Consider the following 57671-nt stretch of genomic DNA (forward strand, 5'->3'; position numbering starts at 1 on the left):
TTCCCCCACCAGCCCCACTATTTCACTCTGGTCTATATGGAATGACACGCCGTCCGTGGCTTTGACCAGGCCGTATTCCGTCTTAAAGTAGGTCTTCAGGTTTTCTACATCCAATACGCTTGCCATATTACCATCCTAAAATTTAATGGCGCGTAACGCTTATATCACGCCTCTTAGTTTCGGATCTACGGCGTCCCTGATACCATCGCCGACCATGTTGAAACCGAACACGAGTAACATGATGGCTACGCCGGGTGCCAGGGAAAGCAGCGGGTTATTCAGCAGGAAGCGCTGGCCGTCCATGACCATGCCGCCCCAGGAAGGCGCGGGCGCCGGCACGCCGATGCCGAGGAAGCTCAAGCCGGCTTCACCCAGCACCACGCCGCCGATACCCATCGTCAGCCCGACCATCAGGGGAGGGAAGGCGTTGGGGAAAATCTGGCTCATCATGATACGCCAGTTGCTCATGCCTAAAGCCTGCCCGGCCAGGACATAGTCGTTCTGTTTGACGCTCAGCGCCTGGCCGCACATCATACGGCACATACCGGCGATGCCGCCGAAGCCGAGCGCAAAGATGACGACCAGTGTGCCGCCGCCTACCAGACCGGCGATAAGCAGCACCAGAATAATACTCGGCAAGGCCATTAACGCGTCCGTTATCCTCATGATAACCGCGAAAACCCAGCCGCCGAAGTAGGCCGCCGTCAGTCCCATCAACATGCCGATGAAGGCTGAGGCAAAGACCGCGGAAAAGCCGATCAGCAGTGATATCCTGGTCCCGTAGATAATGCGGCTGAGGATGTCCCGGCCGTTCTGGTCGGTGCCCAGCAGGTGTGAGGCGGAAGGGCCTTCCAGTTTGTGCGGTAAATCGTTCTTGATAGGGTCGTAAGGGGCCAATAGCGGGGCAAATATGGCGGTGATGATGATGATTACCACGATAATGAACCCTATCAGGTAGAGTTTGCGGCCGAAAAACACCCGGGACATTCTGTGCCACTCGCTGTGGCGAGGGGGCAGCGTATCTCCTCCGCCCGCATCAAGGGCCGGGGAGTTGACTACTGTTTTATCCGCCATCTTTATCTCCTCAAGATAATCTTATCCTGGGGTCCAGCCAACCCCAGGCAATATCCACAACCAAATTGGAAAAAATAGTGATCGCGCCGAAGATAAGTGCCCCTGCCTGGACAATCTGGTAGTCATAGTCGAAAATAGCCGTGGTCATCAGCCGTCCCATGCCGGGAATGCTGAACACCGTCTCGATAAACACGGAGCCGCCCATGATCGCGGCCAGCGTGCCGCCCAGGGCGGTTATCACCGGAATCATGGCGTTCTTGATTTGATGCCTGATTAAAATCACCCGCTCGCCCAGGCCTTTGGCCCAGGCGGTGCGCACGTAGTCCGTCCTCATGACCTCGAGCATGCAGGAGCGCACCAGACGCGCCATGCCGGCGATGCTGCCCACCGCCACGGCCGCGATGGGCATTATCAGGTGCCTGGTGCTGTCCCAGAAGTTATCGAGCGGACTGACCCACCCGAAGATAGGCAGCCAGCCCAGCTTATAGCCAAAAAGCCATATCATGAGGATGCCGAGCCAGAAAGTGGGCACCGTCATCCCTATGTTGGAAATGGTGGTGAGGGTATTATCTATCCACGTACCCCTCCTGATGGCGCAATAAATGCCGACAGCTATACCCCCGAAAGTGCCGATAAAAAAGAGAATGATACCTATATACATCGTGCGGGGAAGGGCATCTTTGATAAGCAGGCCGATATCCTGCTTCACCCCGATGGATTTACCCAGGTCCCCATGGAGAATATCGCCCAGCCAATCAACATATTGAACGTAAATAGGCCGGTCAAGCCCGTATTCGTGCATCAGCCTGTCATGTTCTTCAGGCCCCATGCGGTTCTGGGAGCCGCCCATGTTGAAATTGCCCATGTAAACCATCAGGGGGTCGCCGGGGAGCAAACGGACAAGGAGGAAAACCATCATGGTGACGATGAGGAGAATAATGATACCGATGAATATGCGGCGAATAATATAAGTCGTCATGCTTGCTCTCCCTTAGGTATTGTCAATAACGTTTGTACGAATACGATATTCGGATACCAAAACGCCTGGCTGTCAGTTACCACCGCAAGTATTATAAAATCCGGGTTATGTACACCTGTACCTCAGGATAATTATAATTAAACTGCATGTTCCGGGAGTAACAAGTCGGTGTAAGCACCGCGCCTTTTCAGGTTTAGTTATTGTTTAAGATGGACCTCCGAGTGAGTCAAGTATGAGTTTTGCGGAGAGTTTAGCATGATTTATTGAGGATGTCAATTTTTTTCTGCTAGTAGTAAATCAGGCACGAAATTGACGTTTTTAACAGTGAATAAGGTAAATTATCTCCGGAGTATAATATATTAATTTGGGGAGAATCAGCCGGCGGCGCGGCATATGGGCTTTTGATATTATTCACGGTTGACAATTAGCCGGGTCTGTTCCTAAAATAGCGCAAAGAACGGACACGGGAGCGTTGTAAGAAAATCATCAGCCGGGAGGATAAAAATGGCAGCGGCAGCTAATAAAACGGCGGAGCAGGTACTGAAACATCACGAGCAGGCTTTGCTGGCCCGCGACCTCCGCGGGATTGTGGAGGACTATACCGGTGATTCGGTCTTCCTGACCGCCAACGGCGCGTTCAGGGGAACGGAAAGCATTAAACAAGCCTACCGGGCGGTCCTGGCGACATTAACGCCGGAGGTGCTGGGCAATATGAAGGTTATCAAGCAGGAGGTCAGCGGCGAATACGTTTTGCTGATATGGTCGGCGCCGCCGCAGGTCAGCTTCGGCACGGACAGCTTTCATATCAGGGACGGGAAAATCATGATGCAGTCCGTAGCCACCCGGTAAAATCCCCGAAGCTAATACTCAAGCGTATGTACGGCGGCTGTACGTGAAGGCACAGGCGCGCTGTCAATTATGTAAAAAGAAAGAGAGGGGATTTCACCCCCTCTCCTTTTCCCCAACTAATAACTATTTGCCCTTTATTTCCTCCCGGGGCAGGGGGGCCGGCGGCAAAAGCGGCAGCCCGCCCGCCACGTAAAGCGCCTGGCCGGTGATATAGGAGGAAAGCTCGGAAGCCAGGAATAAAGCCGCCCCGGCGATGTCCTCCGGCGTGCCGATGCGCTGGAGGGGCGTTTTCCTGCCCATCATCGTGTAGACCATTTCCTGCTGTTCTTTGGGCATCGCGCCGATGGTGGAATCGTAAAAATTGGTCCTGATAGGCCCGGGCAGGATGCAGTTGACGTTAATGTTAAAGGGCGCCAGCGCGTTGGCGAGGTCGGTGGTAAAGCTGATGACCGCCCCCTTGGCGGTGTTGTAGTTGATTTCATGCGCCGGCGGCTGCACGGCGCCGATGGAAGAAAGCCCGATAATTTTGCCGTACCGGGACTTTTTCATGTAGGGCACCACGTACTTGCAGAACAGGAAATGGCTTTTCAGGTTGAGCGCCATCACCCGGTCCCACGTTTCCTCTTCCATGTCCTCGATGGGAATGTGCCTGGCGATGGCCCCGGCGTTATTGATGAGAATATCTATTTTTTTAAATTCCCTGGCGACCTGCGCCACCGTAGCGGCTACCTCTTTGCCGCTGGTGACATCGCACTTAATGGCCAGGGCTTTACCGCCCTTCTTTTTATTGATAGCGGCGGCGGCCTCTTCCGCTTCTTTAATGGCGATATCCGCGATGGCGACGGCGCAGCCTTCCTCCGCGAACTTTTCCGCCATGCCCCGCCCCATCCCTTTAGCGCCCCCGGTAATGATGGCCACCTTATCTTTAAGCAGCATGTTAAGCCTCCTTTTTTTTGATAGTAAACAGTTGACAGTTAACAGTTATTAGTTGTCTCCACCCCTTTTCCCCCAACTGAAAACTACAGACTGTAGACTGTGAACTTCTTTACTAGTCCGGCGTATTGCCTACCCGGGAGTATTTGCCCGTTACCGCTATATCTATAAAAAGCACCGGCTTGTTGACCGTTTTGAAAATCAGCGGCCCGTGGTAAAGCCCGGCGGCCACGTATACGGAGGTCGGCTTATCTATGATATGGACTTCCCCTTTTTCCGCGGTCTCTCCCACCGTCATCTCAATCACCGCATCAAAGTCACGCGGGTCCTTGGGGTTGGCGGAGTAAAAGTTGAGGTACTGCGGGAACTCGTGCTTGTGGGGCTGGGAAATCATCTGGTGGGGGGCGTTAACGTAAATACAGTCGATGGAAAGGTGCCCTCCGCCGAACTTGTCCGCCAGGTGGCGCGTGCTGGTCACGAAAGCCCCGGACTTGCCCTCCACCTCCTTGACTACCTCCGCGGAAAAGTTTTTATCATACTTGTTTTTAGCCATATTTCTCCTTTTTTACCACTCGCGCTTCATTTTCTTGGCGAGCTTTAATACTCTTTCCGGGCTCTTATAATTCTGGTCGATGAAAAGCAGGTTATCGCGCTCTGCATCGGAAACCAGCTCCTGGTAGGACTGTTCCGTGTGGGCGGGGCACTGCTCGACGGTGACCATGAGGAAAGGCCGGGTAACGCTGCGGATTATCCACGGCCCGTGAATAAAGTCCGCGGGGAGATAGACCGCGTCGGACGTGGTGATAATGTGCTTTTCCATCTCCGGCCCCAGGCAGAACTCCACCTCGCCGCCCAGGTCCAGCGGGTTATCCGGGTCGGTTCCCAGGTGCATCACCACTTCCGGGTACTTGTGCTTGTGGGGGCCGTGCCCCATTTGCTCCCAGGAGCTGACGCCGGGGAGTCCCTCGGGCACTTTGGGCACCCAGTGGACGTAATACTGGTGGCTCTGGAAATAGGCGTTGTCATTGACGGTATCATCGAAGTAGGCGACCACGGCGCCGGTGCCGGGCGGGTTCCAGGGGCGGGGGCCGGAGAGGATGTACTTATCATATTTGTTTCCTGACATTTTACGGCTCCTTCCAGTTATTGGTATGATTTTACTCTTATTACGACTATTCCCGCAAAGATTTTCCGGGGAGGGGTGGCTTTGCCTGTATTGCCGCTTTTGACGCGGCGGGGCCGGATTGCAAAAAAGGGCATCCATTGGTAAACTTAAGCAAACGCATTCTGGAGGGCTTATCATGGAAATCAGAGTCAATAAATACGGACCGGACCAGCTCAGCACCAAAGTCTTTTTCAGCGACGAGAGCGGTTTCGCCGTAGCTTCGGTAATAGTCATGGGCAAGAAGGACGCCGCCCTGATAGATACGCAGTGGAGCCTTTCCAACGGCCACCGCGTGGCGGCGGAGATACTGGAAACCGGCAAGAACCTGAAAACGATTTATATCACCCACGCCCACCCGGACCACTACTTCGGGTTGGGGCCAATCGCGGAGGCGTTCCCTCAAGCTAAAGTGGTGGCCCTGCCGGCGGTGGCCAATACCATCAACAAGCAGATGTTCGGCAAAATAGACCACTGGCGCAACATCATCGGGCCGACCAACGTCCCCACCAAGGCGGTCAATATCGAGCCGCTGGCCCATAACTACTTCGAGCTGGAGGGGCAGCGTATCGAGATACTGCCGGAAATCATGGGCGACCTGCGGTACAACACGGTGGTCTGGATTCCCTCCATCAAGACCCTCTACGGCAGCGACGTGCTTTTCAACCAGGCGCACCCCTTTACCTGTGAGATTACCGCCGACGAGCGCAAGCAGTGGGTGAGGGACATAGGGCGACTGGAAAAAATGGGGGCGGAAGTAGTGATTCCCGGCCACCAGAAGCCGGGGATGCCCTTCGATAGCTCGTCGTTCGGCTTTACCAGGGATTACCTCATCGCCACCGAAGAAGAGCTGGCGCAAACGAAGACCACCGGCGATTTCTTTTACGCCATGGCCATGCGCTACCCGGACGCCAACCTGCTTTTCCTGAGCAACGAGATGAACTCCGCCGTATTCAAGGGCAACCGCGACTGGAACTGGCGGGACGAGTAGGGGGTAAGAACGAAATCCCTCACTAACTCTCCCTTTACGAAAGGGAGAGGATGGTTGTGTATACCTCCCGAGTCTTTGCTTGAGCCCTATCTTTCCCCCTTTCGTAAAGTCGCAGATTCCGTATGAACGCAGTGAATCGGAAGGGGATTAAGGGGGTTTTCAGGTACGGATTCTCACGACTGCGTGCCGTAACGCACTTTTTGGCGTGCAGGCATGGTCGCTGCGCTCCCTCATAATGGGCATATATGCCTGCAATGACATCCCCTTTTCCCAACCCCTGGATTCTCCCGATGGAATCGGGAGAATGACAACGGAACTTTACTCATAGTCCGCCATGCGGGCGGGCCAGCCTGCCCCCTGGTCGGCCTGGAGGGCGAGCTTAGCGTAGATAGTCAGCAGGCCGGTAACATGGGACTGTGACGGCGCTTTCCACTGCGCTTTGCGCTGCTTCAGCTCCGCTTCGGATACCTCCAGCTCCAGCTTGCGCGCCGGGATATCCAGGTTGATGCGGTCGCCGTCTTTCACCAGCGCCAGCGGGCCGCCCACCTGCGCTTCCGGGCAGACGTGGCCGATGGACAAATAGCCCTGGGTAAAGCCGGAAAAACGCCCGTCCGAGATGATGATAACGTCCTGGATATTTTTCGCCTTGAGGCCGGAAAGCGCCCCCAGGCATTCGGTAAAGGCCGGGCCGCCCCGCGGCCCCTGGTAGCGCACCACTAAAGCGTCGCCGGGGCCTACCTTGCCCGCCTGCGTGCCCGCGGCCGCGTCTTCAAGGGAGTCGAACACCCTGGCGGTATAGACCCGCTTGAGCAGGTCCTTGTTGGTGACCACGGTGTGGCGGACGACGGCGCCGCGCGGGGCCAGGTTGCCCTTCAGCACGGCGATAGCGCCCTCCGGCCAGACGGGGTTGTCCAGGGACTTGATTACCTCCGTATCCTCGCAGGTAACGTCCTCCAGGTTTTCCCCCACCGTTTTGCCGGTGACGGTCATGCAGGACGTGTCCAGGAATTGCTCGATGCGCTTCATCACCATGGGCGTGCCGCCGATTTTATGATAATCATAGAGCACATAGGGGCCGGAAGGGGCCACATCGCTCAGGGCGGGGACCTTGCGGGAGACCTCATCCCAGTCGTCCAGGGTGAGGGGGATTTGCGCCTCGTGGGCGTAGGCCTGGATATGCGCCACGGAGTTGGTGCCGCCGCAGGTGGCCATGTCCACGGCGATGGCGTTGCGCAGCGAGCTCTTGGTGATGATATCCCGCGGGCGGATGTTGCTCTTGACCAGCTCGACGATTTTTTCGCCGGTCTCCTTGGCCTGCCAGATTTTCTCGGCGGAGACGCCGGGGGAGGTGGCGGTGCCCGGCAGGGCGATGCCCATCCCCTCGGTCAGGACGGCCATGGTGTTGCCGGTGGTCATCTCGTTGCAGGCGCCGGCGCCGGTGGCGCAGCAGGAGGTAACTTCCTGCATGATGGCCTCGATATCGGCGGCGGACTTATCCGCCGCTTTCTTTTGCACGATGGTCTGGCCCCGGACGAAGCCCAGCCGCTTCCCTTCGTAGTCCGACGGCATCATCTGCCCCCCGCCGATGAAGATGAAGGGCCGGTTCAGGCGCAGCGCGGCCAGGATAAGGCCGGGGATTATCTTGTCACAGGTGCCGATGCCCACCCAGCCGTCGCACCAGCTGATATACAGGGAGGACTCGGCGCCGGCCAGCACGGCCTCGCGCTGGGGGAGGTCGTAAAGCATATCGCTTTCCAGCTTGTGAGGGACGGAGCAGAGGCCGGGGACATCTATCTCAAAGGGCATGCCGCCGGCCATGCGGATGCCGGCTTTAACCCCGTCCGCCACCGCCCGCAGGTGCACGTGCCCGGGCGATTGCTCGCTCCAGGAGTTGATCACGGCGATGCGGGGCAGGGTCAGCTCCTTGGCGGTAAAGCCGATGGCTTTGAAGATGGCGTGGTGACCATATTTCCTCATGTTGAAACGGGGTGGGGTTGTCATGTTATGCCTCCCTGGACCAGATTTTTATTTTGTAAACCCATTCTAGCAAGTCAGGGGGGCGGGGGCAAGCAAAAGCCGTATATTGACACTATCCGTCCGGGCGTGCTATCTTTCAAATAGTTGAGTCAAATGGTCGGCAATAGCGCCGGCAGAGGTAAACTATGAAACTTTCCACCAGGACGCGCTACGGCACGCGGGCGCTTTTGGAGCTGGCTTTACACCGGGAGGGGGGGCTCGTTTCCCTTAAAGACGTCGCCGGGAAACAGAATATCTCGCTGTCCTACCTGGAGCACCTGGTCACGCCGCTGATATCCGGCGGCATCATCCGCAGCGTCAAGGGGCCGAAGGGCGGCATCGCCCTGGTGAAAAAGCCCGCCGATATAAAGATGATAGACGTGACGCGGCTGCTGGAAGGCTCGCTGGCGCCGGTGGAATGCGTCGACCACCCGGAGGTGTGCGACCGCTCCGGCAAATGCGTCACCCGCGATGTCTGGAGCGAGGTCAAGACGGCCATGGATAAAGTCCTGGAAAACACCACTCTGGCCGACCTGGCGGCCCGGCAGCAGAAGAAAGACAAACAGCCGGCTTGAAACCGGAAGACGCCATAGGCTAAAATATAAAAAACTGAATATTGCCACTAGGGGAGCTGGAAGGCTGAGAGTTCCCCCCGATACAATCGGGGGGGGCAGACCCTTTGAACCTGAACTCGGTAATGCGAGCGTAGGGAAGTGAACACGAGACCGGAAGCAGGCTCCCTTTTAGCTTCCGGTTTATTATTTTAAGGAGGGACCATCATGACGGACATGCCGGAAATCGGCAAAATATCCCCGGCCATTTTCAGCGAGCTTATTTTCCCGCGGCTGGGGGCGAAGAGCGAACATATCCTGGTGGGGCCGCAGCACGGCGTGGACGTGGGCATCGTGGAAATCGGGGGGAAGGCGGTGTCTTTCACCACCGACCCCGTTTTTATCGTGCCGGAGTACGGCTGGGAAAGGGCGGCCTGGTTCGCCATCCATATTATAGCGTCGGACTCCGCTACCAGCGGGCTCAAGCCGAAGCTATTGAGCATCGACCTTAACCTGCCGATGGACATGACCAAACAGCAGCTGGAGACCACCTGGGAGGTAATCCACCGGGAGTGCGAGAAAATGGGCATCGCGGTGGTGACCGGGCACACCGCCCGCTACGAGAACTGCCATTACCCCATGGTGGGCGGGGCCACGCTGGTGGGCGTGGGGGAGATGGACGAATACGTCACGCCTAAATTCTGCCGGGCCGGGGATAAAATCATTATCACCAAGGGGCCGGCCATCGAAGCTACCGGCATCTTCGCCGCCATGTACCCCAAGGCTATAGAAAAGGAATACGGCGCCGCGCTGGCCAAAAAAGCGGAGAGCATTTTTTATAAGATGTCCGTGGTGGAGGACGCTTTGACGGCGGTGAGCGTGGGCGTGCGGGACAAAGGCGTCACCGCCATGCACGACGCCACCGAATGCGGGGTGTGGGGCGGCCTTTACGAGGTGGCGCAGGCCTCCGGCCTGGGGGCGAGGGTGGAAAAAGAAAAAATAGTGGTGGAAGAAGGCGTCACCGAGGTGTGTGAGATGTTCGGCATCGACCCTTACGCCTCCATCAGCGAGGGGTCGCTCATTATCGCCTGCAAGGCGCCCAAAGCGGACGAAATCGTCAAGGCGCTGGAAAGAAAGAGCATCAAGGCGTCCGTGGTAGGGGAGCTGACCGCGCCGGAAAAGGGCATGGTGCTGGTGGAAAAGGGCCGGGAAAAGAAGCTGGAACACCCCATCGTGGACCCGTTCTGGCGGGCGTTTTACGGGGCGGGGGAGAAGTACAAGGGGTAGTTTACAATAGACAGTTTACAGTTGACAGTGGACAGTTGGGGGAAGGGAGAAAGACCTTTCCCCCTTTTTTAGTAACGACATAGGTGTCATTCCAGCGAAGGCTGGAATCCAATACCGGAATTAGGAATAATTCAGTATTCTCTGATGGACTCCGGCCCCCGATTGCCATACGGGGCACGGCTGCGCCAGAATGACAAATCAGAGTGATTGTTGCGCTTCGTTTAAAATAACAGGCGCGCCGATGATAGAAAAAATCGGGGCGGATTATTCACTGCGTTCAGAATGACAGTTGGCGGGGGGAAAAGGGGCGGCGGCTTAAAGCAGTTCCTTGAAGGGGCGGAGCTGGGAAAAGTCTATTACACCGCTTTCCGCGATGTTTTCAATTAACACGCCGGCCTCCACGGCGGCGGCCACCGGGTTAAGGCCGCCTATCTGTATCACGCCGATGCGGTTGGGGGCCACGGCTATCTGGCAGAGGGGCTCGCTGGTATTGCCCAGGGCGTAAATGCCCCGCAGCCCCGCCTTTTTCATCTGCTCTTCTTTTTCCAAAACCAAGTCCCGGGCGGGGGCGGGGATGGTGCGGAAAGCGCCCAGTATTTTACCGCTGCCGGTGCGCGCCGCCTGTACCACGCTGGTCATTTTGGCCTGGATAAACTGCTCCGATGGGTCCATGGAGGTGCCGGCGTATTCCGTCAGCGCCACAAAGCGCCGGGGTTTCTCCGCCTTGATTTCCAGCACCCCGCCGAACCTGAACTCGGAGGGGACGCCGGCTTTAAGAAGCACGCCGTTGATGGACGCGCTGCACACGGTGGCCAACCCCACCTTGCCTTCCGGCACCACCACCGCGCCCAGCTTCTCCCCCTCTTCCGCCGTGGCCACCAGCTCGCTGGCGCAGATGCCGGCCTTGAAAACGTCCTTCATGGCCGCCAGAGCGTGCTTGAACTTGTCTTTGGCGATGATGGAGGTGTTGATAGCCAGCTGGCCGGTGCGGCTAACGGGGTCGAAGGTGGTGAGGAAAGCCATCAGCTCCAGCTTATCGCGCACCAGCCCCAATTGCTGCGGAATGAGGGCGTCCTTGACCTCCTGGCGGCCCAACGGCGTAAGGGTACGGCCGTCCCGCCCGCCGGGCTCGGTGAAGCCGCGCTCATCGGCGATTTTCAAATGATACCTGACACCGCGCTCGCTGAGGAAAACGCCTTCCTTGGCCAGGCGGCGGGCGATAGTTATCGAACCCAGCGGGTCGGAGGACTCGCTTAAAACTTTGAGGATGGCGATTAGTTTGTTTTCCGCGTCTGCGCCTACAGGCTGGTCCATAGCTGCTCCAGGTTACTTTTTGGTTATTATACCACTTATCAGTAAACAGTTGACAGTAAACAGTAAAAAGTTTGGAGAAAGGGGGAAAGACCAGCTTTAAGCCAGGATTCATGGTTTGCACGGTTATCCTCTCCCTTTGAAAAAGGGAGAGTTAGAGAGGGATTATCCCAATCTCACCGCTTTTTCCCCCGCCGGATTCCCGCCTGTGCGTTCTGCAGGCTCTCCTTCGACAAGTCCCGATTCCCTATGGTCATGCGGGACACCGGATGAGGTACGAATCGGTGCGGGATGGCGACAAAGTCGCTCACTCAGGATGAGCGGTTCAGAAGGAAAGGGTGAGAGGGAATGACGGATTGGCTTAGTCTTTCCTGAAGCGGTTGGTGATGGGGAGGCGGCGGTCCCGGCCGAAAGCGCGGGGGGTGATTTTCACGCCGGGCGGGGCCTGGCGGCGCTTGTATTCGCTGGTGTCAACCAGGCGGGCGGTAAGGCGGACGGCTTTTTCCGCGGCGCCGTCGGTCACAATCTGCTCGATGCTCTTGTCTTCCTCCACGTAAGCGGTCAGGATGGGGTCGAGGACGTCATAGGGCGGCAGGGAGTCCGTATCTTTCTGCTCCGGCCGCAGCTCGGCTGAGGGGGGTTTATTGATAACCGTATCCGGGATAATATCAAAACCAGCCTGCTTGTTGCGGTGCGTGACGAGCTGGTAGACCATCGTCTTGGGCACGTCCTTGATTACGGCGAATCCCCCCGCCATGTCCCCGTAAAGCGTGGAGTAGCCGGTGGCCATTTCACTCTTGTTGCCGGTGGTCAGCACCAGCCAGCCGAACTTGTTGGAAAGCCCCATCAGAAGGTCGCCGCGGATGCGCGCCTGCAAATTCTCTTCCGCGATGCCGGGCTCCGTCCCCTTGAACGGCTCGGCCAGGGTGCCCAGGAAAGCCTTGAACACATCCTCGATGGGGATGGTGAGCAGCTTGATGCCCAGGTTTTTAGCCAGCAGGGCGGCGTCTGAAAGAGAGCCGGCGGAGGAAAAGCGGGAGGGCATGGCCACGCCGATGACGTTGGACTTGTCCAGGGCGTCCGCGGCGATGGCGGCCACCAGGCTGGAGTCCACGCCGCCGGAAAGGCCGATGCACACCTTCTTGAAGCCGTTTTTGTGGATGTAATCATGCGTGCCGAGCACCAGCGCCTCGTATATCTCCGCGGGAAGGTCGGTAGTCTCCACGGTGCGGGGGGATAAGGGGGGCTTTACCGCGCTCAGGGGCGCGGCGCAGACCTGGATAATTTCATCCGGCTGCCAGCCCTGCTCCTGGCGGTGCAGATAGCCCTGCCGCCAGCGGGGGTCGTGGAGGCGGGTGCGGAACACGTTTTCGATATCGAGGTCGGCCAGGATAAGGTCCTCTTTAAACTGTTTGCCGCGGGCGATCAAGTGGCCCTTTTCGTCCAGGATGAGGCTGTTGCCGTCGAAGACCAGCTCGTCCTGGCCGCCGACCAGGTTATTGAAAGCGAAAATAGCCACGTTGTCCGCGGCGCGGGTGGCAATCATGCGTTCCCGGAAGCCGCTTTTGCCGAAGTGGTAAGGCGAGGCGCTGATATTGAGAATCACCTCGGCGCCGGAGTAGGCCTGCGCGGTGGCCGGGCCGGACTCGTACCAGATGTCCTCGCAGATATTGATGCCGATGTTGATGCCGGCGATATTATAGACCGGGGTCTCGTTGCCGGCGCGGAAGTAGCGGTTTTCATCGAAGACGCCGTAGTTGGGCAGGAACATCTTGTGGTAGGTGCCGATATGCTTGCCGTCATGGATGATGGCGGCGGCGTTATAGATATCCTGGTTGGCATCCACGAAGCCGACCACCAGGGTGATGCCGCCGGAGGCTTCGATAACCTTTTCCAGGGCGCGGAGGTTTTCCGCGATGAACTGGGGCTTGAAGAGGAGGTCTTCGGGCGGGTAGCCACAGACGGCGAGTTCCGGGAAGGTCAGGACATCCACGCCCGAAGATTTAGCTTCCTCTATTGTCTTGATGATTTTCCGCTGGTTGCCGGCAAAATCCCCCACCGTGGCGTTTATCTGCGCCATGCCGAGGCGAAGGCGTCTTGTGCCGGGCCAGCTGGTCATCTGTATTATAGCCTCCAGTTACATTATGGGCATGTATTTCTTAAGCTCGTATTCGGTAACCTGGGTGCGGTATTCGTCCCACTCTTTCTTCTTGTTCTCGATGAAAGATTTGAAGACGTGCTCGCCCAGGGCTTCGCGCACCAGCGTGCTGTTTTCCGTAAGCTGGATGGCTTCCGCCAGGCTGCCGGGCAGCATGCCGATGTTGCGTTCTTTGCGCTCTTCCGCGCTCATCTCGTACACGTTTTCCTCGATAGGCGCCGGCGGGGTCATGTTGTTCTTGATGCCGTCCAGGCCGGCGGCCAGCATCACGCTGAAGCACAGATAGGGGTTGCAGGCCGGGTCCGGCGACCTGAACTCGATGCGGGTGGCTTTTTCACGGCCGGGGCGGTATTCCGGCACGCGCACCAGGTCCGACCGGTTGCGGCGCGCCCAGGATAGATAGACGGGGGCTTCATAGCCCGGCACCAGCCGCTTGTAGGAGTTGACCCACTGGTTGCAGAGGGCGGTGATTTCCGGGCCGTACTTGAGCAGCCCGGCGATGTAGCTCCGCGCTTCTTTGGAAAGGTGATAGGAGTCCTTGGTATCGAAGAATGAATTGCGTTCGCCCCTGAACAGGGACTGGTGGACGTGCATGCCGCTGCCGTTGATGCCGAATACCGGCTTGGGCATGAAGGTGGCGTAAACGCCGTTTTTCAGGGCTACCTCTTTGACCACCAGGCGGTAGGTCATGACGCTGTCCGCCATGGTGAGAGCGTCCGTGTAGCGCATATCTATTTCGTGCTGGCTATCGGCTACCTCATGGTGGGAGTACTCCACGCCGATGCCCATTTTTTCCAGCTGGATAACGGTATCCCGCCGCAGCTCGATGGCGGCGTCATGGGTGGTAAGGTCGAAATAGCCGCCCTGGTCGAGAAACTCGGTGCCGTTGCCGTTCTTGAAATAAAAGTATTCCAGCTCCGGCCCTACATAGAAGGTGTAGCCCAGGTCGGCGGCTTTCTTCAGGTTCTTCTTCAGCACGAAGCGGGGGTCGCCTTCAAAGGGCTCGCCGCCCGGCTTCAAAACATCGCAGAACATGCGGGCGGTGGCGCGGTGCTCCGGCGGGTTCCAGGGCAGCAGCTGCCAGGTATCGGCGTCGGGCATGGCGACCATGTCGCTCTCGTCGATGCGGGCGAATCCTTCAATGGAAGAGCCGTCGAAACCCATGCCTTCTTCCATCGCGCCTTCCAGCTCTTCTACGGTGATGGCGAAGCTCTTGAGAATGCCGAGAATATCCGTAAACCACAGCCAGATAAACTTGACATCGTGTTCCTTGGCCATCTTCAGGATGTATGCCGTAGCCTCTTCTTTACTTCTTTTTGCCATTAATGCCTCCTCTTATACTGTTATTTTAGACTTTATTTGCTGTTTTGTCACCAGCGGTGACGTGGTTTCTATTATTTACCGGGCGGCAGATGGATGATTATATGGCTGCCTCGTTCCGGTCCCCGGTGCGCACGCGCACCACCGTTTCCACCGGCAGGACGAATATCTTGCCGTCCCCGGTCTCCCCGGTGCGGGCCGCCCGGACGATGGCGTCTATCGCCACCGATACATCCTCGTCCAGCACCACCAGCTCTATCTTGAGCTTGGGCAGCAGGTCCACGCGGTACTCGCCCACGCGCCACTGTAAAGGAATCCCTTTCTGCTTGCCGCGGCCGCTGACCTCGGAGACGGTCATGCCGAAGTAGCTGTTCTTTTCCAGGGCTTTTTTCACCGCATCCAGTTTTTCTTCACGGATAATCGCTTCTATTTTTTTCATTTCAGAAAGCCTCCGTAAGCTCTTTCACCGTGTTGTGAGATGTCCAGGCCGACCGTTTCCTCGGATTGATTGACGCGCAGCCCCATCACCTTGTCCACGATTTTGCCCAGGACCAGAGTGCCGACGAACGCATAGCCGCCGACCGTTACCACCCCCACCAGCTGTTTGACGAACTGCATGGCGTTGCCCAGGAACAGCCCGTCCGCCCCCGCGGAGTTGACCGAGGCGGTGGCGAACAGCCCGGTGGCTAAAGCCCCCCAGATGCCGCCCAGCCCGTGGCAGGCGAAAACGTCCAGCGAATCGTCCATGCCGCGCTTTATCTTGAGGAAGACCATGCCGTAATAGGAGATGACCGCGGCAATCCCCCCGATAGCGATGCCCGCGATGGGTGTCACGAAGCCGGCGGCGGGGGTTATCGCCACCAGCCCCACTACAGCGCCGGTAACTGTGCCCAGCACCGTGGGGCGCTTATGTATCCAGCTGATAATCATCCAGACAAAGGCGGCCGCCGCGGCGGCGATATTGGTGGTCACGAAGGCGCTGGAAGCCAGCCCTCCGGACGTCAGGGCGCTGCCGGCGTTAAAGCCGAACCACCCGAACCATAACAGCCCCGCCCCCAGCACCACCATGGGTATGTTGTTGGGCTCCATGGGGTCCTGCGGGAAACCGCGCCGCCGTCCCAGCAGCAGCACCAGGGCCAGAGCGGAAACACCGGCGTTGATGTGCACCACCGTGCCTCCGGCGAAGTCCAGCACGCCGAGTTTGGCCAGCCAGCCGCCGCTGCCCCATACCCAGTGGGCGGTGGGCAGGTAGATGATGGTCAGCCACAGCGTGCCGAAAACCAGCAGCGAGCTGAATTTAATTCTTTCCACGACCGACCCGGTGAACAGGGCGACCGTGATGATGGCGAACATGGCCTGGAATATCATGAAGGCCAGGTGCGGGACGGTGGTGGCATACAGGGTCGAGGGCTCCTGCCCGACGTTATTCAGGCCGAGGAAGTTGAACCCCCCGATGATGCCGGCATGGTCGGTGCCGAAAGCCAGGCTGTAGCCGTAAAGTACCCAGAGCAAAGTCACCAGCCCCAGGCAGACAAAGCTCATCATTATGGTGGAGAGAACGTTTTTACGGCGCACCATACCGCCGTAGAACAGGGCCAGGCCGGGTGTCATCAGCATGACCAGCGCCGAGGACATTAAAAGCCAGGCAGTGTCGCCGCTGTTGATGGGCATTATTTCTTTACCTCCCGACTATCTTGATGCTAACAGTTTAGCCGGGAAATGTTACCTCCGAATTACAAGTATGTTACATTCAGGTTACGGCAAGGTCATTTGAGATGATTTTACCATTCTCGTATATATTAACGGCGCTATGTTACGAACATATTACATAAGGGGAAAAAGGGTGAGTTATTAGTCTTTAGTTACCGGCTATCAGTGGGAAAAGGGATTATGGCCGGCTGTTGAAAAATACCCCCTAAAGCGCTTTCGCCGCTTTCTCAATGCGTCGCATAAAAGTTGTCATTCCAGCACATTCACTTCGTTCAGTGTAAACTCCGGCTGGAATCCAGGGGTGGCGTGGAGTGGTTGAAACTACCCCCCTATAACGCATTGGCGGCTTTCTCAATACGGCCCAGCGCCTCGGTTAAAATGGCGCGCGGGCAGGCGATATTCATGCGCTGGAAGCCCGAACCCCCCGCCCCGAACATGACGCCGTCGTCCAGTCCCACTCTGGCCTGCTCTTTCATGAACCTGTCCAGGGAAGCGTCGTCCAGCCCCAGGGCGCGGCAGTCCAGCCAGAGCAGGTAGGTGCCCTGCGGCTTTACGGGGACGATTTTGGGGATTTTATCCTTGAAGTAGGCCAGGGTGAAATCCAGGTTGGCCTGGAGGTAGTCCAATAGCTGCGCCAGCCACTCGTCCCCGTGGCGGTAGGCGGCTTCCATGGCCGTCAGGCCGAAGAGGTTGGGGCTGTGCGCCATGCCGGAAGCGGCCTCGCTGAAGGCGGTGCGCAGCTTTTTATTGGGGATGATGATGGAAGACGCGCCCAGGCCGGCCAGGTTGAAGGTCTTGCTGGGCGCCATGCAGACGATGCTGTTCTGCGCGAACTCTTTGGACAGGGAGGCGAATGGCGTATGCGTGTAGCCCTTGAACAGCAGCTCGCAGTGAATCTCGTCGGAGATGACGGTGGCCCCGTGCCCGGTGACGATTTCCCCCAGCCTGATTAAGTCCTCTTTGCCCCACAGCCGCCCGATGGGGTTATGGGGATTACATAAAACCACCGCCCTGGCGCGACTGGCCGTGTGGCGCATGCCCTGGCCGCCGGCGAATTTTCGTTCCAGGTCGTCGAAGTCCATTTCATATTGCCCGTTGATAAACTTCAATTGGTTGGTGGCTATCTGGCAGCCGTTGCCTTTCACCGCCCCGAAAAAGGGATAGTAAACCGGCTCCTGGAGGACGATTTCATCGCCGGGGTGGGTGAGGGCTTTGACGGCGGCGTGGATGGCGGGGATAACGCCGGGGGTCAGCACAATCCAGTCCGGGTCGATGCGCCAGTTGAACTTCCGCTGCACCCGGTCTACGATAGCTTCCATCAGGCGGGGGCCGGCCATGGTATAGCCGTAAAACTCGTGGGCGGCGCGCTTTTGCAGCGCCTCGACGATAGACCGGGCGGCGGGAAAGTCCATGTCCGCCACCCACATGGGAATCACGTCATCGCTGCCGAAGAGCGTTTTCACCGCGTCCCACTTGGCGCAGTCCGTGTTTTGCCGGGAATGAACCTTATCGAAATCGTATTTCATATTAACCCTCGTTTCTTGCCGGCTTTAGTCCCGGCGGTCAGGAAGCGAACTCCAGGCTCCACCTTTTTTGCGCGTAGCGCCCGAGCCCGTAAGAGATAATTCCCAGGGCCAGCCCGGCGATGACATCCAGCACGTAATGCTGTTTGGTCAGCAGCGTGGAAGCTATAATCATTATAGCAATGATGAGGGCGATTCCCCAGTACCGCGGCTGCCACAGCCTGAAATAAAAAAAGGAGATGGTGGTATAGAAAGTGTGCCCGCTGGGGGCGGCGTTTTGGGGAAAGTCATGCCGGTACAGCAGCGCCACCGCCCGGGACAAAAAATCTCCGGACTCCACCTCCGGCCTTATCACGTACGTCGGCAAGGCCAGGTAAATAATGTAGCTGACGATGGTGGCGGTCAAGAAAGAGATAAGATACGCCTCGTACCTGCCCCTGGGGGCATAGAGTGACGCCCATACCGGAAACGCGACGAACAGCACACTGCCCGCCAGGTAGGGTATAATAGCCGGCGGAAATAAAGGAATATGCTTATCGACAGGCAGCGCCAGCGCCCGCCCGCCGCTGACGAAGCGGTTGATGACGAAATATACCGCCAATAACGCCAGGATAATTACCAGCCAGAATATGCGGCGACTTGATATTTGCATCAATTAATAATATTAACATATCGGCGGGGCGGCGACTAAAGTGTTGATTCCGTCTGTATTTGGTAGCTGTGCATACCTATCCCCCAACCCCTTTCCAGCCGGGCACATTAATTGCTTTCCGGAATCTTTTCTGGCTGGAAAGGGGAGTAATAAGGAGAGGGGGCTTTGCCCCCTCTCGAAAACTCTCCCCCTTTCAAACAATTATGAGACGGCATGAAAAACTACCTGAGTTTGAAAGGGGGACAGGGGGTATGCACCTTAAATAACAACCAAAATTTAACCGGATGCCGTTTGACGATATATCGGCAAATAACTATAATCTAGGGAAAGACCGCCGTAACCGGTAAAAAACAGGAGGGACAAATGGATCTTAAAGAGTTTTTACGCATGCAGATTGAAGGGATGGGCATGGGGCTGAAAAGGGCCACCGACGGCCTGACGCAGAAAGAAATCGAGTGGCAGCCGGCCTGCGGCTGTAACTCCATCGGCTTGATTCTTTTCCACATCGCCAAGTCAGAGGACTCCTTTATCCAGAAGACGCTGAAGGGCGGCGCGGAGCTTTACGAGAGCGGCCAGTGGTACACCAAGCTCGGGCTGGACTTAAAGGAAGCCGGCGCTCACTACACCGTGGACCAGGTCAACGCTTTCAAGGTGCCCAAGCTGGCTAAAATCCTGGCTTACCAGGCCGCCGTCCGCAAGGCCACGCTGGCCTATGTCAGCAAGATGAAAGCAGCCGACCTGGATAAGGTGATGAAAATGCCCTGGGGCGAGATGCCCGCCGCCATGATTCTTTCCCTGGTCATCAGCCACGCGTCCCAGCACCTGGGGGAGGTCTCTTACCTGCGCGGTTTACAGCGCGGCATGGACAAGTAAGGGCTTACTTTCCGGCGCTTAAATACATCAATATTGCCCCGCAGGCGGCCACGTTGAGGCTCTCCGCCTTTTCCGGCGCCACCGGTATGCGCACGCGGCAATCGGCGGCGGCCAGCAGCTCCGGGGAAAGCCCGGCGGCCTCGTTGCCCAGCGCCAGCACCAGCTTTTCCCGGCCCGGCAGGACGTCCGGCGCGGTATCGCCTTTAAGGTCGGCGGCGGCCAGGCTATAGCCCTGCTTCTTTAGCGTTTGCGCCATTTCCCGGTATTGCGCCGTGCGCCGCAGCCAGACGGAAAGCACCGTTCCGGCGGAGGCCTGCACGCACTTGGGGGAGAGGGGGTCGGCGGAGCTTTCGGTAAGAATCACGCCGTCATAGTCCAGGGCGGCGGCGGTGCGGATTAAAGTGCCGGCGTTGCCGGGGTCCTGGATATCCTCCAGCAGCAGGATGCGGCGGCCGGGATTTTGGGGAAGGGCATCCGTATAAACATCCGCCGGCTGGCGGACGATAGCCATGATGCCCTGCGGCGTCTGCGCCGAGCTGATATAGCGGAACTGGGCGGCGCTGACCCGGCCTTGCGGGTAGGGGCGGAAATGGGGCGGGGCCTCATCCACGGACACTATTTCCAGGATAGCGTCCGGCTGCGCGGCCATTACCTGGCGGATGGCTTTGTCCCCCTCCACCGGGAACGCGCCCGCCTCCAGCCGGCCTTTTCTATCGGCCAGACCGCGGTACCATTTCAGGGATTTCAGCGGCGTTGCCATGGCTTGATAAACCGTCCCCCGCTATAAACAATACCACACCCGGGAGTCAGTCTGAAAACATGTTCCGCGGGTGTGGTTTTATGACGTTATTATCCGGCGGACCGCGCCTATTCGTCTATGGCTTTGGCCATCTGGAGCTCTTTGATCAGGTCCTCGATGGTGATGGCCGCGGTGGTCAGCGGCTGCATGGTGCCGCGGGAGCCCAGTGAAGAGGCCACCCTGGCGACCACGGTGTTGTTCGGCGCTTCCAGGATATTGACGAAGTCGTATTCGCCCAGCAGCGCGTACTGGGTGATTATCCTGGCGCCCATGTCCTCGACCTCTTTGTTGACTTCCCAGAGTCGGCCGGGATTGCGCATCAGGGTCTTTCTTCCGGAATCCGTTAGCTTGGTAAGCATCATGTAATACGGCATTTCATTCTCCCTTTATACCCCGCTTACGCCGCGGCGTATAGATGAGACTATCTTACAACAACGATGATTAGCTGTCAATAACGCGTATTTTGAATATTTTGGGGGGATTTTTGCCTCACCGCCCCGGATTCCCCCCCGCGGTCAGCGGAGAGGCCGTATTGCTTTTAGAAAATAGTGGAAAACCGGCAGGCGTCCGCCGCCCGGCTATTTCCAGCCGGTGAGATGATAGACCACCACGCTCTCCGCCTTGCCCTTGAAAGCCTGCGGCTCCAGCGGCGTGGCCTCGATATGGTCTTTAATCTGGCGGTAGGTCTCCGGGCCGAGCCATACCTCGGTGCCGGGGGTGGCGGAGCAAATGCGGGAGGCCAGGTTGACGGCGTCGCCGATTACCGTGTATTCGGTGCGGCCCGATGAGCCCACGTTGCCGGCCAGCACGTCCCCGGTATTGATGCCGATGCCGAACTGCACCCGCGGCAGGGAAGCGTCTTTGGCCTGCATCTCGCTGATAGCCTGCTGGGCTTCCCAGGCCGCCTTGGCCGCCAGCCGCGCGTGTTCCGCCTGGGCCTGGGGGGCGTTCCATACCGCCATGATATTGTCCCCGGCGAACTTGTTGACCATGCCGCTGTTGGCCAGCACTTTATCTATCATCACGGAGAGATAGGTATTCAGCATGTGCACGATTTCTTCCGGGGACATCTGCTCGCTCATCTTGGTGAAGCCGCGGATATCAGCGAAGAGAATGGTCGTTTGCCGGCGCTCGCCGCCCAGCTGCAAAGTGCCGCTGTCCGCCAGGTTGAGAATCTGGTCGGCCACCTGCGGCGAGACGTACCTGCCGAACAAATCTTTGACGAAGCGCTTGTCCGACTGCGCGTAGATAATCATGGCGATAATGCTGGTGATGTACACGAAAATCAGCATTATCGGCGGATAAAGCAGGTTGAGTATATGGCCGCGGTCGAAGGCGAAAAAGCTGATGACCAGGTAGCCGATAAACAGCCCCGCGGTCAAAAGCCCGCCCCACTTTAGCTTGATGAAGGGCAGCGCCAGCGCGGTGATGACCAGCAGCAGGAGCATAATCCAGAGCGTGGTCAAATTACCGGCCTCGGTCAGGAACAGGCTGCGCAGGATGGTGTCCATGGTGGCGGCGTGGATGTAAACGCCGGGGACTTTAACGGCGGAGGTGGGTATTCCCCAGGCGTCCACGTCCCCGGTGGCGGTCATGCCGATGACCACGATCTTGTTATTGACCACCTGCGGGTCGAAGCTGCCGCTGATAACGTCGCCGTAGGAAAGGTAGGGGCGGTCCTCGCCCTCGGCGGAAAAGTTGATGCGGAGCTGGTATTTTTCATCCACCGGCACATCGCGCGCCAGCAGGTGCAAAGCGCCGTTCTCCCGTACGTACTCCTCCGGGAAAGGCATATTGAACAGGGTATGCAGCATGGCCAGGCTGAAGGAGGGGAAAACGTTTCCGGACTCGTCCCGGGCTATCAGCGGCAGGCGCCGCACCTTGCCGTCCCGGTCCGGGATGATATTGGCGTGGCCGGTAGCCGCGATGACATTCCAGAAAGCCGGCACCGGCGCCAGGAAATAATCGTAGGTGATGGTGCTGTCGATAAGCGGCACGGCCCTGGAGCCGACCACCGGCAGCACGACGTTGCCGGCGTTGGCGATGGCGGCGGCCAGCTGTGTGTCATGGGCCGAGGCATCCACGAAAAGGACATCGTACCCGATTACCTTGGCCCCGGCGGCGCTCAGATTATTTATGGCCTGGGCGTGCAGGTCCCGGGACCAGTCCGACCACTTGCCGTAGGTCTGCAAAGTGGCGTCATCTATGCCGATGACCACGATATTGGGGGAGGGAGCTTCAGCGGTAAAGAGCTGGTCCGTCAGCCACAGCTGTACGCTGGCAAACGGCTGCACGAAGGTGGTAAAAAGGATAAAGACCAGGCCGACGGCCAGGAGCGCCGCTATATGAGAGCGCCATTTGCTCTGCCGCCGGTTGACCGTTTTTTTACTGGTTCCAGTTTTGGCTGACATTAAGCGCCGACTTCCTGTTCAGGCTAAGAGTAATGGGTTACCGTAAAGGTAAGTTCCAGCGTTACGGAGTGGCCCAGGCTGTCCGTCACCTCTATAGTAAATGTGTACGGCCCTTCCAGGTCTGGCGTACCTGAGATGATATTGTCTACCAGTTCAAGGCCGCTGGGAAGTTCACCGCTGCTTATTTGCCAGGTATACGGACCGGTGCCGCCCAAAGCCGTTAATGTCAGTGAATATGGGTCCCCAACGTTGGGCTGACTGTATTCGCCCAGGCTGATGGCCATCACGACCACGCTGGCTACATCCGTGGCGGTGGCGTGCCCCTCGCCGTACATGATGTTGCCGCTGGCCTGGGCGGAGTTGCTCAAAGTGCCGATGTCCCCCTCCGTGGCGGTATGGACGGAGGTGAACTCCCAGGTTTCGTTAAAGTCCAGGATGCCGTCGCTGTCCAGGTCGCCGCTATGGTAAACGGCCGCGCCGGTGACGTTGTCCGTCACGGTGATTTCGTTCAAAAGGTTGGTGCCGGTATTGGTGACCAGGTAGGTATAGGTGATGTTATCGCCAACGTAGGCGACGGCGGCGGATGGCGTCTTGACGATGGCGATGTCAGGCTCGAAACCGGAGGCGTTGCCGGAAGGCCATTCTATCATGGCGGCGTTCCAGGTATCATCTTCATTTTCCAGCAGGTGGGTGCCTTCCCATACCTTGACCCCGTTTATCCAGATTTTCACCGTGGCGTTGGTGGGGACATCCCCGCTGAAATAATAGACATCGAAATAGTAGATGCCTTCATAAGAGGGCTGGAGCAGGGTGATGTTCTCCGGGCCGTAGCCGGAGGTTACATCCGTGTCCAGGGACGGGTTATCCGTGGTAACACCCTCGGCTCCCCAGTCCGGGTTGGGATTACCGAAGTAGCAATCGCCGGTACTTTGCCATTCCGCGCCGGGGCGGAGGAAATGAGAGTCCAGGTCCGTATTGTCGGTATCCCAGGTCAATTCCACCCAGATGCCGTAAATGGGAATATCGGCGTTGACGGTGATGGTATCGCTGGCTATATCCTGGCCGTCGGTAGCGGAAACGATGATAACGTTCACGCCGTTGGAGATATTTTCATTCAGGTTGAAACCACCGCCGTTAAAGGCTATGGCGTGGGTCTCCCCGTTGATGCTGATGTTGCCGCTGACAGCGGTGTTACCGATCAGGCCCTGTATATTAATCGTCCTGGTGGAGACGGCGGCCCCGTCCGCCGGGGTGGTGATTATCACGTAAAGACCGGAAAGTATAACCACCTGGGCGTGGTCCGTGCTGATGATGCTGAATTCATAGGAAGGAATATTCGCGGAAAAGGTAGCGCTGTTGACCAGCGGTGTTGCGTCACCCTCGCCGACTACATGGGCGGCGGTGAAAGTCCAGGTTTCGCCCGGGTCCAAAAGAGAGTTGGCGTTGGCGTCACCTCCCGCGTAGACTGGCGTGTCGGCGATGTTATCCGTCACCCGGACGTTAGCCAGGACCAGATCCCCGGTATTGGTGATGAAGTAGGTATAGGTGATTGTCTCGCCCATGGCCGCCTGCGCGCGGTCGGGGTTTACCCCGGTGGTCACGCTGGCTTTATATACCGGCGCGGGCGGGGTGGTGGTGGGCGGCGTTTCTATAGGCTCCGGCTGGCCGGGTTCCTGTCCGGGGACGATGGTAACTTGATAGCCTTCCGGAATGATTACCTCTTTACCCTGGGCGTAGACCCGGATATCGCCGTGCTGGTTGCCGACGATGGTGGTGCCGTCACTCATCACGGTGACCGTCATGGTGCTGCCGCGCACGGCGGCTACGGCGGACTGGGTTTCTATCTCGTAGGTGGAGGCGGAGTCGGTCAGTTTATTGACCCGGCTCACCGTGGTGCCGATAAACTGCGTCATATGGATGGTGGTGGAGCCGGTGGCGGAGAGGCTTATGCTGTCAAAAGCAATCTCGGTGCCCGCTTCGAGCTCGATAGTGCTGCCTTCGAAGAAGGTAATCTCGGCGCTGGAGTCCGGCCCGGATTTCAGCGTGTCGCCGGGTTCCAGGGTAGTGCTTGCCTCAACCCTTACCCACGTGGTGGTGCCGGCCCGCTGGACAAAGACATCGCCGCCGGTCAGGGAAAGCACCGTTTGCGGCGTGGCGGGCTCGGGCGGGGTGGTCGCCGGCGGTGTGGTGGCTGGAGGAGTGGTGGCCGTGGGGGTGGGCGTAGGTGTCCCCGATGGCGCGGGCGTCGTTATTGACGGCGCGGGGGTGGTCGCCGACGGCGTCGGCGAAGACTCGCTTTTCGTACACCCCCCGAAGGCGATGATGCCCACCAGCAAAACGATGAGCAGCGTAGTCAAGACTTTTTTCCCGGGGAACCAGCGGCTTAGTTTCATATATTTCTCCTGTTGCGCAGCCTGAACCGGCTAAAAGTCCGGATTATGGTCCGGCGGCGGAATGGCGGGCGTTGCAACGCGCAGCCTTGCCTTTCGTCCCTGTTTCTGATATTCTTTTAGCCGAAAGTAAGTTACTCCGTTTACCAAAGTTACGCCTGAAACGGAGTAGACATTTACGCTTCAGTATAATTCCACGCAGGTGAGTTGTCAACACCGCCTGAGGCTGGGGGCGGCATCAGGGGGTGGCAAATGGACGGTTACTTTAACGGTAATGCAAAGAAAAATTTTAGCCGACCGGAAAATTTAAAGCCCCGGGGCGCGATGGATGTATAAAAAGTATATCTGGTGCGTCATCATCCTGGCGGTCATCGTCATTGTGGGCTCCGTGGGGTACTGGCTCATCAGCGGCGGCGGCTACCCTTTCTTCGACTATATCTACATGACGGTGATAACCATCACCACCATCGGCTTCGGTGAGGTGATTGACCTGGCCGGCAACACCGGCGGCCGGATATTCACCGTCTTTATCGCCCTCTCCGGCATCGGGGTGCTGGCTTATATCATCACCAATTTGACCGCCACCGTCGTGGAGGGGCAGCTGACCAAGTCATTCAGGAGGCGCAGGATGGAAAAATTCGCCGAGAAAGCCAGAGGCCATTACATCGTCTGCGGCATGGGCTGGGCCGGCCATCACATCGTCCACGAGCTGCGGGAGACCAAGCGCTCCCACATTATTATCGACGTCGACGAAAGCAAGATAGAAAAAAGCCTGGAAACCCTGTCCGGCTCGGTGTTCATCGAGGGGGATGCCACGGACAATAATATCCTGCTAAAAGCCGGCATCGAGAAAGCGGCCGGGCTGTTCGCCGTCACGCCGGATGACAACCAGAACCTGGTCATCTGTTTTTCCGCCCGGCAGCTCAACCCGGCGCTGCGCATTGTGGCGCAGTGCAATGAAATCAAGAACCAGGATAAAATGAAACAGGCCGGGGCGGATTCCATCGTGTCCCCGGGGTATATCAGCGGGATGCGCATGGCATCGGAGATGATACGGCCCACCGTGGTGGGCTTCCTGGACCGGATGATGCGGGGCCGGGATGAAGCTTTGCGGGTGGAGGAAATAGCCGTGCCCAAGTCCTTCGCCGGCAAACCGTTTTCCTCGCTCGACCTGAAAAAGTTTCCCCGCACTTTGGTGCTGGCCATTAAAAAAGGGGATGAATGGATATATAATCCCTCCCGCAACGAATGCAGCCTCGACTGCGATGACAAGATAATCGTCATGACCACGCCGGAAGAAAGAAAAGACCTGGAGGGCTGTTTTAATCATGAACCGTAAACTTTTCCCGTTGGCTGAGGCGGGTAGGGAGGGGGGCATCGCCCGCTCATGAAAGTTACACTCCTGGGAGCCCACAGCAGCGAGACCACGGCGGCCAGGTGCATGTCTATCCTGATAGACGGCAAGCTGGCCATAGACGCCGGGTCGCTGACCTCATCGCTTTCCCTGGAAGAACAGAAAAGCCTGAACACCATTTTGCTGACCCATGCCCACTTCGACCATATCATGGACATCCCGCTACTGGCTTTAAACTCTTTCCGCATGAACGCGAGAATTGATATTTACGCCCGGCCGCACGTGCGCGCCATTATCCAGGACCACCTGCTTAACGGCCATGTCTATCCCCGGTTCCAGGGGCTGCCGGCTAAAAAGCCCACCATCAGCTTCCGCAGTATCACCCCGCTGCGCCGGAGACAGATAGCCGGTTACCAGGTGCTGGCGGTGCCGGTGAACCACGTGGAGGGCACGGTGGGCTACCAGGTAACCGACGCCCGGGGCAAATGCGTGTTTTATACCGCGGATACCGGCCCGGGACTGCACGAGTGCTGGAAGCGCGTGTCCCCTCAGCTCCTGATTATCGAGACCACCATGCCCAACGGCCAGGAGGACTATGCCCGCCGCACCGGACACCTGACGCCGGACTTGCTGCTGGCCGAGCTGACGGACCTGTGGGCGGTCAAGGGCGAGCTGCCGCGTATCGTGGTGGTGCACCGCGACCCGCTGCTGGAGGACGAGGTGGTGGAAGGGCTGGCCGCCGTGGCCAAAACTTTAAAGACGGATATCACCGTAGCCGCTGAAGGTATGCAGCTGGAGCTTTAGTGCCGGCCGTTTTTCCGGCGACGTCCCCGCCGGGCCGGAGACAAGGAGGAACAAAATGTCTACAACCAACCTGCCGATTGTACTGAGAATCCTGGACAACGAGAACCGACTGGTGGAACGCGCCGACCAGAAATCGATATCGCTGCTGTCTATCCTGGGCGTGTTCATGGTCTTCTTCGTCGTCTATTACCGCATTATCCCCATCAACATCTTTACCGGGGTAATAATCACCCTCTATTTCTTTTGCGCCCTGTACGCCATTGTCAGCCTGGTCATGGCCATCAGGCCCAGGATCCGGCGGGACACCATCGATACCGAGGCGAAAGACAACGCCCTTACCTGCGACCCCGCCTTCTTTACCGGCATCTGCACCTTCCCCACCGCCGCCGCCTACAAAAATACCCTCCAGGCATTGCTCCAGGACGATGCGCAGATTGCGGATATTTACATCCGCCAGATTTTCAGCGTGGCCAAGATAAACGCCGCCAAGTACCGGCATGTTCAGCGCGGCTCTATCCTGGTGATTTCCTGCCTGGCCATTGAGCTGACCATGATTGTGTACCTGTTCCTGTACTACATGGACATAGGTAAAATGCCGCCCATAACGTAGGGGATAGGGATTAGAGATTAGAGATTAGAGATTAGAGATTAGAGATTAGGGGTGAGGGGATAGGGGGAGAGGTTAGGCGTTCTTGATAAAACGGTAGCCGATGTTGCGCACCGTCTCTATGTAAGTGTGGTTGCCGTCCTCTATTTTGCCGCGGAGCCGCCGTACGTGGACATCCACCGTCCGGTCCCCGCCGAAGTAGTCATACCCCCAGATTTTATCCAGTAGCACCTGGCGGGTATAGACCCGTCCCTTGCTGGCGGCCATCAGTTTCAGCAGCTCGTACTCTTTAAAGGTCAGCTCCACCTTGCCGCCGTTGACCGTGACCTCACAGGTCACCATGTCTATGGTCAGACCGTCGCACCTTATCTCATCGGGGTTGACGCTGTCCCCGGAGCGGTGCAGCAGGCGGTTCACCCTCAAGACCAGCTCCGACTCTTTATAAGCGCCGACGATGAAGTCGTCTATCTCCGGGTGGTCGTCGAGCACGGTCAGTGCCTGTTCCGGCACCAGGGCGATGAGGGGCAGGTCCGGCCGTTTCTTCAGGCGGGAGATGAGCTTCCACTCCCGGGCATCGTCGCGGCCGCTGAGCTCCAGGATAACCAACTCCGGCGCCTGGCGGGAAAATTCGGCGGCGGCGTTATCGTAAGACACGGCGGCACAGGCGAATCCGCTCCGCGCCAGGGGCGCCTGGATGGAGAGCGCCGTTTTAGCTTCCGCGGTTACTATCAGCAAACTGGTCATCGTACCTTTTCCGGCGGGTAGCGCCGGGGCTGATGATTCACGGCTGGCAACGGTTTGCGTTAACATTATACACCCAACCCCGCCTAATAGGCATAAAGTCGGCCGTAAGGCCGGAGCCACTTGGGATACAGCTTGATGAACTTGCGGCCGAGTATTTCCGCGGCATCGTAGCCGAAGAACGCCGCGAAGGCCGTGACGTGCTCTTTCAGGACGACCATGTCTTTTTCATCGAGCCCGGCGGTGCCTACCTCTTTACCCAGTTGGAATGGGGCGACGTTGCCCTGGATGTATATGACGCCGCCGTGCATGCCCGTGCCGATGTACTTGGCGCAGTGGTTGCGGCTTTCGCCCAGGGTCAGGCCCAGCATAATCAGCACGCCGCCGGCCATATATTCGCCGACAAAGTCCTGCGCCGTCCCGCCGATGACGAGAACCGGCTTCTTTTCCTTATATTCCTTCATGTGGATGCCGGCGCGGTAGCCCACGTCCCCGCGGATATAGATTTTGCCGCCCCGCGCGGAAAGCCCCACCGTATCACCGGCGCGGCCGTGGACCACTATCTGCCCCTCGTTCATGGTGTGGCCGCAGCCGTCCTGCGCGTTGCCGTGGACGGTGATGCGCGGCCCGTTCATGAAAGCGCCCAGGTCGTTGCCGGGGGTGCCGTGTATCTCCAGTTCCACCGGCTGGTTCAGGTCGGTGCCCAGGTAGCGCTGGCCGTGAACGTTACGCAGCTCTATTTTCCCGGCCCCGGCCGCCACCAGCTCCCGCAGGCGGGTATTGAGGTCCCGGTAGTAAACGCCGGCGGTATCGATAGTGGTTACGGATTCTTTAATCATAGTCGTCGTCATATCAGTTACCTGCCATTCTTATGCCCAGTATATTCAGCTCGGTATCGGACAGGCCGATGCCGCGCAGGTGCAAACGGTTGCCGCGCAGACTTTCCAGGGCGTTGACGCCCAGCCCGCCGAGTATATCTTTCAGCTCGATGCTCCAGCCGCGGAGCAGGTTGGCCGCCCGCCGCGCCCCTATTTCCGGGTTGATACGCTTGGTCAGGCGGAGGTCCGTGGTGCAGATGCCCCAGGCGCACTTGCCGGTATGGCACTGCTGGCAGACGTGGCAGCCCAGTGAGATTAATGCCGCCGTGCCGATGTTGACCGCGTCCGCCCCCAGGGCGATGGCCTTGGCGATATCGCCGCTGTTGCGGAAGCCGCCGGAAACGACGATGGACGCCAGGTGCCGGATGCCTTCCTGCCGCAAGCGACTATCGATGGAGGCCAGCGCCAGCTCGATGGGGATGCCCACGTTATCGCGGATGACCTTGGGCGCCGCCCCGGTCGCCCCCCGCAGCCCGTCGATAACCACGATGTCCGCCCCGCCCCGCACGATGCCGCTGGCGATGGCGGCGGCGTTGTGGACGGCGGCTATTTTCACGGCTATGGGCTTGGTATAGTTGGTCGCCTCTTTCAGGGCGTAAATCAGCTGTGACAGGTCTTCGATGGAGTAGATATCATGGTGGGGGAAGGGCGAAAGCGCATCGGTGCCTTCCGGAATCATGCGGGTAAGCGAGACCTCGGCGCTGACTTTCTCGCCGGGGAGGTGTCCGCCGATGCCGGGCTTGGCGCCCTGCCCGATTTTAATTTCCACGATACGCCCGGCGTTAAGGTATTCCGAATGTACGCCGAAGCGCCCGGACGCCACCTGGACGATGGCGTTCTGCCCGTACTTGATAAGGCTGGGGTGCAGGCCGCCCTCGCCGGTGTTCCAGAGGGTGCCGGTTTCCGTGGCCGCCCGCGCCAGGGACTCCTGGGCATTCAGGCTGATGGAGCCATAGGACATGGCGGAGAACATGACGGGCATTTCCAGCCGGACCTGCGGCGGAATTTTGGTCTTCAGTTTGCCGCTGGCGTCCACCTCGACGCGCTCCGGCTTGCGGCCCAGATAGGTGGTCAGTTCCATCGGCTCGCGGAGCGGGTCGATGGACGGGTTGGTCACCTGGCTGGCGTTGAGCACTAAATGGTCCCAGTAAATGCGCTGCCCTTTGTCATCGCCCATGCCGGTAAGCAGCACGCCGCCGGTCTCCGCCTGCTTGGTGATGTCCTCGATGATATCCGGCCGCCAGTTATAGTTGCCGCGGTAGTCCAGCGGGTTGTAGGTCACTCTTAAAGCGTTGGTGGGGCAGAACACCTCGCAGCGGTGGCAGCCCACGCAGTTTTCTTCCTTGCTCTTGATTTTGTCCTCTTCGGCATCGTAATAGTTGGCGCCGAAGCTGCACTGGTTGACGCAGACCTGGCAGCGGATGCAGCGTTCGTCGTCACGGTGTATTAAAAATTTGGATGTTAGTAAAGTTTTCATTTCAGTTTCCTCTTAAGTTTCCTCTCCCCTCCGCGGGAGAGGATTAAGGCGAGGGGGTACCCGAATCCCTCTCGCCTCTCCCTTTATTAAAGGGAGACGATATCATTTTCCCGGTACTATGTTCCTTATTTAACCTTTACTATTGTCCCTCTTTGAAAAAGAGGGATTAAGGGAGATTTTTTAACGCTTTCCCCCTCTCCTCCCCGGGATTCTTCGCTTCGCTCAGCATGAAAATCCAGGCAAATCCCTTCAAACTAATAGTCCTTACCGCGCCGCCGCTTTCTCTTTAGCTTTGGTCATGGGCCGGGCCGCCGACTTCAGCCGCGCGATGACCGGCTCCCCGCCCACCGGGCTCCAGACGTTGTCCAGCTCCGGGCTGACCAGGCGGATGGCGGATTCCTCGGAAGAGAGATAGACCATATCGCCCTTTTCCCCCACCACCATGGGCCGCAGCCGGATGCGGTCGGTCAGGCCGATCATCTCCCCGCTGTGGGCGATGATAATGGCGAAGGGCCCGTTCAGCAGCAGGCTGCCGTAAGTCAGCCGCAGCGCGCTGTCGAGCTCCCGCTCGGCCTCCGGCATCCGCCCGATGTCGTCCCAGAAGGGCGCCGCCAGCACTTTAACGGCTATTTCCAGCGGCAGGTTATGCTTGCGCATCAGCAGGTCCACCGCGTAGGCTATTACCTCCGTGTCCGTCTGCATGGTGCACTGGTAGCCGAACTGCTCCAGGTAGCGGCGGTTGATGCCGTAAGAGGAGATTTCCCCGTTATGCACCACCGTCCAGTCCAGGATGGAGAAGGGGTGCGCGCCGCCCCACCACGCCGCCGTATTGGTGGGGAACCGCCCGTGGGAAGTCCACAGGTAGCCTTTATATTCCTCCAGGCGGAAGTATTCCGCTATTTCCTCCGGGAAGCCCACCCCCTTGAAAACGGCCATGTTCTTGCCGCTGGAGAATACGAAGCTGTCATTGGCGCTGGTGTTTATCTGCATCACCTTGGACACCACGTAATCGTCCGCGGAAAGCTTTTCCGTCAGGGTGTCCGGGACATCCACGTAATAGCGGTAGACCAGCGGCGGGTTCTTGATGGCCGCCGTGGCGCGGGTGGGCACCTCTTCCTGGTAGGCTACCGTAAAATTGTCCCGCAAAAACGCCTCGGTGTCCTGCTTGTCCCGTCCGCTCAAATACATCAGGTGCAGCGCGTACTTGTCCGCGTGCTCCGGGTACAGGCCGTAAACGGCGAAGCCGCCGCCCAGCCCGTTGCCGCGGTCGTGCATGTTGGCGATAGCCCGGATAACGCCCTCCCCGGAAAAGCGCCGGCCGGACTTGTCCATCGCGCCGAATATGGAGCAGGCGTCGATTACTTTATCGTCGCCGAAGGTGTTATTAATGCGCAGGAAGTTTTTCATGGGAAATCCTTTCCGGGAAATACTAGTGTCCGGTGACGGCTGCCGCCGGCTTTTCCGCCGCGGCGGGCCTGGCCAGCTTGGAGCGCCATAGCGACTCCGGCAGGGAAGCCAGGCCGAAATCATCGGCCACGAGGGCTTGCTTGAAGGCGGAAACGTCCGCGCCGTCTTTCATCAGGTTATAGACAATCCCGGACTTCTCGATATCCCCGGCGTAAATAAGCCCCGCCAGTTTGCCGTTTTTCAGTATTACCTTGCGGTAAATGCCGTCCCGCCGGTTTATCAGCGTTTCATAAGAGTTGTCCGGGGAAACGACCAGCCCGGCCGATACCACGTTAACGCCGAAGTATTTCAAAGCGTTCATGGCGGTGCCGCCTTTATATTCGGTGGGCTGCCCGGCCATGTTGAGCCCGGCCACCCGTCCCCCCTCGTAGGCGTTGGGCCAGATGGGGGTGAGGCGGTTGTTGCCGGTAACGAAGTCGAAAGCCTCGGCCACATCGCCGCAGGCGTAAATATCCTTTTCCGAAGTCTCCATGTGGCGGTCGACGGTGATGCCCCGGCCGGTCTTGATGCCGGTCCCGGTCACCAGGTCCAGGCGCGGCCGCACGCCGATGGCCGCGATTACCATCTCGCAGTGTATCAGCCGCCCGTCGTCCAGGGTCACGCCGCTGACCTCGCCGCGCAGGTTGCTGTTAATCCTGGTCACGGTATGCCCGGTGATGATGGTCACGCCGGCCAGCAGCAGCGCCGTGGTTTCCATGGCGGAGGCCTCTTCATCCAGGATGGTGTTCAGGATGCGGTCTTTCATCTCCACGATAACCACGTCCATGCCCCGCTTCATCAGCGCTTCCGTGACGCTCACGCCGATAAGCCCCCCGCCGATGACCACCGCCTTGAGCCGCCGGTGCGGGTTGAAGGCCGCGTCTATGGCTTTGGCGTCATCGAGGCGGTTAAAGGTAAACACGTTCTTAAGGTCGATGCCTTCCGTATTGGGCACGATGGGCGTGCCGCCGGTCGCCAGCAGCAAATGCTCCCAGGTCAGCATCAGTCCGCTGGCCAGGGCGGCGGTGCGGGCGTCGGGGTTTATCTTGAGCGCTTTATCGCCCAGGATGGCCCGCGCCCCGTTCTTCTCGTAAAAATCCGGCTTGCGGTACAGCATCCGGTCGATGGGCCCGGGGTGCGCCAGGTAGTCCGAGATAAGCGGCCGGGAATAGGCGGGGTAGGGCTCATCGGAGACGATGGCGAGCGTGCCCGCCGTGTCCGCCTCGCGTATAGCTTCCGCCGCGCCGATAGCGCCGGCCGAGTTGCCGATAATCAGATACTCTAATTTTTTCACTGTCATTTGAATCACCTGAATGTGGGGATATTTTTAGATGTCCGCGTAGACCAGGGCCTCGTTGGGGCAGTTGGCCACGCAGACCGGTATTTCTTCGTCCTGGCAGAGGTCGCACTTGACCATCACCTTTTTCACGTTATCCAGCCTGGGCACGCCGAGCGGGCAGGCCAGGGCGCAGGTGCCGCAGCCGATGCAGCGCTCTTCATCCACCTCTATCAGGGAGGTTACGGGGTCGCGCGATAAAGCGCCGGTGAGGCAGGCGCGGAGGCAGGGGGCGTCCACGCAGTGCTGGCAGCGCACGGAGAGGGAGACGACGCCGCTTTCATCCACGCGGAGGCGGGGGATGGCGCGGGGGCTCTCTTTTTTGTAGGCTTTGACCAGGTCTTGGGTGCCGGCGTGCTTCTGTAGGCAGTAGACCTCGCAGAGGTGGCAGCCGATGCAGACCTTGTCCTTGATAATGACCTGTTTCATATTGCCCCCAAAAGATGCGGAATGCGGCAACCGATTACCGCATGTTAATAATATCAAATTACAAATGGTTTGTCAATACCGCCCGTATGAAATATTTATTGCGGGAGGCCGGGGTGGCGCCGTAGCGCCGGTACTACTGCCGGTTGTGAAGACGGCGGCGTTATTTACCCCGCCCCCCTTTACCGGAAAGACCCGCCGCGCCGGGAAAAATCTGTAGCGGACGGTACCCGTTAACGTTACCTGCCTTTATTAACAAAAAATTTAGGCATTTCATAGCTGTGTTTATGTTTTATTTACATCCTTGAGACTAATATTACCTTAGAACTAATCTATAGTAACGGATGTAGTAAAATTGGTGGAACGAGTCATCGTCAGGAGAATAAGGAGCAGCCGGCAGCGTTCGGCGTTCCCCGGCGCGCAGGGCAGCGGCATCAAGCTGCTGAATGAGGAAATCGCCCGGCGGTTCAACCCGGCCATGCTGGACCTGGGCGATGTCAACATGCCTTGCCAGGAAAAAGAGGCGGTAGCCGCCGTCTTCGACCTTACCGGCTTCACCAATTTCTGCAACCAGGTGGACGCCTACCTGGCTATACCCCGCTTCCTCAATAAATTCCTGGACTGGTTTTTTACCAGCATCAAGGAAGGCATGACCGAGGAAAACGACGGCACCCGCAGCACCTTCTGGATGGAGCTGCCCGTGCTCGTTAAGTTCCTGGGCGATGGGCTGCTGGTGGTCTGGGACGCCCACCATCTGACGGAAGAGCAAATATGCCGCCGGACTATGCCCGGATGTTCGTACCCAAATACGTTTCCATCAAGGGAGCGGGGGGAGGACGAGCAGGTCTGGGTAGCTAGAGATGAATTTGAACGGTTGCCGGAAAGGACCCGGCAGCATTACTGTTCAATGGAAACTGTAGCAGCGTTCGCCTAGCGCCGGTTGCCGGTAAACCGCTGGGAAAGACACAAGGAATATGAATATGGTGAATAGTCAAGAAATAACGCGCCCGGAATACAGTCCGCCCAGCTCGGTGGAGCAGGAGAACAGCAGCCGGCTGCAAATGATTTTTGAGATAAACCGGAGAGACCTCTCCCAGATGCGCGTGTCGAAGATGCTGGAGCAGGTCATCAGGATGACCCAGCGGACGCTTAACGCCGCCGCGGCTTCCATCCTGCTCTTCCGGGACAGCAGCCAGGAGCTGTACTTCGAGGCGGCTACCGGCACGGTTGGCAAAGCGCTGCGCCAGGTGAAACTCAATACCCAGTACGGCATCGCCGGGCAGGTGGCGCGCACCGGCAAGCCGCTTATCGTTAACGATGTCAGCCGCAGCACCAATTTCCACAAGATGATAGATGACACCACCGGCTTTACCACCAGGTCGCTGCTCTGCGCCCCGCTGAGTGTCAACAACAAGATACTCGGCGTCGTGGAAGTATTGAACAAGAAGGATGGGACTATTTTCGGCGAGCAGGACCTGGAAACGGTAATCTCCGTAGCCAACATGACGGCGATGGCTATAGATAATACCCGGACGCACCAGACTATGCTGGAAGCCTACAAAAACACCATCAAGGCTATGGCCGCGATGGTTGACGCCAGGGAGCTGTATGCCAAAGGGCATTCCCTGCGGGTGATGGAGTACATCGTCAAAGCGGGGGTGGTCCTCTGCCTCAACGCCGAGGAGTTGGAGCAGCTGGAATACGCCGGTATGATGCATGACATCGGCAAGATGGCGGTTGATTCCAGCATCTTGAGCAAGCCCGGGCCGCTGACGTCGGCGGAGTGGAAAATAATGCAGAATCACCCGCTGGCGGGCGCTGACTTCTGTTATGAAATCCCGTTCCTGGATAAGGTGGGGGAAATCGTGCTCTGCCACCATGAAAAATACGATGGCGCCGGTTATCCCAACGGCTTTAGCGGCGAGGATATACCCCTGGGGGCGCGCCTGCTGGCTGTCGCCGAAGCGTTCGATACCATGACCACCGACCGCTCTTACCGCCCCGCCATGCCCATAGACGAGGCCGTCAGGGAGCTGAACAGCTATGCCGGCAGCCAGTTCTGCCCCGTGGCCGTCAAGGCTTTGATTTCCGCGCTGCGCCTCAATACCTTGAAAGCGGCGCCCCGGGATTTAGCCCAGATGAAAGGTTTACCGGACCTGGGTAAACTGTAAAAAGGCCGCGGCGGAAGGGAAAAAGGGGAGAAATAATGGATATTCGCATTCTCGGCGCGCATAATAATGAGTCCACCGGCACCAGTTGCGTTACTTTCCTCGTGGACGGCACGCTGGCGGTAGAGGCCGGCGGCCTCACTTCCCGGCTCACCATGGAGGAGCAGCAAAAGCTGGACGCGGTCATCGTGACCCATCACCACCTGGACCATATCCGGGACATTCCCGGTCTGGCCCTTAACCTGTGCCGCCTGGGCTCCAGCCTGGACGTGTATACCACCCCGGAAGTCGGCGATGTTATCAAAGACCACATGCTGAACGCGGTGGTGTACCCGGATTTCCAGAATATACCGGAAAAGAAGCCTACGCTGGTCTTCCTGGAGATAGAGCCTTACGGCTTGCAGTGGATAGACGGCCACAGTATACTGCCGGTGCCGGTGCACCACTCCGGCCAGGCGGTAGGCTATCAAATCAGCGATAAACAAGGCAAGACTTTATTTTATACCGGGGATACGGGGCCGGGGCTCAATGAGTGCTGGCGGCATGTTTCCCCGCAGCTGTTGATTATAGAAGTAACTTTTACCAACGCCTGTGAGGAGATGGCCCGCCAAACGGGGCACCTCACGGCGCGTTTGCTGGAACAGGAGCTTGTCAGCTTCCGGGAGATTAAAGGATATCTGCCGGAGGTACTCGCCATCCACCTTGACGCCGTGCTCGAGTCCACCATCAGGGAAGAGCTGGCGGCGGTAGCGGCCAACCTGCAAATTCCCATTACCGTGGCGCGGGAAGAAATGCGGTTAACGGTCTAGAAGAAACGGTAGCATTACCGTTTCACGTAACCTTTTGGATTCGCCTTAAATGTTATTCTGAGTAATCCCGCCACGGAAGCATGACGAAGAATCCGGGGCAGTACAGAAAGCGGGTTCTTCGTTGTGCTTGGAATAACCTGCCCATACTTTCATTCCCCCCCGCCGGTGCTATCCCCCGTCCCCGGCGGACTAGTTCCCCCCCTCCCCCTGTTTAGGTATAAATGCTGACTCCCCTTGTGGTTTCATCCCTTGATATTTGCTATAGTAAATGAAATAATTAAAAAGGGCGTACTATAGAGCCCGTGATATTTTCCTCCCTTCTTCATCAACGCCCCCGGAACGCTGTCAGTGGGACGGGCGGCAGCTAAAGCGAGGCACCTTATGAGTACTGCTGAAACAAAAACAGCCGTAAAAGAGAATGTAAGCACCGCCGCCCGGGTGGACGAAATACTCAAGTCTTTCACCGGCGGGAAATCGGAGCTGATACCCATCCTCCAGCAGGTCCAGCAGGCGCTGGGCTATCTGCCGGAAGATGCGATGCGCCGCATCGCCGGGTTTGTCCGGGAGCCGGAATCCACGGTTTACGGCGTGGCTACCTTTTATGCCCAGTTCAAACTCGTCCCCACCGGCCGCAACGTGGTGCGGGTATGCCGCGGCACCGCCTGTCACGTTAAAGGCGGCGACCGTATTCTCAGGGAAGTCCAGCGCTATCTCGGCATCAAGCCGGGGGAAAGCACGCCGGACATGGAATACGCGCTGGAAACGGTAGCCTGTATCGGTGCCTGCGCGCTGGCGCCCACCATGACCATCAATAATGAGACCCACGGTGAGATGACCACCAGGAAAGTAGCGGAAATATTCGGCCAACGCAGCGAGGGAAAAGAGCATGAAAATAGCAAATGAGGGCAATGCCCCCGCTAAAAAATGCAAGGTGCTGGTCTGCCAGGGCACCGGCTGCACCTCGTCCAAGTCCGAGCAGATTCGCCTGGCCCTGGAGGACGGGGTCAAAAAAGCCGGGCTGTCCAACGTAGAGATTGATTTTACCGGCTGCCACGGCTTCTGCCAGCAGGGGCCGATTGTGGTGGTGGAGCCGGACGGCATCTTCTACGCCCACGTCAAGGTGGAGGACGCGGAAGAAATCGTAAATTCCCACCTGAAAAATAACCAGCTGGTGGAGCGGCTCTTCTATCACGACCCCGTGACCGATGAGCCCATCGCCAAATACCACGATATCAAATTTTACATGAAGCAGAAGCGCCTTATCCTGCGCAACTGCGGCCATATCAATCCGGAAAGAATCGACGACTATATTGCCGTGGAGGGCTACCGGGCGCTGAAAAAAGTCCTGACCGCCATGACGCCGCGCCAGGTTATCGACGAGGTGAAGAAGTCCGGGCTGCGCGGCCGGGGCGGGGCCGGCTTTTCCACCGGGCAGAAATGGGAGTATTGCGCCATCGAGCCCGGCGACCAGAAGTATATGATCTGCAACGCCGATGAAGGCGACCCCGGCGCGTTCATGGACCGCTCCACCATGGAGGGCGACCCCCATACCGTCATCGAGGGCATGACCATCGCCGCTTACGCCATCGGCGCCTCCGAGGGCTATATTTACTGTCGCGCGGAATATCCCCTGGCTATCAAGCGCCTCCTCATCGCCATCAGGCAGGCGGAGGAGCGCGGCTACCTCGGGGATAAAATAATGGGCACGGATTTCAGCTTCAAGATGCACGTCAAGGAGGGCGCCGGCGCTTTCGTCTGCGGCGAGGAGACCGCTCTGATGGCCTCCATCGAGGGCAAGCGCGGCATGCCGCGTTCCCGTCCCCCTTTCCCCGCCCAGTCAGGGCTGTGGGGCAAGCCCAGCACTATCAATAATGTTAAGACGCTGGCCACCATACCGGTCATTATCAACCGGGGCGCGGAGTGGTACGCCGCCATCGGCGTGGGCAAGAGCAAAGGCACCACCGTTTTCGCCCTTACCGGCAAGATTGCCAACTCCGGCCTGGTGGAAGTGCCGCTGGGCACCAAGCTCAGTGAAATTATCTTTGAAATCGGCGGGGGTATCCCCAGGGGCAAGCGTTTCAAGGCCGTGCAGACCGGCGGGCCTTCCGGCGGCTGCCTGCCTTCCTCTTACCTGAACTCGCCGGTGGACTATGAGACCCTGGCCACCGCCGGCTCCATTATAGGGTCGGGCGGCATGGTCGTCCTGGACGAGGACAACTGCATGGTGGACATGGCGCGCTATTTCCTGTCCTTCACCCAGCTGGAGTCCTGCGGCAAGTGCATCCAGTGCCGCTGGGGCACCAGGCAAATGCTGAATGTCCTGGAAGATATTACCAGCGGCAAGGGCCGCCCGGGGGATATAGATTTTCTCCTGGAATTAAGCAAAGCGGTCAGCGTGGGGTCGCGCTGCGGCCTGGGGCAGACCGCCCCCAACCCCGTTATCTCTACCATCCGCTATTTCCGTGACGAATATGAAGCGCATATCAAGAAGTTGCACTGCCCGGCGGCGGTCTGCAAGGGCCTGGTCAAGGCGCCGTGCAGCCATACCTGCCCCGCCGGCATAGACGTGCCGCGCTATATCAGGGCGGTGGCGGAGGGGGATGTTGACACCGGCCTGGCGGTCATCCGGGAAAGGATTCCGTTCCCTGCCGTCTGCGGCTACGTGTGCATCCACCCCTGTGAGGCCAAGTGCCGCCGCGGCCAAATCGACGAGCCTGTATCTATCAGGGCTTTAAAACGCTATATTTACGATAACGCCGCCAAGAACGGCGTCAAGCCTAAAATCGCCGCGCCGTCCGGCAAGAAGGTGGCGGTAATCGGTTCCGGCCCGGCCGGGCTGACCGCCGCTTACTATCTGGCCGGGCTCGGCGGGCACGCCGTGACCGTCTTCGAGGCTTTGCCGGAAGCGGGCGGCATGATGCGGGTGGGCATACCCCGCTACCGCCTCCCCGGCGATGTCCTGGACGCGGAAATCGACTATATTAAGCGGGCGGGGGTGGAGCTCAAGCTCAATACCAGGGTGGAGTCCATCGCCGCGCTGAAAGAGCAGGGCTATGACGCGGTGTTTATCGCCGCGGGCGCCCACGCCGGCCTGAAAATGCGCGTGCCGGGGGAGGAAGCACCGGGCGTCATGGACTGCGTTACCATGCTGCGGGACGTGACCCTGGGCAAAAAGGTGCGGGTGGGGGAAAAGGTGGCGGTTATCGGCGGGGGCAACGCCGCTATGGACGCCTCGCGCACCGCCCGGCGGCTGGGGGCCAAAGAGGTCACTATTTTCTACCGCCGTACCCGGGAAGAGATGCCGGCGGCGGACGATGAGATTGATGAAGCCCTGGAAGAGGGCATTAAAATAGAGTTCCTGACCAACCCGAGCAAGATTGTGAAAAGCAACGGCCACCTCACCATGACCTGCGTGCGCATGAAGCTGGGCGATATCGACGATAGCGGCCGGCCGCGCCCGGTGGTCATGGCAGGCAGCGAGTTCGATACTAATTTTGACACGATAATATCCGCCATCGGCCAGGCGGCGGACCTGCCGGAGGCGCTGGCGGTGGCTAAAAACAAGAACGGCACGGTTAAAGCCGACCCCGATACGCTGGCGGCGGACGCGGCAGGTGTCTTTGCCGGCGGGGACGTGGTCAGCGGGCCGGCCTCGGTTATCGAGGCGATTGCGGCCGGGCGCCAGGCCGCCGTATCTATCGATAAGTACCTGGGCGGTAAAGGCGTCATCGAGGAAAAGCTGACCGCGCCGGAGGTAACCCGGCCTTACGTGGCGGAGGAGGGCGGGGTGGAAAAGCGCGCCGCGGTGCCGCTGCGGGCCGCCGGTCAGCGCCTAAAAGACTTTAAGGCCGGCGAGCTGGGCTATACCCGTGCCCTGGCCGAGCAGGAAGCCTCGCGCTGCCTGCGCTGTGACCTGGAGGAAGATTAATATTGTCATTGCGGGCATAACCCGAAGCAATCCGCTATTTTACGTTGTCATTCCAGCGAAAGTAGCATACCCCGTATGTTAATCGGGGCTGGAATCCGGTTCTTTTGCTTGTCATTCCAGCGAAAGCTGGAATCCAGGGGAGGGGAAAAGGGGAGGAAATTGAAAAAATGATATCGTCTCCCTTGATAAAGGGAGATGAGAGAAGGATTTTGTAGTAGACTATTATCGTCTCCCTTTCGTAAAGGGCCTGCCCTGAGCGGAGCGAAAGGGGAGATAGAGTGGGTTTTTAGAAGTCCTTTCCTTCTGCGGGAGAAGGGCTTATGTGAACGGAGGAAAATATGACGATGAATACGCCGGCTGCGGCTGATACCAGACAGGCGGGCACCGTCACCATAACCATCGACGGCAAAAAGGTAGCGGTAAAGAAAGGCGCCACCGTGCTGGAAGCGGCGCGGAGCATCGACCTCTATATCCCTACCCTCTGCTATGAACCGGACCTCAAACCCTACGGCGGCTGCTGCATGTGCGTGGTGGAAATAGAGGGGATGCGCGGCCTGCCCACCTCCTGCACCACCCCGGCCACGGACGGCATGGTCGTCCATACGGAATCGGTGCTGGTCAAGCAGTCCCGCCAGATGACCATGCAGCTTATCATGGCCAACCACATCGGCGATTGCCTCACCTGCGCCAAGAACCAGAACTGCGAGCTGCAAAAGGTGGCGCGCTACGTTGGCGTCGAGCAGGCGGACTATGATAAACTGCGCCCCAGCACCCGCACCGTCCCCAAAGATGACAGCAACCCCGCTTATGTCCGGGATATGAACAAGTGCATCCTCTGCGCCCGCTGCGTGCGCGCCTGCCATGAAGTTACCGGCATCGACGCCATCGATATAGCCTACCGCGGCGACCAGGCTACCATCGCCGGGATGGGCAACAAGCCGATACTTTTGTCCCGCTGCGAGACCTGCGGCGAGTGCGTTTCCCGCTGTCCCACCGGCGCCCTGACCTACCGTGACAGCCGCATGATTACCCGGGAGGTAAAGACCACCTGCCCCTACTGCGCGGTGGGCTGCCAGGTTTACCTGGGCATCCGCGGCGATGAAATCATCAGCGTGCGGGGGGATAAGGAGGGGGCCTCCAACGAGGGCCACCTCTGCGTCAAGGGGCGCTTCGGCGTGGCGGAGTTCGTCCATTCCAAAGACCGGCTCAAAACGCCGCTGATTAAGAAGAACGGCAAGTTCGAGCCTGCCTCCTGGGATGAGGCTCTGGATTATGTAGCTAACAAACTAAAGACTTATGAACCTGACCAGGTGGGCGTGGTCTCCTCGGCGCGCAGCACCAATGAAGCGAACTACCTGATGATGAAGTTCGGCCGGGCGGTGCTGCATACCAATAACGTGGACCACTGCGCCCGCCTCTGACATGCCCCCACCGTGGCCGGTCTGGCCACTACCTTCGGTTCCGGGGCGATGACGAACAATATCGACGATTTCGGCAACGCCGGCTGCGTGCTGGCCATCGGCACCAATACCGCCGAGGCCCACCCCGTGCTGGCGATGAAAATACGCCAGACGGTGCGTAACGGCGCCAAACTCATCGTCGCCAATCCCATGGAAGTGGACTTCGTAAGGGACGCCGACCTCTGGATACGCCACAAGGTGGGCACGGACGTCGCCCTGCTCATGGGTATCTGCCGCATTATCGTTGACGAGGGATTGTACGATAAAGAATTCGTCGCCAGCCGCTGTGAGAACTTTGACGCTTTCCTGGAGGAGCTGAAGAACTACCCGCTGGACTACGTGGCGGAGACCACCGGCGTTGCCCCTGATTTGCTGGTAAAAGCCGCCCGCATGTACGTGGAAAACAGCCCCTCCACCATTCTTTACGCCATGGGCATCTGCGAGCACAGCCACGGCACCAACAACGTCATGGCTACCGGCAACCTGGCCATGCTCACCGGCAACATAGGCAAGCCCGGCTCCGGCGTGAACCCGCTGCGCGGCCAGAACAACGTGCAGGGCGCCTGCGATATGGGCGCGCTCCCCAATGTTTTCACCGGCTACCAGGCCGTCAATAACGAGGCCTCCCGCAAGAAGTTCGAGGCGGCCTGGGGCGTGCCGCTGAACCCGAATGTCGGCATGAAGCTGACCACGATGCTGCCGGCCGCCATCCGCGGCGAAATCAAAGCCATGTACATCATGGGCGAGAACCCGGTGCTGACCGACCCCGATGCCACCCATGTCCGCGAGGCGCTGAGCAAGCTGGATTTCTTCGTCTTCCAGGATCTTTTCCTCAACGAGACGGCGGAATACGCCCACGTTATTTTACCGGCGTGCAGCTACGCGGAAAAGAACGGCACCTTCACCAATACCGAGCGCCGCGTGCAGCTCATCCGTAAGGCCATCGAGCCTATCGGCGAAAGTAAGGACGATTGCTGGATAGTCGGCGAAATCGCTAAAAGAATGGGCTCCAAAGGCTTTGAGGATACCGACCCCGCCGCGGTGATGAAGGAAATCGCCCGCCTCACCCCGAGCTACGGCGGCATTACGTTTAAACGCCTTGAGGAAGGCAGTTTGCAGTGGCCCTGCCTGAGTGAAGACCACCCCGGCACCTGCATCCTGCATGAAAATGTTTTCTCCCGGCCATCCGGCAAGGGCTGGTTCGTGCCGCTCAAGTACGAGCCGCCGGTGGAACTGACGGACGCGGAGTACCCGCTCATGCTGATGACCGGCCGCCGCCTGGTGCACTACCACGCCACCATGACCCGCAAATCGGAAATACTGAACGCCCTGATGCCGGAAGAAGAGCTGCAAATCAGCCTGGCGGACGCCGAACGCCTTGGCATCCGGGATGGCGATATCGCTCAGGTAACCTCCCGCCACGGCCGGGTAAAAGTCCGGGCGCTGGTTTCCGGCATCGTGCCGGAGGGCGTGGTGCACATGGCTTTCCATTTTATAGAAACGCCCACCAACGAGCTGATAAGCTCCGACCCTGCCACGCTGGACCCCATTACAGGCACCCCGGCTTACAAGACCTGCCCGGTGAATATTGTCAGGGCGCCGCGGACCGGCGGCCCCGCGGAGATGGTTTCCGTGCTTTTCCGCGCCAGCCGGGATGACACTTTCAGCGCGCTGCTTTTCAACAGCCCTGACCTCGCCCTGAAAGGCTATCAGCTCACGGCAGCGGAAAAGGCCGCCGTCGTTAGCGGGGACGTCGCTAAAATAGAAGCGCTTACTGGCCGCCTTCTGGAACATATCAGGGTGTGGCTGCTTTCGCGGACGGAAAAGTAAACCCGGATACCATCTAGATTAAATTTCGCCCCCTCTCTGCTACAGGGAGGGGGTGCTTGTTTCAGGTTATTGACGTATCAGCCGCTTTAGGCTAGTATCAAGACTGTAACGACTTTATGAGGGGGGATAGTAAAATGGCGGATGCAGAGGATGTCGCCAAGATATTGGCGGCCATCAATAAATTTTCCACGGAAAACCAGGCCCTGTTGCGTCAGGTCCTGGACGCCATCGAGAGGAACCACGCCGTGCTCCGGAACATCGAAAGGAACACCCGCTCGCACTAGTTTCTCCGGTAACCGGGCTGCCTACTGGAACACGCCCTTTTCCCTTAGCCCGTCCACCTCGCCTTGAGACATGCCCAGCACCCTGGTGCAGATGTAGTCCGTATGCTCTCCCACCAGCACCGGCCGCCCCACCGCCGTTTCCGCCCCGGATAGCTTGATGGGGGCGGGGTGGTAATAGCGCAGCCGCCCCATGTAGGGGTGGTCTATCTCCCGGTAGAAGTTGTAGTAGTTCATCTGCGGGTCTTCGTCGATGTCCCGGGCGTCGGCCACCGTGCCCGCGCCCACCCCGGCGGACTGCAATATCGTTTCCACCGCCTCCGGCGGGTACTGTAAAGTCCACGCTTCCACCAGCTTGTCCAGCTCGTCGCCGTATTTCAGGCGGTCGGCGGCGCTGGCGTATTTCCTGTCCTTGGCCCAGCCGGGCCCGCCGATAGCTTTCACGAAGCTGCGCCACTCGTCGTCGCTGGTCACGGCGATAGCCGCCCACCGGTCATCGCCCTGGCAGCGGTAGATGCCGTGCGGGGCGGCGTGGCCGCTCTTGTTGCCCGTCGTCCGGAACTCCCGCCCGTTCGCCTGGTAGTCCAGGATGAGCGGCGTCATGTAGTTGATGCCGGTCTCCACCTGGGAATGGTCGATGTACTGCCCCTTGCCGGTGCGGCGGCGGTAGTCCAGCGCCGCCATGATGGAGAGGGAGGCGTACATGGGGGAAAGCTGGTCCGTGTAATAGGTTGAAGGCGGCACAGGAGCCCTGTCCGGCCAGCCCACGATGTTGTCCATCATGGTGACGGCGGTCAAAATACTCCCGAAGCCGGGCTGGTCCGCCATCGGGCCGGTATGCCCGTAGCCGCAGGTGCGGAACATGATGATATCCGGGTTGATTTTCTTCAGCCCCTCGTAGTCCAGGCCCAGCTTGTCCATGACGCCGGCGGGGAACCCCTCCGCCACCACGTCCGCCCAGGCCACCAGCTTTTTAAAGATGGCCACCCCTTCCGCCGTTTTGAAGTTGAGCGCGATGTCCATTTCCGGGGCGGTATGGGTAATGGAAAAGAAAGCGCTGCGCTCCAGCCCCAGCGCCTCCCCGGGTTTATTGGTGGCGGCGAAGGGCGCGAAAAGCCTTACCGGGTCCGGGCGCGTCGCGGTCTCCACGCGGATGGTGGTGGCGCCGTAGTGGGACAGGTAGTTGCAGGTGTAAACGCCCACACCTGCCCAGCATAGCTGCACCAGCTTGATGCCCTCGAAGGGTTTTTTGTTCGCGCCGACCGGGGTTTTTTCTTTCGCCCCGGATATCCTGGCGTTGAGCTTTTTTAGTATTTCGTCGTTGTGCTCGCCGATGTGCGGGGCGCGCCTCTGGGGCCCGACGTATTTTTCGCTGGATACCACCGCCCCGCCCGGGAATTTCAGCTTGCCTATTTCCGGGTGGTCTATTTCCTTCCAGAAATTGCGGGCGGCCAGCTGCGGGTGCTTGAGGATGTCCGCCGCGTTGTTGCAGGGGCCGAGCTGGAAGCGGTTTTCGATGGCCAGCTTGAGCAGCTCGTCCTTGGTGTGGTTGTTGAAGAACTTGCCCAGGGAGTCCATCAGCTTTTCCGCCTGCTCGCGGGTCATGTGCTCCCAGCTTTTCTTCTCCCAGTCCCACCCTTCCAGGAAGCCGATGTCGATGCCGTCTTTCTTGAGGTATTCCATCATGGAGTGGTTGTTCTTGGCGGCGGTGGGGTTGAGCAGGAGGTTGAGGGCGATAAAGCCGTCTTTGCAGGGCCAGAGCAGGGTGTTGTAGAAGGTGGAGCCGTCTTTCAGCGTGACGGAAGCCCGCGCCCGGCCGTGCCTGGCGGGCACCTGGCCGAACAGGGCGTAGGGGCCTTCTATTTCCGCCGAGCAGACGATATCCAGCGCCTGCTGCGTGACGGCGTCAACGTGTTGTCCCCGGCCGGTGTGGGCGCGCTGGATGAGCGCAATCACCGTCCCCGCCGCCCCGTTCATGGCGCCGAGGGTATGGGTATGCTCGTAGCTCGTCGTCAAGGGGGGGCGGTCGTCGTAGCCGGCGGTATAGACCATGCCGCCCAGCGCCCGCACCACGATGTCCGGGTCTTTATAGTCTTTGTACGGGCCTGCCTGCCCGAAGCCGCTGATGGAGGTCAGCACGATGCCGGGGTTGACGGCGCTCAGGTCTTTATAGCCCAGGCCGAGGCTGTCCAGGTAGCCGGGGGCGTAGGATTCCAGTACCGCGTCCGCCGTTTTCACGAGTGCCAGGAACGTCTCTTTGCCCTGCGGGGTGGTGATGTCCAGCGTGACGCTTTTCTTGTTGGCGTTGAAGGCCAGCCAGGTGAGATTTTTCTCCGGGTCTACCCGGTCCTGGTAGAAAAGCCCCCTAAAGCGGGCCGGGTCTCCCCCCGGCGACTCTACCTTGATTACCTCCGCGCCGAAGTCCGATAGCGCCCTCCCGGCGATAAACGCTTTCTCTGTGGTAAGGTCGAGGATGCGGTAGCAGCTAAGCATAAGGGCCTCCGGATGAAATTCTAAACTCTAATATCTAAACCCTAAACGTTTGAGACACGATTTGGCGGGTTTTTATGAACATGGAATCCGAATAATTATAGTATGAGGAGGGGAGGATGGGCAAATGATTTCTACTGGCTGTTATTGCGGGGAGCGTGGCATTATGCTCCCCCGCCGAAGCGCTCATGGTGAGTTTACCGAACCTCCGCCCCGGCGGCTCATAACCCGCCGTCATTCCCGCCCCGCCGTGCCCCCTATGACAACCGGGGGCTGGAATCCATTCAAGGTAAAACCCGAATACTTCGTCCTCCTTCATTAAAGGAGGAGCAGAGGAGGATTTTATAGCGTGAGGAGGGGAGAAGGGGCAAATGATTTCTACTGGCTGTTATTGCGGGGAGCGCGGCATTATGCTCCCCCGCCAAAGCGCTCATGGTGAGTTTACCGAACCTCCGCCCCGGCGGCTCATAACCCCCGTCATTCCCGCGCAGCCGTGCCCCCTATGACAACCGGGGGCTGGAATCCATTCAAGGTAAAACCCGAATACTTCGTCCTCCTTCATTAAAGGAGGAGCAGAGGCGGATTTTGTAGCGTGAGGGGGAGAAGGGGAGGTTATTTTTTTCTAGCCGGCTTGCTTTTAGAAGAGATTTTCTTAATAGACTTCTTTTTAGGACTTGTCTTTTTTACAGAAAGTTTTTTAGTTGAGATTTTTCGATTTTTAAGAGTAGGTTTTACGCGCGTTGTTTTTTTTGTTTTCGGGGATTTTTTCTTTGTAGTGGTTTTTGGGGGTGGATTTTCTTTATTGGTAGTGTTTTTTACCGATGTCTTTCTAGATTTTAAGCCTTTAACTGCATTATTTTTCACCAAAGTTTTTTTAGGTAGTCGATAGGCTATCTTTAACCTAAATGACTCTTTTGATATATGGTTAGCCTTACTATGGCAATTTGGGCATAACACAATCAAATTATGATAATTATCACTACCTCTGCTTGAAAAAGGAACGATATGGTGTATCTCTGCCTGTAATCCTCTCCCAATTATTTCATCACCACAATATTCGCATTTTCCACGTGCTACTCTGAGAAGATAGTTCCGGTCCCCAGGAGTCACTGACCGTCTCCTATTGCTACCCCAAAAATTGAAAATCATACTAGCTGTCTCAACCAGCAAGAATTTGTGTAAATCTCCATTATTTGGTTAACCTAAAAAAAGAAGGACTATGTGCGTTTCTTTCCCGCATCACTCCTCTTCTTACGCCAGGATCCATCTTGATTTCGGGCTCTGGGTTGTTTGCCAACATGTGGTGCAGCTCTGCCAGCTCTCCTATCAGCCATTTCCATCCCCCCTCTTTTTACTAAATTTAATACTACATTTATATTTTATTGTCAAGTACTTATTTCCAATACGTGCCCGGCTACATGTCCCGTTCCCCTACCGGTAACACTTCGTGCGCAATTTCAACTGCCATTTCTGTAAACTGATCATGATCTTGAGCCAGAGCTATGTAACCTTCTTTCATTTCTTCGTCATTCATGTCACAGCCTCTTACCGTTTTCACAATCACTTAAGTAATTCCCGGTTGCCGTATTTTACAACAGACTCGCCCGTTTGACAATCAAGCCTACCCTCGTTCTACATAAGGGAATCTCCGCAGTTGTGGGCGGCCATGACATTCATTATCTTTGCCTGGTAATACTTTGTGGCCTGTTAGCATCATTTAAAGGGTCAGGAAGGACTCCGGTAAGGGAGGGCGGAGCCCTCCCCCCTAATCCTCCCCTCTCAAACAAATAAAACTCGGACTCCATAGATAATATGGTTTGAGAGGGGCAGGGGTGAGTAACGTAAATCAGGAGATAAATGGTATACCGTGACAAATCCCCCTTCCTTTTCTCCCCCCGCCCCTTTATACTGATAACTGTAAACTGATAACTATTAACTGTTAACTAATAACTATTAACTCACTTACCATAAACAAAAAAACAACTCTCCGGATTTTGTAGCTGATTTACCATAAACAGAAAAACAAATAGCTGAAGCTGCTCACACTCGGGTTTTAAGAAAAATATTTAAAAATCAAATAAACAAACCCCGTTTGACAATCCAGCCCGCGTAACATAGAATTATTCAGGTTGTTTCTATCTGAAACAGCGTCTCACGGGGCGTAGCGCAGCCTGGTTTAGCGCGTCTGAATGGGGTTCAGAAGGTCGGCAGTTCGAATCTGCCCGCCCCGACCATACCTTCAACTGGTAGCTTCATTGGAGGTTAGCTATACCGCTCAGGTCGTAGACCATGGCGTTATTGATGCTCACGCTGATTATCTTCCCGGCAGGGATTTCACCTTTGACTAACACCAGTCCGTCGACTTTAGGGGCGTCACGGTAGCTGCGCCCGACCGAGATGCCCTCCCCGGCGCCTTCAATTAGCACCTCCAGGTTGCGGCCGATGAACGCCTGGTTGTGCGTTAGAGAGATTTGCTGCTGCTTTTCCATCAGGCGTTGCAAGCGTTCTTCCTTTACCTCGTCCGGGATGGAATCGCCCAGCGCCTCACTGGCGGTGCCCGGTTCGCAAGAGAACTTTAAAGCCCCCAGTTTGTCGAAGCGGACTTCTTCAATGAAATCGAGCAGGACCTGAAATTCCTCTTCGGTCTCGCCGGGATAACCGACGATGAAAGTACTGCGCAGGGCAAGGTCGGGAATGGCTTGGCGCATTTTCCCCAGAGTCTTGTATACCTGGCCGGTGTTGGTCGGACGCCCCATCCGCCGTAGCACCGATGGGTGGGCGTGTTGCAGGGGCATGTCGAGGTAGGGCACTATTTGCTTGTGTGCAGCCATGACCTCTATCAATTCATCGGTAACGTAGCCGGGATAAGCGTACATGACGCGGACCCAATCGATTTGAGGTATAGCGGCGGTCATTTCTGTGAGCAGGTGAGCCAGGCCGTTTTTCAAACCCAGGTCACTGCCGTAATCGGTGGTATTCTGGGCGATTAGGACGATCTCCCTTACGCCACTTGACTGCAATGAGACCGCTTCCGCGAGGATGGACGCCATCGGGCGGCTGACGGTGGGTCCTTTGATTAAAGGAATGGCGCAGAAGGCGCACTTACGGGAGCAGCCGTCGGCGATCTTTATATAAGCGCTGGCGCCCTGCACCGAAACGCGCTGGACGCCGTGCTCGTCCCTGCCCACGGTGGCCGCATCGGATAGCTGATAGCGCGATTCGGGGAGATTAGCGCCGCTCAGGCTCTCGACTACATCGACAATATCCATCCAGCGGCGTGTGCCCAGGATGGCATCGATGCCGGGAACGCGGAGGGCGACTTCGCCGCCGTAGCGCTGTGTCAGGCAGCCTGCGGCGACCAGCACCTGGCCGCTCTTCTTTTTGGCCGCCAATCTGGCGAGCATGTCGTATGATTCCTCTTTGGCCGTGCTGATAAAACCGCAGGTATTGACGATCAGGACTCGCGCCTGCCGCGGGTTGGCGACAAGCTCATAACCGGAAACGGTCAATAAGTGCGCCATGGAATCAGAGTCAACGGTATTCTTGTCACAGCCGAGGGATACGATGTGGAATGTTTTCTTGTTCATCCGGGAAGTTTTCACCTTATCAGGATTTCTACCATCAACGGAGCTGATGGATTAACAACCTGCTGCTTAAAAAAGATTGAAAAATGGAGGCAGAAATGCCGCCCCCCTTTTATCGCAATTTCTACTCACTAATTCAGCTTAGCCAATATTTAGCCGGGGGGGGGCCGGAAGACCCCTGCCCCCTGCAATAATTACCATTCATTCTTTTCTGAACTGTAGTACATCCCGGAAGGACTGGCGGTAAAAGCCAGAGTAGGTTTTTTTATCTCGAGGAATTTCCAGGGACAATGCATCACATGAGCGGGAATACAGACCAGTGCGCTCTTGTTGATATAGTGGGTTTCGCCTCCCAGGTCAACGCTAAAAGTACCGCCCACATCATAGGGATGCTCCGGGTCGCATCCCGTCATGACCATGAGTTCCGGCCATTCATGGTCGTGCACTCCCATTGGAGCTTGACCGTAGCCTTCGTAAAACCAGACAAAATCCACGTAAAACGAGCCTTTGGCAATATCATCCTCCATGTGGAGCAGACGCGCCCCTTTCATCGTCATTTTAGACGTAGCCGGAGGTTGTACCGCTTTCTCTTTGGTCTCGGATACGATGGTGTACCGGGGCAGATTCGGGTCTCTCTTCACCTTGGGGTCGGGGCGAACACCCATGGAAGTGTAAAAGATGGGATGCTCCATATGATTAATCCGGACCGGCCCGAAAGGAACGCCCGCGGGGACGAATACCAGGCTGCTCTTCTTCAGGATATTCTTTTTGCCGTCAATCCAGGCGGTTATTTCTCCGGCGAGGCTGAACGGGTCTTCCGGATCGGCGCCTACCAGGCCGATGACCTGGTTTTCGGCACTAATCCGGGTGCCGTCAACCATCTGGTCAGGTTGGCTGCGCCAAAACCAGGTGCAGTCCACGGACATGAAGTCCGGAAGGCGGTTTTGGTCTACCTTCATGACATGGGTGGACTCAAACCCGGTATCGGTGATAATACGGTCGGCATACTTCAAGTAAGACACTTTATTCCCCCTTACTTTTCACTAAGTAGATTATAGCAACCCCGGGCAAAGGATGCTATGGTCAATCCGTCCGCCGGTATTATAATCGATAAGCTTACCTATAAAAACCCGGTAAAAACCTCAAATACTGTATCCGCGGGAAAAAGACCTGGACTTTGCTGCTCCGGATTAATTGCCGGTGCGACTGGCGCTGCGATGAGGAAATCCCCGTCTTAATGCCAATTATTTGAAAAACCTTGATAATAGATTACTTTAGTTCTAAAATGGTGATAATCGGTAGACAAAAGCTAGAGTAGTTCACGGCTAATCGTGCGATATTTAGTCTGTGGCCTTTTTTATTGGATACAACTCAAGGCTAATCCGTGACCGTGTGTTTCAATAATTCTTGTTATGTGGCGGTGATTGCCTAGAGCGCTCAATATTAAACTCTCTAGATACGTTCCCGCGCCGGGCTCCAGCTTGAACGGGTAGAACATCTACTAGTAGAATCAATGGCTCCAGCGTTCCAGAAAACAAGAGCCTTGTTATATAGACATGGTCGGATAACCGGGCCGCCGTAAAGGGCAGCTCATATAAAACAAACACATGGGATTACATCAAGCCGGGAATGCGGGGAGGCCTGGTTTGCCGGAGATTTTTAGTAACTGCGGACACCAGGGTTATATTTTTGTAAATTAATAAAAAGAGAGGTATAAAATGTTAACCGGTAAGACTTTCGTAGACCCGCTGGAAATGCCATTCTCAAGGAGGGGTTCCTATCTCTGCTTCGCCAACAAGAACGGCGGCAGCAATGAGTACGGTAAGGCGCAGCTATGGCTCTCCACCGCCAGGCTGCGCGCAGGTGACAGAAATAGCGGCAGCTTGATGCACGGCAATAACTTCCGGCAGCTTCAGCTGGAGATTATCAAGGACGGTCTCCCCAGGCAGTGTGTTATCTCCACCACGCCCTACGAGCTCAAGCTGGAGTGTCTGTTCGGCAGCGTCAGCTTTTGCATCGGCGATGTTAAGTACGCGAAATGCAAAAGCACCGACGGGCTGACGCTAAGGATTTCCCCGGCCGCGGGCGCCGGCATGCTGGGAGGCCCGGCCGCTTTTAACCTGCTTGACGGCTCGTGGAAGATGAATTTCAGCAACTACTTCATGATATTTGTCCCGACAACCGGGAAAATACAGGAAGGGCCGATGGGCTCAATCGAGCTGGTGCCGGACGCCAACGGCGTGATTGAAATGGCGATGGAGGAGTCGCTGGTCGACCCCAAGCGGCGCGCTTCATATCTCACTTACGAAGAAGGTGTAGCGGCGGTAAAGGCCGATTTTGATGATTACGTAAAACGTGTCGCCCCGTCATTCCCCCCCAAATACGAAAAACGCGGCATGCACGCGCTTTGGACGCTTTGGGGATTGACCGTTATGCCGGACGGCGAAACCGTATATAAGCACCCGATGGTCAAGATGAACCGTTCAAGTTTCGAGGCGGCGTTCTCCTGGCAGCAGGGGATGCAGGCGATGTTCCTTTCACATGACCTCAGGCTGGCGTGGGAAATATTGCTTTCATGCTTCGATAAACAGGACCGCACCGGGCGTATTGCCGACTCGCTGGCGTACAACGGGTCCGGTGAGACGATGAAGCCGCCGATTCAGGGCGTGGCGCTCTTGTGGCTCATGGAGCACCGCGACATCTCCGGGATGCCGAAGGCGGAGATGGAGCACCTGTGGGACGGTATGGAAAAGTGGACGAAGTTCCACCTTGAATACCGGGACCTCGACCATGACGGTATCTTTGAGAACCACAGCCCGGTAGAGACCGGCTGGGAGGACGGCTCTTATTTCAGGGTCGGCTTCCCGCTCGCCAGTCCGGATATGAACGCGTTTCTCGCCCTTCAGGAGGAGGCGCTGGCCAAGCTCGGCAGGCTCATCGGGAAGAGCGCGGACGTATGCAGTTACTGGGAAGCGAAATCTAAAGATACCGTAAAGAAGATCATAGAAATGTTCTGGACGAATGACGGCTGGACAGCGGTGAATGTCGTGACGAAAGCACGTTCGAAGTCCACGGGTATGCCGCTTTACTGCGCCTTGCTGCTCGGCAAACGGCTGCCGCAGGCAATCATCGACCGGTCCATAGAGATCATATACAGCAAGCCCGGCTTCGATACTCCTTTCGGGCTGGCTTCTGAAATGCTTGATAGTCCGTATTTCAGGCATGGCTGGTGCTCGGGCAGCATCGGGACGCCTATTCAGGCATTGATGGCCATCGCCTTTGAAAACTGCGGCAGGCCTGACCTGGCACGCTCGCTGGCCAAGAAATATCTTGACACAATGATCAATCACGGGCTCTACCATATACACGATACATATACCGGCGAGATGGAGTACCGGCACGGCGGGATGAAGTTCTTCGGGGAGGAGGCGTTCTTCAACTCCGGCTGGACGTCAGGTAACTACGTATTCTTCGCCGAACACTATGGCGATTGAGAGAAATACTGGAAAGCAGTAAGCTAAAAGGATTTCTTAGGTCTGCTTTTTGGTAATAAATAAACACCACTGACGGCTGAGCAAATTTCAGCCTGACTCAAACCGTAACCGGCGGCAGAGAGCGCTTCCCCCGCTCTCTGCCGTGCATGGTCAGGGAGGAGTTGAAGCACATGGCAAGAAAATATCCGCGCCCGTTTTCTCCCTTTAAAATCAGAAATACCGCCTTTAAAAACCGGGTTATCGCGTCTCCCCTCGGCGCCTGGACATTATCTCCCTCAAATTATCGACCGTAACATGCCCATACTCACGCCGCACCCGGTAAAATGCCGCATCCGCCGGCGGCTTTTCTTTCCCCTGAGGCGGCGCGACTTTTTATACTAAATTGAATTTGAGACCGTATTATGTTTAAATAAAAGCAACAAAAAATTCTGGGCAATCAATAGAAGGAGATGAAAATGGCCGAAGGTAAATATGACAAGTATTTCTTAAAAGAACCGTGGGGAATAATTCATCCGGGGACTCCCCCCGATGCGCCGGTATATATAGGAATAGGCCAGCATGAACGCGTTAAAGGGTGGGATGAGCCCCTGGTACAGGTGCTGCGCCCCATTTACCAGCCCTTTTTTATGATACAGCAATCACATCAGCACGCCGTGGCTGAAATCCTGTATTTTATCGGCGGGAACCCGATGAATTTTAAGGAATTCGGGGCCGAGGTGGAGTTTACGGTTGGTGAAGGTAAAGACGCGGAAAAACATGTTATAACGAATACCACCTGGGTATATGTACCGGGGAACGTACCGCATTGCCCGCTTAATTTCAAGAGAGTGGATAAGCCGATCATGTTCGGGCATATCATGTTCGCGGAATCTTTCGATTCCGTTATCATCGGCCAAAACTTTACCAAACCTGACAAAAAATAAAGCAATCTGCCATGAGTAAAGATACGGGGCCGGCTGCATAGCAAGATTATTTACGGTTTTGCTGTTTTCACAGCCGGTCCAATTGCTGACACGCCACCCAGGAAGGCGGAGGTGAACACCCTCCGCCTTTTTATTTGACTCAAATGGGAGCGGTTCAATTACTTTTTCGTTTCCGACCACATCTGGGCGTTGCCGATGGTGAAAAGGAGCACCGGCTGTTTGATGTTCTTGAACTCGATGGGGCAATGGGCCACGCCCCCCGGCAGGTAAACCAGCGCGCTCTGCTTGATGTCATACCGCTCATCGCCCATTTCTATGGACACGTCCCCGTCTATAGCGCGGGGGTTTTCCCGCCCGCACCCCCCTACAAACCCTATCATCTCATCCCATGCATGGGCGTGCTTGTGGGTCATGGACATATCCCCGCTCCATACCCAGACGAAGTCCACATAAAAAGCCCCGGGGGATGCCTCGTTGTCCAGCGATACTACCTGCGTGGTTTTTACATTCTGCGGGGGCGGGGGCATCTTGGGCGCGTCCTTGGGCGCGTGCGATTTCGGCTGAGTGATGATGTAGCGGGCGTAGCGGCTGCCGTTGGCGTCTTTGGGCGGCGCCTTGAAGTCCGGTATCTTTACCTTGGCGGCGTCCTCCGGCTTCATATTGTCCGACCGCCTTCCGTAGCGGCTGATGGGCGCCAGCGTGAAGAAAAAGACCGGCCGGTTGACCTCCAGGAAGGTCAAAGGGCAGTGTTTCATGCCCGCCGGCACGTGTATCAGGCAGCTTTTGGTCAGGTAATGCTTCTCGTCGCCCAGGTTGATTTCCATCCTCGCGTCAAGCTCTTTCGGGTTGTCCGGGTCGGAGCTGATGAATCCTATCACCTCATCGAACGCGTGGGCATGCGGCTCTTCCATCGTGCCGGAGGTAGTCTTGCCGCCCCACAGCCAGATGCACTCCATGTAAAAGTTGGCGTTTTTTACCTTCTCGTCGTCCATCCAGAGCAGGCGGGTAGATTCGACGGTTGTCTCGACGGGATTGGCTTTCATCATTTCCTGCATCATGGCTACTTCTTGCGGGGTGTATTCCCTGGTATCCGTGACGATGTTTTTGGCGTAGCGCAGTTGGGGCATCATTTTCTCCTTCAGTTGTTAATTCTTGTTATTATATACTAAATGTACTATTAAGTAGCAAGAATATTCAGAAATAATAATAGTACCCGGATTACGGGAGGGCCGGCAGCCTTGTTTTCTCACGGGCGAAGGTATCCAGGTATAGAGAAAACAGGGTTTATCTAAAGCGGAAATGACAGCTGTTCCTAACCTTATGCCTGGTTGGTGCGTTATACATCATGGACGTAAAACTGAATAATACCGGGGAGGTATAAAACATGAAAAAGACGTTATTGCTGGTATTGATGGTTCTGGTGCTGGCCCTGCCGCTGGCGGCCTGTGCCCAGCCGGGGGTGGTGGGGATACTGAAATCCGATAAAGCGCGGATAACCTCGCCGGCGGTCAGCGCCGCGGATGAAGCGTTGCTGGTGCAGGGCAACAGCGCTTTCGCCTTTGACCTCTATCAAATCCTTAAAGAAAAGGGCGGCAACCTCTTCTATTCTCCCTACAGCCTTTCCCTGGCCCTGGCGATGACCTATGCCGGCGCGCGCGGCGATACAGCGCAAGAGATGGCGGATACCCTGCATTTCCTCCTTTCCCAGGACAGCCTCCACCCGGCCTTCAACGACCTTGATTTGTTGCTGGCCAGCCGCGGAGAGGGCGCCCGGGGCAAAGACGACGCAGGCTTCCGGCTGAACGTGGTCAACGCTATCTGGGGGCAAAAAGACTACACCTTTTTACCGGCATTTTTAGACTTGCTGGCGCAGGACTACGGCGCCGGTATGAGGATACTGGACTTTATTAAAGCAACGGAACAGTCCCGCGTGACCATTAACGACTGGGTCAGCGAGCAGACGGAAGGGCGCATTAAAGACCTTATCCCGCCGGGCGCTATAGACGGGCTGACGCGTCTAGTGCTGACCAACGCCATCTACTTCAACGCCGCCTGGAAAAATCCCTTTAACGAGGATGCCACCGCGGACGGCGTTTTCCACCTGCTGGACGGCGGGCAGGTCACCGTGCCGCTGATGCACCAGACGGAGTCCTACCGCTATAACGCGGGAGAAGGGTACCAGGCGGTGGATCTGCCCTATGACGGCGGCGAGCTTTCCATGGTTATCCTCCTGCCGGAAGACGGACAGTTCGCGGCTTTTGAAGATGCCATGACCGCGGCGCAGGTAAAGTCCATCATCAAAGGGATGGACTACACTGATGTGGCCGTGACCATGCCCAAATTCGAGTTCGACTCCGAGTTCAGTCTGGTTGACACCCTGGTCGCTATGGGTATGCCGCTGGCCTTCTCCGGTGAAGCTGATTTCTCCGGGATGACCGGCAACCGCGACCTGTTTATCGGCGATGTGCTGCACAAGGCCTTCGTCTCCGTGGATGAAAACGGTACCGAGGCGGCCGCCGCCTCCGCGGTGATTATGAAAGCCTCCGGGATGCCGGCGGAACCGGTGGCGTTTACCCTGGACCGTCCCTTTATCTTCCTGATTCGTGATATTGGCACGGGCGCTGTTCTCTTCATCGGGCGCGTATT

45 protein-coding genes, 1 tRNA gene, 1 pseudogene and 1 riboswitch (1 of these 48 running past the window's edge) are annotated in these 57671 nt (G+C 57.5%); of the genes and pseudogenes, 19 read left to right on the plus strand and 28 right to left on the minus strand.

Annotated elements, in window-relative coordinates:
- Nucleotides 1-159 precede the first annotated feature (159 nt).
- A complete protein-coding gene (locus tag WC370_02935) occupies nt 160-1074 on the minus strand; it encodes an ABC transporter permease (GenBank protein ID MFA5308425.1) in 915 nt (304 codons plus the stop codon).
- Nucleotides 1075-1084: 10 nt separating this feature from the next.
- Nucleotides 1085-2053, minus strand: coding sequence for an ABC transporter permease (locus tag WC370_02940; protein ID MFA5308426.1), 969 nt, complete (start codon nt 2051-2053; stop codon nt 1085-1087).
- A gap of 504 nt (nt 2054-2557) precedes the next feature.
- Here WC370_02940 and WC370_02945 point away from each other — a divergent pair.
- A complete protein-coding gene (locus WC370_02945) occupies nt 2558-2902 on the plus strand; it encodes a nuclear transport factor 2 family protein (GenBank protein ID MFA5308427.1) in 345 nt (114 codons plus the stop codon).
- Nucleotides 2903-3025: 123 nt separating this feature from the next.
- On the opposite strand, the gene WC370_02950 is transcribed toward WC370_02945, so the two are convergent.
- From WC370_02950 to WC370_02960, 3 genes are all read right to left on the minus strand, one after another.
- Nucleotides 3026-3838: an SDR family NAD(P)-dependent oxidoreductase gene (locus WC370_02950; protein MFA5308428.1), complete on the minus strand. Its 813-nt coding sequence runs from the start codon at nt 3836-3838 to the stop codon at nt 3026-3028.
- A gap of 112 nt (nt 3839-3950) precedes the next feature.
- Nucleotides 3951-4388 carry a hypothetical protein gene (locus tag WC370_02955; protein MFA5308429.1) on the minus strand — a complete coding sequence of 146 codons (438 nt, stop codon included), beginning with the start codon at nt 4386-4388 and terminating at the stop codon, nt 3951-3953.
- A 12-nt stretch (nt 4389-4400) separates the two neighbouring features.
- A complete protein-coding gene (locus tag WC370_02960) occupies nt 4401-4961 on the minus strand; it encodes a hypothetical protein (protein ID MFA5308430.1) in 561 nt (186 codons plus the stop codon).
- A 175-nt stretch (nt 4962-5136) separates the two neighbouring features.
- Here WC370_02960 and WC370_02965 point away from each other — a divergent pair, with 175 nt between their 5' ends.
- Nucleotides 5137-5988 (plus strand): MBL fold metallo-hydrolase, encoded by an 852-nt coding sequence (locus tag WC370_02965; GenBank protein ID MFA5308431.1) that lies wholly within the window; start codon nt 5137-5139, stop codon nt 5986-5988.
- Nucleotides 5989-6306: 318 nt separating this feature from the next.
- On the opposite strand, the gene ilvD is transcribed toward WC370_02965, so the two are convergent.
- The gene (gene ilvD, locus WC370_02970; protein ID MFA5308432.1) at nt 6307-7989 is read right to left on the minus strand and encodes a dihydroxy-acid dehydratase; all 1683 of its coding nucleotides are present in this window, start codon (nt 7987-7989) and stop codon (nt 6307-6309) included.
- A 161-nt stretch (nt 7990-8150) separates the two neighbouring features.
- On the opposite strand from ilvD, the gene WC370_02975 reads away from it, so the two are divergent.
- Complete coding sequence (locus WC370_02975; GenBank protein ID MFA5308433.1) at nt 8151-8579, plus strand: Rrf2 family transcriptional regulator; 429 nt, start codon at nt 8151-8153, stop codon at nt 8577-8579.
- A 39-nt stretch (nt 8580-8618) separates the two neighbouring features.
- A riboswitch (TPP riboswitch) is annotated at nt 8619-8733 on the plus strand.
- A gap of 50 nt (nt 8734-8783) precedes the next feature.
- Nucleotides 8784-9842 carry an AIR synthase family protein gene (locus tag WC370_02980; GenBank protein MFA5308434.1) on the plus strand — a complete coding sequence of 353 codons (1059 nt, stop codon included), beginning with the start codon at nt 8784-8786 and terminating at the stop codon, nt 9840-9842.
- A gap of 315 nt (nt 9843-10157) precedes the next feature.
- Here WC370_02980 and WC370_02985 read toward each other — a convergent pair whose 3' ends face one another.
- The 7 genes from WC370_02985 to WC370_03015 form a co-directional block, all read right to left on the minus strand.
- The gene (locus tag WC370_02985; protein MFA5308435.1) at nt 10158-11156 is read right to left on the minus strand and encodes an NrpR regulatory domain-containing protein; all 999 of its coding nucleotides are present in this window, start codon (nt 11154-11156) and stop codon (nt 10158-10160) included.
- 358 nt (nt 11157-11514) lie between these two features.
- Nucleotides 11515-13272: an NAD+ synthase gene (locus tag WC370_02990; GenBank protein MFA5308436.1), complete on the minus strand. Its 1758-nt coding sequence runs from the start codon at nt 13270-13272 to the stop codon at nt 11515-11517.
- 18 nt (nt 13273-13290) lie between these two features.
- Nucleotides 13291-14634, minus strand: a complete 1344-nt coding sequence (locus tag WC370_02995) for a glutamine synthetase family protein (GenBank protein MFA5308437.1) — start codon at nt 14632-14634, stop codon at nt 13291-13293.
- A 97-nt stretch (nt 14635-14731) separates the two neighbouring features.
- Nucleotides 14732-15070, minus strand: coding sequence for a P-II family nitrogen regulator (locus tag WC370_03000; protein MFA5308438.1), 339 nt, complete (start codon nt 15068-15070; stop codon nt 14732-14734).
- Nucleotides 15067-16302: an ammonium transporter gene (locus WC370_03005; protein MFA5308439.1), complete on the minus strand. Its 1236-nt coding sequence runs from the start codon at nt 16300-16302 to the stop codon at nt 15067-15069. The genes WC370_03000 and WC370_03005 overlap by 4 nt, the downstream gene beginning before the upstream one ends.
- Before the next feature lie 368 nt (nt 16303-16670).
- On the minus strand, nt 16671-17867 hold the full coding sequence (locus WC370_03010) for a MalY/PatB family protein (GenBank protein ID MFA5308440.1): 1197 nt from the start codon (nt 17865-17867) through the stop codon (nt 16671-16673).
- Between the two features lie 37 nt (nt 17868-17904).
- Nucleotides 17905-18516 (minus strand): phosphatase PAP2 family protein, encoded by a 612-nt coding sequence (locus WC370_03015; GenBank protein ID MFA5308441.1) that lies wholly within the window; start codon nt 18514-18516, stop codon nt 17905-17907.
- 363 nt (nt 18517-18879) lie between these two features.
- On the opposite strand from WC370_03015, the gene WC370_03020 reads away from it, so the two are divergent.
- Nucleotides 18880-19389 (plus strand): DinB family protein, encoded by a 510-nt coding sequence (locus WC370_03020; protein ID MFA5308442.1) that lies wholly within the window; start codon nt 18880-18882, stop codon nt 19387-19389.
- 4 nt (nt 19390-19393) lie between these two features.
- On the opposite strand, the gene WC370_03025 is transcribed toward WC370_03020, so the two are convergent.
- From WC370_03025 to WC370_03040, 4 genes are all read right to left on the minus strand, one after another.
- Nucleotides 19394-20149, minus strand: coding sequence for an RNA methyltransferase (locus WC370_03025; protein ID MFA5308443.1), 756 nt, complete (start codon nt 20147-20149; stop codon nt 19394-19396).
- Nucleotides 20150-20256: 107 nt separating this feature from the next.
- A complete protein-coding gene (locus WC370_03030; GenBank protein ID MFA5308444.1) occupies nt 20257-20562 on the minus strand; it encodes a GYD domain-containing protein in 306 nt (101 codons plus the stop codon).
- Between the two features lie 204 nt (nt 20563-20766).
- Nucleotides 20767-22599, minus strand: coding sequence for an adenylate/guanylate cyclase domain-containing protein (locus tag WC370_03035; GenBank protein MFA5308445.1), 1833 nt, complete (start codon nt 22597-22599; stop codon nt 20767-20769).
- 23 nt (nt 22600-22622) lie between these two features.
- Entirely contained in the window at nt 22623-24992 is a 2370-nt protein-coding gene (locus WC370_03040; protein ID MFA5308446.1) for a putative Ig domain-containing protein, read from the minus strand.
- Nucleotides 24993-25317: 325 nt separating this feature from the next.
- On the opposite strand from WC370_03040, the gene WC370_03045 reads away from it, so the two are divergent.
- Genes WC370_03045 through WC370_03055 form a run of 3 tightly spaced genes read left to right on the plus strand, consistent with a single transcriptional unit; the run spans nt 25318 to nt 27757 of the window.
- On the plus strand, nt 25318-26328 hold the full coding sequence (locus tag WC370_03045) for a potassium channel protein (GenBank protein MFA5308447.1): 1011 nt from the start codon (nt 25318-25320) through the stop codon (nt 26326-26328).
- A gap of 48 nt (nt 26329-26376) precedes the next feature.
- Nucleotides 26377-27147, plus strand: a complete 771-nt coding sequence (locus WC370_03050; protein ID MFA5308448.1) for an MBL fold metallo-hydrolase — start codon at nt 26377-26379, stop codon at nt 27145-27147.
- A gap of 55 nt (nt 27148-27202) precedes the next feature.
- On the plus strand, nt 27203-27757 hold the full coding sequence (locus WC370_03055) for a Pycsar system effector family protein (protein MFA5308449.1): 555 nt from the start codon (nt 27203-27205) through the stop codon (nt 27755-27757).
- Nucleotides 27758-27829: 72 nt separating this feature from the next.
- Here WC370_03055 and WC370_03060 read toward each other — a convergent pair whose 3' ends face one another.
- The 6 genes from WC370_03060 to WC370_03085 form a co-directional block, all read right to left on the minus strand.
- Nucleotides 27830-28564 carry a response regulator transcription factor gene (locus WC370_03060; GenBank protein MFA5308450.1) on the minus strand — a complete coding sequence of 245 codons (735 nt, stop codon included), beginning with the start codon at nt 28562-28564 and terminating at the stop codon, nt 27830-27832.
- A 17-nt stretch (nt 28565-28581) separates the two neighbouring features.
- A complete protein-coding gene (locus WC370_03065) occupies nt 28582-29346 on the minus strand; it encodes a hypothetical protein (protein ID MFA5308451.1) in 765 nt (254 codons plus the stop codon).
- A 1-nt stretch (nt 29347) separates the two neighbouring features.
- The gene (locus WC370_03070; protein MFA5308452.1) at nt 29348-30850 is read right to left on the minus strand and encodes a glutamate synthase-related protein; all 1503 of its coding nucleotides are present in this window, start codon (nt 30848-30850) and stop codon (nt 29348-29350) included.
- A 264-nt stretch (nt 30851-31114) separates the two neighbouring features.
- Nucleotides 31115-32257, minus strand: coding sequence for a hypothetical protein (locus WC370_03075; protein MFA5308453.1), 1143 nt, complete (start codon nt 32255-32257; stop codon nt 31115-31117).
- A 22-nt stretch (nt 32258-32279) separates the two neighbouring features.
- Nucleotides 32280-33596 carry an FAD-dependent oxidoreductase gene (locus WC370_03080; protein MFA5308454.1) on the minus strand — a complete coding sequence of 439 codons (1317 nt, stop codon included), beginning with the start codon at nt 33594-33596 and terminating at the stop codon, nt 32280-32282.
- Between the two features lie 27 nt (nt 33597-33623).
- Nucleotides 33624-34061 (minus strand): 4Fe-4S dicluster domain-containing protein, encoded by a 438-nt coding sequence (locus WC370_03085; GenBank protein ID MFA5308455.1) that lies wholly within the window; start codon nt 34059-34061, stop codon nt 33624-33626.
- A gap of 352 nt (nt 34062-34413) precedes the next feature.
- On the opposite strand from WC370_03085, the gene WC370_03090 reads away from it, so the two are divergent.
- The 7 genes and pseudogenes from WC370_03090 to WC370_03120 all read left to right on the plus strand — a co-directional run bounded on the left by WC370_03090 (nt 34414) and on the right by WC370_03120 (nt 44537).
- Nucleotides 34414-34992 carry a hypothetical protein gene (locus WC370_03090; protein ID MFA5308456.1) on the plus strand — a complete coding sequence of 193 codons (579 nt, stop codon included), beginning with the start codon at nt 34414-34416 and terminating at the stop codon, nt 34990-34992.
- A gap of 46 nt (nt 34993-35038) precedes the next feature.
- Nucleotides 35039-36229, plus strand: a complete 1191-nt coding sequence (locus WC370_03095; GenBank protein MFA5308457.1) for an HD domain-containing phosphohydrolase — start codon at nt 35039-35041, stop codon at nt 36227-36229.
- A 35-nt stretch (nt 36230-36264) separates the two neighbouring features.
- Nucleotides 36265-37035 (plus strand): MBL fold metallo-hydrolase, encoded by a 771-nt coding sequence (locus tag WC370_03100; protein MFA5308458.1) that lies wholly within the window; start codon nt 36265-36267, stop codon nt 37033-37035.
- 381 nt (nt 37036-37416) lie between these two features.
- Nucleotides 37417-37938 (plus strand): NADH-quinone oxidoreductase subunit NuoE, encoded by a 522-nt coding sequence (gene nuoE / locus WC370_03105; protein ID MFA5308459.1) that lies wholly within the window; start codon nt 37417-37419, stop codon nt 37936-37938.
- A complete protein-coding gene (locus WC370_03110; GenBank protein ID MFA5308460.1) occupies nt 37922-40963 on the plus strand; it encodes an NADH-ubiquinone oxidoreductase-F iron-sulfur binding region domain-containing protein in 3042 nt (1013 codons plus the stop codon). Before nuoE ends, WC370_03110 begins: the two co-directional genes overlap by 17 nt.
- 344 nt (nt 40964-41307) lie before the next feature.
- Nucleotides 41308-44013 (plus strand): annotated as a pseudogene (fdhF, locus tag WC370_03115) (formate dehydrogenase subunit alpha).
- 374 nt (nt 44014-44387) lie between these two features.
- Complete coding sequence (locus tag WC370_03120; protein ID MFA5308461.1) at nt 44388-44537, plus strand: hypothetical protein; 150 nt, start codon at nt 44388-44390, stop codon at nt 44535-44537.
- A 21-nt stretch (nt 44538-44558) separates the two neighbouring features.
- Here WC370_03120 and WC370_03125 read toward each other — a convergent pair whose 3' ends face one another.
- Together WC370_03125 and WC370_03130 are read right to left on the minus strand one after the other, a co-directional pair.
- Complete coding sequence (locus WC370_03125; GenBank protein ID MFA5308462.1) at nt 44559-47027, minus strand: CoA transferase; 2469 nt, start codon at nt 47025-47027, stop codon at nt 44559-44561.
- A gap of 609 nt (nt 47028-47636) precedes the next feature.
- On the minus strand, nt 47637-48134 hold the full coding sequence (locus WC370_03130) for an HNH endonuclease signature motif containing protein (GenBank protein ID MFA5308463.1): 498 nt from the start codon (nt 48132-48134) through the stop codon (nt 47637-47639).
- A gap of 1045 nt (nt 48135-49179) precedes the next feature.
- Here WC370_03130 and WC370_03135 point away from each other — a divergent pair.
- Nucleotides 49180-49258: transfer RNA gene (locus tag WC370_03135), tRNA-Pro, on the plus strand.
- Nucleotides 49259-49276: 18 nt separating this feature from the next.
- Here the strand turns inward: WC370_03135 and rimO are convergent.
- Entirely contained in the window at nt 49277-50611 is a 1335-nt protein-coding gene (rimO, locus tag WC370_03140) for a 30S ribosomal protein S12 methylthiotransferase RimO (GenBank protein ID MFA5308464.1), read from the minus strand.
- A 191-nt stretch (nt 50612-50802) separates the two neighbouring features.
- A complete protein-coding gene (locus tag WC370_03145) occupies nt 50803-51630 on the minus strand; it encodes a hypothetical protein (protein ID MFA5308465.1) in 828 nt (275 codons plus the stop codon).
- Between the two features lie 696 nt (nt 51631-52326).
- Between WC370_03145 and WC370_03150 the strand changes: the two genes are divergently transcribed.
- Nucleotides 52327-54102, plus strand: a complete 1776-nt coding sequence (locus WC370_03150) for a trehalase family glycosidase (protein MFA5308466.1) — start codon at nt 52327-52329, stop codon at nt 54100-54102.
- Nucleotides 54103-54557: 455 nt separating this feature from the next.
- The gene (locus tag WC370_03155) at nt 54558-55025 is read left to right on the plus strand and encodes a hypothetical protein (GenBank protein ID MFA5308467.1); all 468 of its coding nucleotides are present in this window, start codon (nt 54558-54560) and stop codon (nt 55023-55025) included.
- Nucleotides 55026-55183: 158 nt separating this feature from the next.
- Here the strand turns inward: WC370_03155 and WC370_03160 are convergent, their stop codons facing one another.
- The gene (locus WC370_03160) at nt 55184-56155 is read right to left on the minus strand and encodes a hypothetical protein (protein ID MFA5308468.1); all 972 of its coding nucleotides are present in this window, start codon (nt 56153-56155) and stop codon (nt 55184-55186) included.
- A gap of 254 nt (nt 56156-56409) precedes the next feature.
- Here WC370_03160 and WC370_03165 point away from each other — a divergent pair, with 254 nt between their 5' ends.
- Nucleotides 56410-57671, plus strand: partial view of a serpin family protein gene (locus WC370_03165; protein ID MFA5308469.1) — the 5' portion only. It continues 16 nt past the right edge of the window; only the first 1262 of its 1278 coding nucleotides appear in the window; the start codon lies at nt 56410-56412; its stop codon lies off the right edge, out of view.

The sequence above is a fragment of the Dehalococcoidales bacterium genome, from assembly GCA_041652735.1.
GTDB lineage: Bacteria > Chloroflexota > Dehalococcoidia > Dehalococcoidales > RBG-16-60-22 > RBG-13-51-18.

Bases quoted from the DNA above. Each gene is read 5' to 3' on its own strand.
- WC370_02935 (MFA5308425.1), bottom strand. From the start codon at position 1,074: ATGGCGGATAAAACAGTAGTCAACTCCCCGGCCCTTGATGCGGGCGGA.
- WC370_02940 (MFA5308426.1), bottom strand. From the start codon at position 2,053: ATGACGACTTATATTATTCGCCGCATATTCATCGGTATCATTATTCTC.
- WC370_02945 (MFA5308427.1), top strand. From the start codon at position 2,558: ATGGCAGCGGCAGCTAATAAAACGGCGGAGCAGGTACTGAAACATCAC.
- WC370_02950 (MFA5308428.1), bottom strand. From the start codon at position 3,838: ATGCTGCTTAAAGATAAGGTGGCCATCATTACCGGGGGCGCTAAAGGG.
- WC370_02955 (MFA5308429.1), bottom strand. From the start codon at position 4,388: ATGGCTAAAAACAAGTATGATAAAAACTTTTCCGCGGAGGTAGTCAAG.
- WC370_02960 (MFA5308430.1), bottom strand. From the start codon at position 4,961: ATGTCAGGAAACAAATATGATAAGTACATCCTCTCCGGCCCCCGCCCC.
- WC370_02965 (MFA5308431.1), top strand. From the start codon at position 5,137: ATGGAAATCAGAGTCAATAAATACGGACCGGACCAGCTCAGCACCAAA.
- ilvD (MFA5308432.1), bottom strand. From the start codon at position 7,989: ATGACAACCCCACCCCGTTTCAACATGAGGAAATATGGTCACCACGCC.
- WC370_02975 (MFA5308433.1), top strand. From the start codon at position 8,151: ATGAAACTTTCCACCAGGACGCGCTACGGCACGCGGGCGCTTTTGGAG.
- WC370_02980 (MFA5308434.1), top strand. From the start codon at position 8,784: ATGACGGACATGCCGGAAATCGGCAAAATATCCCCGGCCATTTTCAGC.
- WC370_02985 (MFA5308435.1), bottom strand. From the start codon at position 11,156: ATGGACCAGCCTGTAGGCGCAGACGCGGAAAACAAACTAATCGCCATC.
- WC370_02990 (MFA5308436.1), bottom strand. From the start codon at position 13,272: ATGACCAGCTGGCCCGGCACAAGACGCCTTCGCCTCGGCATGGCGCAG.
- WC370_02995 (MFA5308437.1), bottom strand. From the start codon at position 14,634: ATGGCAAAAAGAAGTAAAGAAGAGGCTACGGCATACATCCTGAAGATG.
- WC370_03000 (MFA5308438.1), bottom strand. From the start codon at position 15,070: ATGAAAAAAATAGAAGCGATTATCCGTGAAGAAAAACTGGATGCGGTG.
- WC370_03005 (MFA5308439.1), bottom strand. From the start codon at position 16,302: ATGCCCATCAACAGCGGCGACACTGCCTGGCTTTTAATGTCCTCGGCG.
- WC370_03010 (MFA5308440.1), bottom strand. From the start codon at position 17,867: ATGAAATACGATTTCGATAAGGTTCATTCCCGGCAAAACACGGACTGC.
- WC370_03015 (MFA5308441.1), bottom strand. From the start codon at position 18,516: ATGCAAATATCAAGTCGCCGCATATTCTGGCTGGTAATTATCCTGGCG.
- WC370_03020 (MFA5308442.1), top strand. From the start codon at position 18,880: ATGGATCTTAAAGAGTTTTTACGCATGCAGATTGAAGGGATGGGCATG.
- WC370_03025 (MFA5308443.1), bottom strand. From the start codon at position 20,149: ATGGCAACGCCGCTGAAATCCCTGAAATGGTACCGCGGTCTGGCCGAT.
- WC370_03030 (MFA5308444.1), bottom strand. From the start codon at position 20,562: ATGCCGTATTACATGATGCTTACCAAGCTAACGGATTCCGGAAGAAAG.
- WC370_03035 (MFA5308445.1), bottom strand. From the start codon at position 22,599: ATGTCAGCCAAAACTGGAACCAGTAAAAAAACGGTCAACCGGCGGCAG.
- WC370_03040 (MFA5308446.1), bottom strand. From the start codon at position 24,992: ATGAAACTAAGCCGCTGGTTCCCCGGGAAAAAAGTCTTGACTACGCTG.
- WC370_03045 (MFA5308447.1), top strand. From the start codon at position 25,318: ATGTATAAAAAGTATATCTGGTGCGTCATCATCCTGGCGGTCATCGTC.
- WC370_03050 (MFA5308448.1), top strand. From the start codon at position 26,377: ATGAAAGTTACACTCCTGGGAGCCCACAGCAGCGAGACCACGGCGGCC.
- WC370_03055 (MFA5308449.1), top strand. From the start codon at position 27,203: ATGTCTACAACCAACCTGCCGATTGTACTGAGAATCCTGGACAACGAG.
- WC370_03060 (MFA5308450.1), bottom strand. From the start codon at position 28,564: ATGTTAACGCAAACCGTTGCCAGCCGTGAATCATCAGCCCCGGCGCTA.
- WC370_03065 (MFA5308451.1), bottom strand. From the start codon at position 29,346: ATGACGACGACTATGATTAAAGAATCCGTAACCACTATCGATACCGCC.
- WC370_03070 (MFA5308452.1), bottom strand. From the start codon at position 30,850: ATGAAAACTTTACTAACATCCAAATTTTTAATACACCGTGACGACGAA.
- WC370_03075 (MFA5308453.1), bottom strand. From the start codon at position 32,257: ATGAAAAACTTCCTGCGCATTAATAACACCTTCGGCGACGATAAAGTA.
- WC370_03080 (MFA5308454.1), bottom strand. From the start codon at position 33,596: ATGACAGTGAAAAAATTAGAGTATCTGATTATCGGCAACTCGGCCGGC.
- WC370_03085 (MFA5308455.1), bottom strand. From the start codon at position 34,061: ATGAAACAGGTCATTATCAAGGACAAGGTCTGCATCGGCTGCCACCTC.
- WC370_03095 (MFA5308457.1), top strand. From the start codon at position 35,039: ATGGTGAATAGTCAAGAAATAACGCGCCCGGAATACAGTCCGCCCAGC.
- WC370_03100 (MFA5308458.1), top strand. From the start codon at position 36,265: ATGGATATTCGCATTCTCGGCGCGCATAATAATGAGTCCACCGGCACC.
- nuoE (MFA5308459.1), top strand. From the start codon at position 37,417: ATGAGTACTGCTGAAACAAAAACAGCCGTAAAAGAGAATGTAAGCACC.
- WC370_03110 (MFA5308460.1), top strand. From the start codon at position 37,922: ATGAAAATAGCAAATGAGGGCAATGCCCCCGCTAAAAAATGCAAGGTG.
- WC370_03120 (MFA5308461.1), top strand. From the start codon at position 44,388: ATGGCGGATGCAGAGGATGTCGCCAAGATATTGGCGGCCATCAATAAA.
- WC370_03125 (MFA5308462.1), bottom strand. From the start codon at position 47,027: ATGCTTAGCTGCTACCGCATCCTCGACCTTACCACAGAGAAAGCGTTT.
- rimO (MFA5308464.1), bottom strand. From the start codon at position 50,611: ATGAACAAGAAAACATTCCACATCGTATCCCTCGGCTGTGACAAGAAT.
- WC370_03150 (MFA5308466.1), top strand. From the start codon at position 52,327: ATGTTAACCGGTAAGACTTTCGTAGACCCGCTGGAAATGCCATTCTCA.
- WC370_03155 (MFA5308467.1), top strand. From the start codon at position 54,558: ATGGCCGAAGGTAAATATGACAAGTATTTCTTAAAAGAACCGTGGGGA.
- WC370_03160 (MFA5308468.1), bottom strand. From the start codon at position 56,155: ATGATGCCCCAACTGCGCTACGCCAAAAACATCGTCACGGATACCAGG.